The organism is Priestia koreensis, from assembly GCF_001274935.1.
Taxonomy (GTDB): Bacteria; Bacillota; Bacilli; order Bacillales; family Bacillaceae_H; genus Bacillus_AG; species Bacillus_AG koreensis.
The window spans coordinates 172,047-228,894 of sequence record NZ_LILC01000019.1 but is presented as its reverse complement, the minus strand read 5'-3'; the positions used below and the strand labels follow the sequence as shown (position 1 = coordinate 228,894).

The following is a 56,848-nucleotide window of genomic DNA, read 5'->3' as shown; positions in this document are numbered from 1 at the left end:
ATTCGCAAACTCTGTGTTCACCATCCCAATTTCTTCTGCTTTTTGGTTCATCATGTGAACAAACCCTGGTACGCTCCCACCAACACTTTCAGAAATAGCCACTGCAGCATCGTTTCCAGAACGAAGCATGAGCCCGTAAACAAGATCACGGAGCTTAATTTTTTCATTTGGCACCAAATACACGGAAGAACCTTCTGTTTTCACTGCGTTGGCACTAACTTTTACTTCTGTATCTAATTTGCCTGATTCGATCGCAATAATTGCGGTCATGATTTTTGTAATGCTCGCGATTCGCATCTTGGCGTTTGGATTTTTCTCATACAGCACTCTTCCTGTGCTTTGTTCCATTAATACTGCGCCTCTAGCACTTACTCCTCCAGAAATTTTTTCAGATGCTGCTGCAGAAGGAGAAAAAATGTGCATAGAAAGGAGTAAGCACATGATCACTATAAATGTTTTGCTGAATACCCTCATCGTATCCCCGTCCCTTTACCTATTTGTACAAGTGTATGCTTGTCTTGCTGAGTTATGAATAAATTTGTGCATTCCCTTACTATCTCTCTCTTTTTCTAAACTATACGCAGAATAAATGGATAAAAAATATATTTTTATCTTTTTTTACCATTAAAAATCCCCAAAAAAAGAAGCCATTAAGCGCAATGCTTGATGACTCCTCTCTTTTGTTGAGGACTCTTATGTATCAACTGCCATATAGGTCCGTTGCAACCCTTCTGAGCTTCTCTGTTTACTGCGACTGCTTGATCTTCGTGAGATAATCTGTTTCATAATACTGAAGCTCTTCTCTCATCGTTTGAAAATCACTTTCTAACGATGTCACAAGGCCTTCAAAAGAAGCTGGCGGTGTGAAACGATATTTAATCGAGTTTCGGCCCGTATAGGCTGAACGGCTATCTTCGTACCATAAATCCGTTTTCGGCGTAAAAAACTCTTCTACACACTGATGATAAATACGGTACAGTGCTCGCTCTGCCGCTGCTTTACGGAAAGGCTCTGTAACAGAAATAATTTGGCATGCCTCTAATCCTTCTTCACAAAAAACGGCCATGCGTCTTACGTTAGATAGTAGAGACTCATAATTTTCTATGGACCACTCTTGTTCTTTTTGTAAATCATCAATTTTTGTATTATTTAAAAAACCATTCATTGATTGAATAGAGGTCGCTAATTTTTGCTGTACTAATTCGATTTGCGATTTTACGATTACGTTTCCCATCATTACTCTCCTCCATCATTTCTTTTCTTTCAAATCCAAACAGCTCGTGAGCAATTCCCCACCTGGCATTTTGTGATCTACTATATATTATCACACTATTCCAACTGTTTATAATGTTTTCTCTATTCCACGATTTTGTTGAACTTTTCGAAAAACAGATCTGTTTCTTGATCCAAATCCTGTTCCTTCATATCTTCAGGTAAAGGAGGAAGATCTTTTAGCGTTTTCAGACCGAAATAGTCCATAAATTCGTTTGTTGTGCCATACAAAATAGCTCGTCCTGCTCCCTCTGCGCGCCCCACTTCCTTAATCAGCGCTTTCGCTACAAGCGTTTGCAGCGGGCGCTCCGTCTTAACGCCTCGGACTTCTTCGATTTCCACACGTGTAATGGGCTGTCGATAAGCGACAATCGCTAATGTCTCAAGCGCAGCCTGTGAGAGCGACTGGCTAGTCGGAATATCGACCAGCTTTTTAATATACTCTGCGCTTTCCTTTTTGGTGACTAATTTATATACATCCGCCACCTCGATCAGTTCTAGACCACGAGCCTCATTATCATAGCTCTTAGAAAACTCGCTCATTAAGTGACTGACAGTTTTCTCATCCATTTCTAAAATCGTACTTAATTGATTCAACGATAAGCCTTGATCTCCTGCAACAAAAAGCAGAGATTCAATAATAGCTTGATTATTCACTAACTGTCCCTTCCTTCTCGATACGATACAAATAATTCATCAAAATTCCCTTCCTGCTCGACAACAATACTATTTTGCTTCATTAACTCTAGCACCGCTAAAAACGTAACGACGATATGAGGCTTTTCCTCTGACGGAAATAGATTGAAAAAGCTCGTCCGCTTCTTTAGCTTGCGAAGGGAGACCACAATCTCTTCCATCCTTTTCTCAATCGGAATTTCCTGTCTTGTAATAGTCGTTCGTACAGGTCTTTGAATTTGTTTACGTTTCATCATTTTTTGGAGCGCACTTAGCATGTCATACATCGTGACATCAAGCTCCTGCTGTTCTTCTTTTGCACTTTCATGTAGATGACTCAAATCGCTTGGTAGCTTTGAATGTGCAAGCTTACGTTCTTCCTCACGAAGTCGTAGGCTCTCAGCCGCTTCCTTGAATTTCCGGTATTCAACGAGCTGCTGAATAAGTTCCTGACGAGGATCCTCCTCTTCATCAAACTCATCGTATTCAGCTAGCTCTTCCTCTTCATGTTTTGGAAGCAGCATTTTACTTTTAATCGCTAATAGTGTAGCAGCAATGACTAAATACTCACTTGCTACATCGAGCTCTAACTCCTGCATCGTATGTATATACATCATGTACTGCTCGGTAATCTGAGCAACAGGGATATCATAAATATCAATTTCAAATCGATTAATTAAATGCAATAGCAAGTCAAGTGGCCCTTCAAAGGCATCTACTTTTACGTTATACTCCATATATTTTCACCAACATTCCACTCTTTACAATTCGTTATGCCATTTAAGTATAGAGCATTCTAAAACCAAGTCCAACTATATTCGTAAATCTGTTTTAAAATTTTGTCATAACGAGTGATGGTTTAGGGGGTCTTTAGAAGCGTCTCTTTTATAGTTTGAAAAAATCCCCCTTATTGGCGTCTGCTGAGTGATAACGAATGGTTTAGCAGTATGCATAGATTTTCACTTTAAAAAGTTACCTCCTCTAGCTTGTTATATCTCCTACAGCCAAAAAGGTTCCCGTCCTTTCATGAACTTATTTTTACGATCATGTATAGAAAAATAGGTCATATGCCCATACATAACTGTCTTCCCGACATATGATGGGATTGTAGTTACAAACCACAAGCTTAAGGCTGAAGGAGGAAATAGCAATGGGTGAAAAATGTGATGGGTACGGTTATGGATCTGGATTTGCATTATTAGTAGTGTTATTCGTACTACTTGTAATCGTTGGATGGTCCTACATCTGCTAATGGATTTACCCCAAGTGTTCAGTAAAAGCTGAACACTTTCTTCATTTTATTTTCCATACATAGCATGCTACACTTAAATCCAAGACAACGTAAAAGGAGGAAAATAGATGTATCCTCGTGCTTATATTGACTACTTGGTTCATTTCCACGGTGATCGTGATTATTTTGAATGCCACGAAATTCTCGAGGAGTTTTGGAAGGAAAAAGAGGCGAAGCATCGTGATCAAGTCTGGGTCGGGTTCATTCAAATCGCCGTTTCCCTCTATCATCAAAGAAGACAAAATTTCAACGGTTCGTTTCGCATGATGAAAGGCGCGATTCGCATTCTTTCAACGCATGAATCAATGCTTTCAACGCTTGGATTGGATGGGGAGACACTACTTCGTATCCTAACGAAACGTCTAGAGGAAATTTCAGCTCATCAAGCGTATCGAAGTTTGTATCTTCCTATTGTCGATCAAGGATTGCTTCAACAATGTGAAGCTCGTAGCCGTGAATTGAATATGGGTTGGTGGAAGGATTCTGATTTAAAACTCGAGGCAATTACTCATCGTCACAGCCTTCGAGATCGAAGTGACGTAGTAGCCGCTCGGAAGGAAAGCTTAGAAAAAAAACAAAGCCATAGATAAGCGCTACCGCTTGACTATGGCTTTGTTTTTTATATAATCCGGTCATACATGAGGGCTACTCATGCACCTTTTAAACGCCATTACGCGTCACATTTATCAAAAAAAGACGAAATGTGTTCATTTGGTCTTACTTCTTTATCGGCATAGAGCCTTTTAACTTCTTGCAACATCGCTTTCCCAATTCCTTGGTGACGGTGTGAAGGATTCACACTAAGATGTTGCACTTCAATCATTTGATCGTTGAGATTTGTTACCCCAATTATTCCAATAAGATCATCTTCTTCTTTCCACAAATACAACTGCCAGCCATCATTTTGTTCATATTCTTTAATCGTCTGCTGAAGTTTTTTTAAATCTTTTTCTGTCGGCATAAAAGAAAGAAGTCCCATTGCAATCTTTTCATAATTCCGTTTGTAGCGAATAAGCATAACATTCTCCCTCGTTATCGGATATCTGAAACTTTTTATGAATCATTTCCAACTAAATATGTAGGCGACTTTACCCTCTAACACCTATACACGGATTTTTCCACACAGCTCTTGTACAATCTTCTCTATGATACAAAATTTAGATAGCAAGATCAACATAAGAACGTATATTCCTATATATTTTATAAGAAATAGCTCTTCTGTTTAAAGAAAGCACTTGTTATGTTAGAAATACCCAATATACAATCCCCCAAATCAAGCTGAGACTAACTAGACCACCAAACAAAATCAGATTTTGCTTGTTCATTTTCTCCCCCCTCATCTCATTATTATAAGGCAGTAAAAAATGATTGAACATGCTCCACGTCCAATAGACGAAAAACGGTCACAAATTCCACGTTTGTGGAACCTGTGACCGTTTTTAACAATTTGACGAAGCGCAGATTATTCTGCGTCCCAAACTTTTACTTCTTTCATTGTATCGCCATTACGCATGCGAAGAACAGAATCAAGACCTTCTGTTACTTTTCCGAATACTGTATGAACACCGTTTAAGTGTGGCTGTGGCTCATGAACGATGAAGAATTGACTTCCACCCGTATTTTTTCCAGCATGCGCCATTGAGAAAGAACCTGCTTCGTGCTTATGAGGGTTTCCTTCTGTTTCACAGTCAATTGTGTAACCAGGGCCACCAGCACCTGTTCCTGTTGGATCTCCACCTTGAGAAACGAATCCAGGAATTACACGGTGAAATGTAACACCGTTGTAGAAGCCAGAGTTTGCAAGCTTTTCAAAGTTTGCTACTGTATTTGGTGCTTCGTTGGGATATAAATCAAATTCAATCTTTTCGCCAGTTTCCATAAGGATATAACCTTTTTTAGTCATTATGTATCCTCCTCATCATATAATCCTTTCTATATTAGCATCTCTTCGGCCAAATAAAAAGTCCAACCACTCGAGCAACAGTATTTTCCATATTTTTCACATCATTTTCCCAAAAAAATTTGGTTTGATGGAGCAGTATTCAATCTCTAATTCGATGTTAACTCTTCTAGCCTCTTTAAAGGAGTATCTGTGGAGGAATTTTATGAGAAATGAAACTTTTTAAAAGCATTTTTCGTCTTATTAGTGCGTTCGTGCTCTGTACGCATAATTGACAAAAATGTAAAGAATGTGCATGATGGTCATGTGAAGGAGGTCGTAAATAGTACGATGAAAAAGATAATTAATTCACTATTAATAACAGGACTGTTGCTAAGTGTTCCAGTCGTAAGCTTTGCAGATGCTGCGGTAGGTGATACAATTGTAACGCTTGGACAAGATTTAAAACCTCAAGATAAAGAAAAAGTATTAAATGACCTTGGGGCAAGTACTGATGATCAAACCGTTACCGTAACAAATGCTGAAGAATATAAATATTTAGGTGATTTTATTCCGAAAGCACAAATCGGCTCTAAATCCATTTCCTCGGCTAGTATCACATTAGAGGAAAAAGATTCTGGTATTCGTGTAGAAACGAATAACATCGAGTGGGTTACAGATGAAATGTATACAAATGCGCTTATGACAGCCGGCATTAAGGATGCAACGATTAAAATTACCGCTCCTTTTAAAGTATCTGGAACCGCTGCATTGACGGGGATTATGAAAGCTTATGAGATTCAAACTGATAAGAAGATTCCTGAAGAAGTAAAAAAAGCGGCCAATGAAGAAATGGTGCAAACAGCGAAGCTAGGTGATTCTGTCGGACCAGAAAAAGCGGCAGCCCTCATGGCCAAAATCAAAGAAGGCATCGCTAAAGAAAAACCGGAAACTAAATCTGACCTTCGCGAGTTAATTAAGCGCGCAGCGGATGAGTTGGGTATTACGCTTACAGATTCTGAGCTTAATTCTTTAGTAGATTTATTTAATAAATTAAAAGATTTAAATATTGATTGGGGTCAAGTGAAAGACCAACTGTCTGCAACAAAAGAAAAGGTGACAACATTTCTTCAGTCTGAAGAAGGACAGTCGTTCCTTGATAAATTGAAACGCTTCTTTATTAGCATTATTGACTTTATTAAATCATTATTTTCATAAATAGAAAAAGGAGCTCTGCAATCGCGCAGAGCTCCTTTTTCTATTTATGGTTTTTTCACTTTTACTTTGTAGCTTAAATCGTTACGAACGAGATCTTCATACGTTTCACGCTTAATTACCAACTGCGCATCGCCATCTTCGACAAACACAACAGCAGGCTTCGTTAAACGGTTATAATGACTTGCCATGGCATATCCGTAAGCCCCTGTACAAAATACGGCTAATAAGTCATGAGGTTTTGCTGCTGGAAGTGGGATATCCCAAATTAGCATATCTCCCGACTCACAGCATTTTCCAGCAATAGAGACAACGTCTTTGTTTGGTTCGTTAGCCTTGTTGGCAAGAACGGCTTCATATTTCGCCTGATAAAGCGCCGGACGAATGTTATCGCTCATTCCTCCGTCAATAGACAAATATTCCCGAATGTCTGGAACGCTTTTACGCGCGCCTACTTCATAGAGAGTTGTACCGGCATCTCCAACGAGTGAACGACCAGGCTCAATCCAGATTTCAGGGAATGGAATATCCATCAGTGCAACCTGCTTCTTTACTTCATTAATAATAACATCCACGTATTGAGAAACAGGAATTGGCGTGTCTTCCTCGGTATAACGAATACCAAATCCGCCTCCTAAGTTAACGACTTCCGGAATGAAATCTATGTTCTCTTTCCATTCTTTAATTTTTGTGAACAGCTTTTGAATGGCCATAACAAATCCGGTTGTTTCAAAAATCTGCGATCCGATATGGCAGTGAATTCCCAACAGATGGAAGCGGTCATCCTCACGAACACGCTTAATCGCTTCATCAGCCTGGCCATTTTGCAAACCGAATCCAAATTTTGAATCCTCTTGACCTGTCGTGATGTAGTCATGTGTGTGTGCTTCTACCCCAGGTGTTAAACGTAACAGAACGGGAATTTTCCCTTTGGCATGTGAGGAAACTTCTTTTAATAATTCAATTTCATAAAAGTTGTCGACTACAATACAGCCGATATTTTCTTGTAGAGCCATTTCAAGCTCTGCTTTACTTTTATTATTACCATGGAAATGGATTTTTTCTTTTGGAAATCCGGCTTTAAGCGCCGTGTATAGTTCTCCACCTGAAACAACGTCTAATGATAGACCTTCGTCATGAACGAGCTGAACCATTGCCACACTTGAGAACGCTTTGCTTGCATAGGCTACCTGTGCTTTTACGTGATGCTTCTCAAACGTCTCCTTGAACTGGCGAGCCTTTTGACGAATTAATGCTACGTCATATACATACAACGGTGTGCCGAACTGTTTTGCTAAGTGAACTGTATCGACACCACCAATTTCTAAATGTCCTTCATTATTAATTCTGCTTGTTCCATGTAAAAACATCGCTTTACCTCATTCCCAACTGTATGAAATTATGTAGAAAAAGACAGCTCACCCGTCATTGAGGTGATAACTGTCTTTTTACGTGACCGTTTACTTAATAAAAACAACCTTACCATAGAATAATATTTCTGGCAATTAGAATAGTTCCTTTTTTTCAATATTCGCTTCTATACACTTTTGATTAGTCGCCTTCACGCTTCTTATCTAACGGATGGACAATGCTCGGTCGCATTTTCGCACCTGCAACCGGTGTACGAATAATAATTTGCCACAGTGCTTTCATATTGAATGGAATGAACGGCCATAAGTACGGAGTATTAAGCGATCTTGTACTCGCTAGGAATAAGATATATACCGTCACGCCTATTACAAATCCCGGAATATGGAACAATGCGACCAAAATAGAGAGTGCAAGCCGCGACATTTTGTTTGCTACGCTCAGCTCATAGCTCGGCGTAGCGAACGATCCAATCGCAGCAATGGCGACGTACAAAATAACTTCAGGAACAAATAGTCCCACATCAATGGCAATTTGTCCGATGAGAGCTGCTGCAATTAACCCCATTGCGGTCGATAATGGGGTGGGCGTATGAATGGCGGCCATCCTCAGAAATTCAATTCCGATATCTGCAAAGAAAATCTGCAGTACAGTCGGAATGTGTGTATGTTCGTTTGGTCCAATAAAGGCTAGACGCTCTGGTAGGAGCGATGGTTCTAATACAAAGAGAAGCCATAGTGGTAGAAGGTAAATGGATGTTAAAATGCCTAAAAAACGAATCCAACGCACAAATGTCCCAACCGCAGCAGATTGACGATATTCTTCTGCATGCTGAACATGATGGAAATAAGTTGTTGGCGTAATGATCACACTTGGTGAGGTATCTGTAATAATAATAACATGTCCCTCTAGCAAATGACTTGATGCGATATCTGGCCTTTCCGTGTAGCGAACAAGAGGGAACGGATTGTATCCTTGTTTAATTAAAAATTCCTCAATCGATTTGTCAGCCATTGGTAAGCCATCAATATTGATCGCTTCTAGCTCTTGTTTGATGATTTTCACGAGTCCTGGATCTGCTACTCCATTAATATAACCAATACAAACGTCCATTTTTGAACGTTGACCAATTTTCATAATTTCGAAGCGAAGACGACCATCTCGAATTCGTCGACGTGTTAACGCCGTATTGATGATGATATTTTCCGTATACCCGTCTCGCGCTCCACGGATTACCTTTTCAGTGTCTGCTTCTTGCGGCTGTCTTCCTGGATAGGAACGCACATCAATTTCATACCCGATTTCCTCTCCATCAATAAGTACTACGATGAGTCCAGATAAGAACGTATCTCGTGCCTTTTCTAACGTTTTAATCGGATTTACCTGCTGATGAATTAATCGATTTTCAATAATCTCACGCGCTTTCGCTTTTTCACGTTCGTTATCGTTAATCTCAACGAGCTGTTCGACGACCTTGATAATATAGGCGCTGTCACATAGACCCGTAACATAGTATAGATGTACAGCACGATCTAAAATTTTAAGCTTACGAACGCCCACATCGAAGCTCGTAATCATACTCGCATTCTTTTTAAACCACTCATCATTATCATCCACTCGCTTAAAAATAGGCGTTTGATCATAGGATTCATATGTCATAAAAACCGCTCCTTTCCAAGATAATTTGTACGGCTTGCTCGGTAATCGGACACCCTGCTTCTAAATCATCATAGCGCCCCATTTTTCCAATATCGCCGATTCCGACGATGATCGGAATATTTAGCTGATCTAAGCTGTAAACCGTATCACCATTAATACGATTACTTTCAAACTCTTCAATTCCATTTTTGTCAACGCCGCTTCCGGTTAGCATTCCGAATCGATCTACGGACACATCGACCCTTGTCCATTCATTTTGATGTGTATTAGAGGCTACTGCTATTGCACCCAATACCTCAATTTGTTTGTGAGTAGCTACCACTTTCATCGCTCGTTCGCCAGGACCCTCTCCAATAAATCCACAGTCATCAAACATCACAAACACAGGATCATAAGGGGTCTGTAAAATGTACTGAACCATTTGCATACCGGATAAATGTGTTGGATTTCCCTGTGACTGAGAAATGCAACGACCTCCCATTTTTCTAGCAATATGCTCGAGCGTTCGCTGAGCATATTCGTCTCCATCGGTTACCAAGATGACCCTTCTTCGCATCATGTTTCTATCCTTTCGGCTTAAAAATAAGAGCCACGATAAAACCAAACAATATCGCAGAGGAAATACCGGCAGACGTCAATTCGAAAATCCCCATCGCAATCCCAATAAATCCGTGCTCGTCTGCCTGTCGCATCGCTCCGTGTAAAAGGGAATGTCCAAAGCTTGTGATCGGAACCGTTGCCCCGGCCCCCGCAAATTCAATAAACTTATCGTAAATACCAAAACCATCTAAAACAGCCCCTGCTACGACAAACAAACTCATAACATGTGCGGGTGTTAGATTTGTAAGATCGAACAACAATTGTCCAATGATACAAATCGCACCCCCTACAACAAAAGCAATAATATACTCCATCATCCTCTTCCTTTCTACAATGCTTCCATTACTACGCCATGCGCAATGGTTGGAATGGATTCCTTCTGTTGAATCATCGTTGGGCTTAAAAGTGCTCCAGTTGCCACGACAAGTACGCGCTTTAAGGAGCCGTTTTTCATTTCGTTTAAGATGTGGCCATATGTAACAACAGCTGAGCAGCCACATCCACTTCCTCCTGCAAATACGTTTTGATCTGGACGATAAATCATAAGTCCGCAGTCATTGTGTACATCCGATAAATCGTAACCTTCGTCTTTTAAGAGTTGTTTCATTACGGGACTGCCAACACCTGATAAATCGCCTGTAACAATTAAGTCATAGTCACTTGGTGATGTGTTCATATCGATAAAATGCTGTTTAATTGTATCTGCCGCCGCAGGGGCCATTGCAGAACCCATGTCAAATGGATTTTTAATCCCATAGTCCGTTACTCGGCCAATGGTCGCACTTTTAATTCGTACGAGTCCTTTCTCCTTTGAAACGAGGGCTGCTCCTGCGCCTGTGATCGTGGATGTCGCACTATTAGGTTTTTGTCCCCCATACTCTGTCGGATAGCGAAACTGGCGCTCGGCAGTGGCGTTATGACTGCTTGTTGCGGCGATGATCCGATGAGCAAATCCTCCGTCCACAAGAGCCGCTCCAACAGCTAGCGTTTCCATCGACGTCGAACATGCTCCAAACATACACAAAAAAGGAATTCGGTGATGTCGTGCCACATAGTTTGCCGTCACGTTTTGGTTCAATAAATCTCCTGCTAGAAAAATGTTAATATCGTCATACGTGAGGTTTGCCTTTTGCAAGCACGTATTGACCGATTCGTTCATGAGTCGTCGTTCTGCTAATTCCCAATTATCTTCTCCGCAATGAAGATCGTCATGAATCTCATCGAAGCTTCCAGCAAGGGGACCGTCTGCTTCTTTTGGTCCTACAGACGTGCCCGTCGAATTGATATAAATCTCGTTTTCAAATACCCATGATTGTTTTCCAACTAATTTCATTCTCCAAAACCTCCTTGAACACTAGAGTAACTGACTAATCACATAGCGGATAATACCCACCACGTAAGCTGATAAGGCTCCAAATACGATGACATTTCCCGCTAACTTAAACATGTTCGTTGCAATTCCTAATACAATTCCTTCACTTTTATGCTCGAGCGCTGCACTTGTGATCGAGTTTGCAAACCCTGTAACAGGAACCGCTGATCCCGCCCCGGCAAATTGACCGATTCGATCATACACACCAAACCCTGTTAGTAAAGCCGACAATAAGATAAGCGTTGCAACGGTTGGGTTTCCTACCGTTTGTTCCGTAAAATTAAAGTATGCTAAATAGAAGTTTTCAATGGCTTGACCTAGTGCACAAATAAATCCACCGACTAAAAAAGCTTTTAAGCAATTTGTCACATAAGGAGTTGGTGGCTGAAATTTTTTGATGTTTTTTTGATAGTCATCCTTTAGCTTTTGCTGATTTGATGATTGATCCATAGTAAGAGCCTCCTTTTATAATTCAACAAAGTAAATCCAGTGAAACAGTGATCCCATTACCTTTCCAAGGACAATGGCCATTAAGAGGATGACAATCTTTTCGTCAATCCCGATTCGCTTTGCCATAATAGGGAGAACATTTAACACCTCTGTCAAGCCCGCAGCGAGCATACCAATGAACATCCCGCTTCCGGTTCCGACAATAACAGCAACAAAAAGCGGCAGATGAAGCGAGTAATGATTCAAGCTAAACCACCCTCCGCCTACTGCTCCTGCTACTACTCCCCACTCATAGCCTCGAATATATTTCATTGTCTTCGTCAGCTGCATTAGGCGTGGAATAATGCCTAAAACCGTTAAGAACGCAACAAACCCCGATCCAACGGCTAATCCCCCTGCCATCCCAATAAAAACAGTCAATACCACACGGATCGTCATGGTTTTTTCTCTACCTTTTCTTGACTTTCGTGCCTGATGACGTACTGATCTAAATCCTGCTGATAATTGAACATTTCCACTTCTAATGGACTTGGCTCTTCGTTAATACGTTTCCGAAATAAGTGATTAAAGAACAAGATCATCCCCATTCCGAGACCAATTGAATACGGAATTTGTAGCAGCAGCGGCTTTTCATCTTCTACACCCGTTAAAATATAAAAAAGCTTTTGATGCACCTGCTGCATGCTGACATCTTCGTGAAAATTCATAATAGCGAGCGCTGCCCCAATAAATAAAAGAAGCCAAACAAGCACAAAGAAAAAAGGGGAATAGTTTCTCTTTTTCAACAAAACTTCCACAATCGTCTCGGAAGGACCAATCGTTTGAACGTCCACATCCGGGTAGTGTTGGTGAATCGTTTGAATAACATTCATCACATCAATAATGACAATGTTTTTGTCGCTCGGAGTGATTTGATAAATGTCCTTAGAGGCAATCGATGTTACCAGCGCGTCCTCCCCTACAAGCATGACGAGCTTTTCAATCTTTACGACCTCGTTTGAACGTGCTCGAATACGATGACGCATTCGTAAATAAATGGTCGGTTGCATCGTGATCACACCTTACTCTTTTCCTTTCTGATTAGTATGAGTTTCCAACTAACCGATCATACAGACAGCTTTTATCCATTAATTAACAAAAAGAGAGCAGACGCGATTGCATCTGCTCTCTTTTTGTTAATTTTCACTTTCCATTTGGCTTTTCATATGCTTTAAGATTTTTTTCTCGAGCCGTGACACTTGTACCTGTGAGATGCCGAGTCTTGAGGCCACTTCTGATTGTGTTTGGTCTTTGTAGTATCTTAGGTAAACAATTAAGCGTTCACGTTCATCAAGTCCATCAATTGCTTCTTTCAACGCCATTTTATCAAACCACTTGGTTTCATTTTGATCGGCAATTTGATCAAGCAATGTGATCGGGTCACCGTCGTTCTCATACACCGTTTCATGAATTGAGGATGGTGCACGATTCGCTTCCTGAGCCATTACGACTTCCTCAGGGGTGATGTCTAGAAATTCTGCTACTTCAATAATGGTAGGAACACGGCCTAACGTTTTGGAGAGCTCATCCTTTGCTTTTCGAATTTTGTTGCTCATCTCTTTTAGGGACCTGCTCACTTTTACTGTCCCATCATCTCGAATAAAGCGCTGGATTTCTCCAATAATCATTGGGACCGCATAGGTCGAAAATTTCACGTCATACGACAAATCAAATTTATCGACCGACTTTAAAAGTCCTATACTCCCAATTTGAAACAGGTCGTCTGGTTCATAACCTCGATTTAAAAACCGCTGTACGACAGACCAAACGAGTCGCATATTTTTCTCAACAATTAAATCTCTTGCCCCTTGATCTCCTTGCTGACTTCGCTTAATAAGTGCTTTTACCTCAAAATCCTTTAGATAACTTTCCGACTTATCATTTTTGACCTCCACATCCATCGGCAGATCTCCTTAATTGCACAAAGCTTTGCTTTTTGATAAGTGCTTTTTTAAGTGCAGTGTCGTTCCCGTTGCAACGGAAGATTCAATGTGACATTCGTCCATGAAATTCTCCATAATTGTAAAGCCCATTCCTGATCGTTCTAAATCAGGCTTGGTTGTAAATAAAGGCTGCTTTGCCTCTTCGACATCTTCAATTCCTACTCCAAGATCTTTAATCAAAATCTCCACGACGCCTTCATCTGTTAAATACGCCGAGATATACACCATGCCATCCGGACTGTTTTCATATCCGTGAATGATGGCGTTCGTTACGGCTTCTGATACAACCGTTTTAATTTCAGTAAGTTCATCCATAGTTGGATCTAATTGAGCAACAAATGCCGCTACGGTGACACGAGCAAACGACTCATTTTGACTAAGCGACGAAAATTGGATGTGCATTTCATTTTTCATTATGCCACCCCCAACTTTTCGAGTGCGTGTGACTCGTCCTGCTCTAACCCAATAATTTTAAAGAGACCTGACATATCAAATAGTCGCTGAATAGCAATTGGAATCGAACAAACGACCATTTCGCCACCACTATTTTTGATTTGCTTGTATCGACCTAAAATAACTCCAAGACCTGAGCTGTCCATAAACGTCAGATGTTCCAAATTTAACACCATATGTTGAACCCATTCTTTTTCCAAAACGGCCGTAATTTCTTTTCGTAAGTAATCTGCTGTGTGATGATCTAACTCTCCACCTAATCTTGCTAATAACACACCTTGTTTAACTTCAAGCTTAACAGAAAGACTCAATCCACTTACCTCCCTGTATTCAATCGTATAATGTGTGTTTCGCTAGGTGAAGGTGATTATCCTTCTATATGACAAAACTAGAATTATTTCGTCAAAATTAGTGGTTATTAAGACGAGTGATTGAACATACCCATTGTCCGTTTGAACAAATGCCACCACGACGCTTCTTTCACATTTCCTTGTGACACAAGCGGAGATTGACTGACAACTTGCCCTTTTTTCTTAATAATCAGCATTCCGACTTCTTCGCCCTTTTGAAGAGGCGCTTTCAGGTCCTGATTCATTTTCACTTCTGTTGTCACGTCTTTTGTCGACGCACCTTTTTTCGTTAAAATCGAAATGGGCTCTGATGTCACCACATTTACTTTCTTTTGATCGCCTTTGCTTACGCTTGCTTTTACAATCAGTGCATTGCGCTTATAAAGAGGCGTTGTTTGATATTGATTGAACGCGTAATCCAACATTTGAGTAACTTGAGTATTGCGCTCTTTCGGCGTTTCTGCTCCAAACACAACCGCAATGACACGCATGTTTCCTTTTTTTGCTGTGGCTGTTAAGCAGTACTTGGCTTCACCCGTGAAGCCTGTTTTCACCCCGTCAACACCTTGATAAAACTTCACTAATCGGTTCGTATTCACAAGCCAGAATTTTTTATCGGTATTTTGACGAAGATAATCTTCGTATTTCCCTGTGTAGTTGGTGATTTTATCGTATTTCAAAAGCTCTTTTGCCATCATTGCCATGTCATAAGCCGTGCTGTAATGATCTTTTACAGGTAAGCCTGTTGGATTGGCAAAATGCGTGTTCTTTAATCCTAATTGTTTTGCTTTTTTGTTCATCATTGTAACGAACGCTTTTTCAGATCCAGCGAGATGCTCAGCCATCGCAACAGATGCGTCATTGCCAGAACCGATCGCAATTCCTTTTAGCATATCGTTAACGGTCATTTCTTCTCCAGGCTCTAAAAAGATTTGTGAACCTCCCATAGAAGCTGCATATTCGCTTGCACGTACTTTTTCATTCAACGTAATCTTTCCTTTATCAAGCGCGTCCATAATTAAGATCATCGTCATAATTTTGGTCATGCTTGCAGGCGGTAACGGCTGTTGGCTATTTTTCTCGAATAAAACTGCTCCCGTATCTCGTTCAATTAAAACTGCTGATCGTGCTTTTGTAGCTAACTCTGCAGATTGACCTTCCGCTGCCGAAACAGGGTGTGAAAAGGTCGGAAACAAAAGGGCAGCTACAATTACAAATGGTAAAAATCGCTTCATTCCCACAAACCTCCATTCTTTATACACCCTATTTTTCCCATCCATCTTCTCTTTATACTTAACTGGAAATATTTCCTTCATTATAAATAGGTCGGAGATTCGCGTATAACGTCCCTTGTGAATCCATCTCAGCATACAGCACCTTCCCTATTTCAACACGATACTGCCTCTCAATAGACATCATAAGGTCTTCCTTTGACTGATGAAGCGCGCGCAGTGCTTCTTCGATGATGACTCCATCTACTACAACCGCATAGCTCAGTTCCTGCTGATCGGGATTCAACTTCAGATCTTCAGGGGTAACCGGTCTTGCAGCTTCTTTTGAAAGTACAGATAAGTCCCCTCCAAGCTCTAATATAGCGTATTCCACATCAGCAATTCGAAAAAAACCCTGCGAGCGTAGCATGGATAAAAGTGCATAGATACTCATGCGATTCCGCTTCAGTTCCTTCATATTAATTTGCCCTTTATTAATTACAATGCTCGGTGTAGCATTTAGGCGATAAAATGGCTTCTTTGTAGACAAGTAGCTTAATAACACGATACTAACACCAAGTAGCACCATACTAAACGCGGTTTTAAACGAATCCATTGATACTAACGGCTGTGCCGCTACATTTGAAACGATAAACAAAATGGCAACTTCATAAGGCGTAAGCTGGGCCACTGATTTTTTCCCAATAAAGCTTGTTACAAGCCATGTACCAATGACAACGATGACAGCTCGTACAATAAAAATACCAATATCAATAAACATAGTTGACTCCTTTTCCGTTCGAATCGTTTTAGGTGAATGGTTTCCTAGAAGCGTGGGATGAGTGACAGTGTATTCCGGAACAGAAGCAGTGACTCCTCTCCCTCACGCTTTACGCCCAATTCGTCATGTTTTGACACCGAGGATTTGAGCTTGCGCAGCGAGATGGTTAATAGACTATGATTCATCGAAGCAGTTTTAATAGATACGGCAATCTTCCCGCGATCCCACTGTTTCTCTACCTTTTCCATCTGCTCCCCTGCTTTTTGCCACTCGTGTCGCTCAGCTTTTTTCATTACCTGCTGTACATTTTCTTCAAACGATGGCGTTTCTTTAAAAAACACGACGTACTGCCATGCCCAAATGCCAAGGTAGATTAGTAATAGGAGCCCTAAAAGTGATAGATTAATTTGTTTTTGTGACAAACTGGTATCTCTCCTCGATGTTCTTGTTCGTATCAGTATAATCGCTTTTAAAACTTGACATACATCTCGCCACCTATTTACAGAAAAAAGAAGTTGTTATAGTATGTTCTTTAGTTGTTGTTCGACTTTGTTGTGCAATACGTGACAAAAATCAACAATTGTTGGGGGTTAATGAAGTGCTTTTCAATTCATTTGAATTTATTTTCGTGTTTTTACCAGTGGTCTTTTTACTTTTTTTCTTATTTAACAAATTTAAGTTGCACCTTGCGACAAAAATTTGGTTGTTTATTACCTCCTTGTTTTTTTACGGTTTCTGGAATCCAAGCTACTTGCCGATTATTCTGTTTTCCATTCTTTTTAACAGATTTATAAGCATTATCATTGTAAAGGCTTCCACACCTAAAAAATCAAAGGCTTACTTAACGTTCGGGGTCGTATGTAACGTTCTTCTTCTCGGCTACTACAAATACTATGATTTCTTTGTAACGAACATTAATACGGTGTTCAAAACGGATTACACCCTTTTGCACCTTCTCTTACCACTTGGAATAAGCTTTTTCACGTTTCAGCAGATTGGTTATTTAGTAGATACATATCGCGGTGAGACAAAGCAATATTCGTTCCTCGATTATGCGCTATTCGTAACGTTTTTCCCGCAGCTAATCGCAGGACCGATTGTTCATCATCAGGAACTTATGCCGCAGTTCCATTCGTTAAAAAAGCGTTTTTTCAATTTTCATAATATCGCGCTCGGCTTTTTTATTTTTTCGGTTGGATTATTTAAAAAAGTAATGATTGCGGATAGCCTAGCAAAATGGGCCAATAAGGGTTTTCTAAACTTTGATTCGCTCACAACAATTGATTCTTGGATCACATCGCTAAGCTACACGTTTCAACTCTATTTTGATTTTAGCGGCTATTCTGACATGGCGATTGGGATTGCCTTACTCTTTAATATCGTGCTACCAATCAACTTTAATTCGCCATACAAGGCTCGAAATATTCAAGATTTCTGGCGCAGATGGCATATTACCTTGAGCCGATTTTTAACTCAGTACATTTATATTCCGCTCGGTGGAAGCCGAAAAGGGAATGCACGTACATACGTGAACATCATGATTATTTTCTTAGTTAGTGGTTTTTGGCACGGAGCAGGGTGGACCTTTATTATATGGGGCGCTTTACACGGCATCGCCTCTGTTATTTGCCGTTTTTGGGGCAAGCTTCCTGTTACGCTACCGAAGCTTTTATCATGGTTCATTACGTTTCAGTTTATTAATGCAACATGGGTATTCTTCCGAGCACCTGACGTTGCAACGGCCATGTCGATTTTAAAAACGATGTTTAATATTCCGGCTTGGTTTCATCAGCCTGTTCAAGCTTTCAAAGAAAAGATGGTCCTATTCGGGAATATCGACGTTGCGTGGGATACGATCTGGCTTGTTATTGGCTGCTTCTTATTAGTCGTCGTGACGAAAAATTCACATCAGCTCAAGGATAAGTTCAAGCCGCACTTTTTAACGGTGCTATTCGTCTGTGCCCTACTGCTCTATTCACTTGTGAACATTACAAACATCAGTGAATTTTTATACTTTAACTTTTGAGGTGACAAGCATATGAGTTATAAAAAGTGGACATTGAGCGTCATTGGAATTACCGCTCTCTTCTTGTCCCTTTTAATTGGTTTTAATTTCGTCATGGACCCGATGTGGACGTTCAATCATCGGACACATTATCAAAATGCGCAGATGGCCATTGATGAACGACAGCAAAAAACAAACTGGTTAACGTTTCGACCGTTTCACTACGATACGCTTCTTCTCGGAAGCAGTCGTTCTACTTACATCGACCAGCACAAATTTAAAGGATTTCACACGTTTAACTTTGCGGTAAGTAACATGTCCGTTCGCGAATACGATAGTTTTGTGCGCTACGCAAAACAGCAAGATCAAGCAAAGCTACAGCGTGTTGTCATTGGTCTTGATTTTTTCAAATCAAGCGTGAATGAAAGCACCGCACCTCTTAGCTTAGATGGAAACGTTGTGCGCGCAAACGCACCGTTTTATCGCTATAAGACGCTACTATCTCTTGATACATTTGAATACGCACGTAAAAACTTTAAAGCGGCGTTAAAAGATAAGCCCATTTTTGAACGTAGCTACGATAACTATAACGTCGCATCAGCCGTTTCATATTCAGACAAAGTTAAACAGGTACGAACGAAAGATAAAATTAAAAAATTCCGCGAAGTCTTTTATGGCCCAACGTATCAATATAATGACAAGTACAAGGCGATTATTGAGCGCGTAAAGGTTAATAACCCTGATTTGGAGTTTATTCCGTTCACGACGCCAATTTCAACGGAATTAATGCAGGCATTAGTAGAAGAAGGACGATTTGATGATTATGAACGCTGGCTTCGTGATGTCATCTCGGTATACGGTGGCGTGTATAACTTCATGTATCCAAACACCGTTACGAATAATTACAAAAACTATTTTGATGGTCATCATTTCTATCCACAAGTTGGCGACTATATTGCTGAACGAATCACAGATCCAACGAACAAAGAGCTTCCAAAGGATTTTGGTGAATACGTAACGGCGGATACCATTGATGAACATCTTAAGCATGTGAAAGAACTGTTAAACAAACAAAAATAAGTCCCCGAGCTGGGGACTTATTTTTGTTTGCTCATTTACTTAATTACGTTATGAATAAGCGGACGCTCTTCAGGCTTGCTGTTTGAAATTTCGTACGCCTCTTGTACTTTTTTGATTGAATCCGTTGGATTTTCATCATCTGTATGAAGCACAACGATCGCTTCACCAGCTTTGACTTCATCTCCCACTTTTTTCTTCAGCGTAATGCCGACTGCATGGTTAATTTGATCGTCTTTTGTTGCACGACCAGCTCCTAAATACATAGCTGCAATCCCGATTGATTCTGCCTCAATTGCAGACACATAGCCATCTTTTTCAGCTTTTACTTCCACTTGGTATTTCGCTTGAGGAAGCTTGCTCAAATCATCGATCATGTCGATGTTTCCACCTTGAGCTTGAACGAACGAACGGAACACTTCGAACGCCTTCCCGTTATCAAGGTTTTTCTCTAATTCTTTGTATGCTTCTTCATACGTGTCAAAGATTTCAGCGATGACTGCCATATGTGAAGACAATTCTAATGATAAACGACGAAGATCGTCTACTTTTTTCCCTTGAAGTACTTCGACCGCTTCACGTACTTCGTTTGCATTTCCAACCTCAAAACCAAGTGGTTGATTCATATCACTAATAACTGCCACCGTGTGACGACCTAAGTTATTTCCGATGTTAACCATTTCTTTTGCAAGAGCTTCAGAATCTTCTAGTGTTTTCATGAATGCCCCAGACCCCGTTTTTACGTCTAGTACAATACCATCAGCACCTGAAGCAAGCTTTTTACTCATAATCGATCCAGCGATTAACGGAATGGAGTCTACCGTTGCCGTCACGTCACGAAGCGCATATAATTTTTTATCCGCTGGCGCCAAGTTTCCTGTTTGACCTGCCACCGCTAATTTATGCGTGTTTACATTGTTAATAAATTCTTCTTTTGTCATTTCGATATGGAAGCCTTCAATTGCTTCTAACTTATCAAGCGTTCCGCCCGTATGTCCCAGGCCGCGCCCAGACATTTTAGCAACCGGCACACCTACAGATGCTACTAATGGTCCTACAATAAACGTTGTTTTGTCTCCTACCCCACCTGTTGAATGCTTATCAACTTTGTGACCTTCGATTGCTGATAAATCAATCGTTTCACCAGAGTTCACCATCGCTTGTGTTAACGTAGCAATTTCGTTCGATTTCATTCCTTGGAAGTAGACAGCCATCATAAGTGCAGACACTTGATAGTCTGGAATATCTCCCTTTGTATACCCCTCTACAAAGAAATTAATTTCTTCTGTTGTTAGTTCTTTTCCGTTACGTTTCTTTTGAATAATATCAACCATTCTCATTTGTAAGCACCTTCTCCGTTATGTGTATAGATGTGATTAAATTTCTTTAATAATTGCTTTTACAAGTGATAAAAATTGCGTCTTAACTTTTTCCGTCGTCTCCATTACTTCTTCATGGTTTAACGGCTGATCTAAAATCCCTGCTGCCATGTTAGAAATACAAGAAATTCCAAGTACGTTCATTGAACTGTGACGCGCAACGATGACTTCAGGAACAGTAGACATTCCAACCGCATCTGCTCCAACAGCGCGAAGGAAGCGAATTTCAGCTGGTGTTTCATAACATGGACCAGAGTTTGCGACATATACGCCTTCTTGAACGGCGATCTCTAATTTCGCTGCTGTTTTCTTCGCAAGCTCACGAAGGTTTTTGCTGTAAGCTTCAGACATATCAGGGAATCGCACGCCAAGCTCGCCATCGTTTTTCCCGATAAGCGGATTGTCTCCAAGATTATTGATATGATCGCTAATAATCATTAAGTCACCTGGATTGAACGATTCGTTTACGCCACCTGCTGCATTCGTTACGATTACTGTTTCAACACCCAGCGCCTTCATTACACGCACAGGGAACGTCACTTTTTCAAGGCTGTATCCTTCGTAATAGTGAAAACGACCTTGCATCGCAACAACGGTCACACCGTTAATCGTTCCTAATACAAGCTGTCCTGCATGCCCTTCAACCGTTGAAACAGGAAATTCCGGAATCTCTTCGTACGGAATTTGCACGGCTTCTTTAATTTCATCTGCTAAAACTCCTAGACCTGAACCTAAGATCAGTCCTACAGTCGGTGTTTTTGAGAATTTCTCTTTAATATAATCCGCTGACTTTTGGATTAACGCACTGTTCATATTTCTACCTCCACCTGTCGTCATTTTATCTATTATTTTAATTCATTTAAAAACGATGTTCCGTGCTCAGGTAATTTCACATTGAAGTTTTCAGCAACCGTTGCCCCAATATCCGCAAACGTTTGACGAAGTGGAATTTCTCTACCTTCTGTGAATTTTTTGCTATAAACCACTAAAGGTACGTATTCACGCGTATGATCTGTTCCGTGATGAACAGGGTCGTTACCATGATCTGCTGTGATGATTAGTAAGTCATCTTCTGTTAATTTTTCAAACACTTCTGGTAGACGTGCATCAAACTCTTCAAGCGCATCTCCATATCCTTGTGGATCACGGCGATGGCCGAATAACGCATCGAAGTCCACTAGGTTTAAGAAGCTAAGCCCCGTAAAGTCCATTGAAAGTGTATCAACCAATTTATCCATACCGTCCATGTTTGACTTTGTACGAAGTGATTGTGTCACTCCCTCACCATCGTAGATATCGGAAATTTTACCAATGGCAATCACATCATACTTTTCATCTTTTAATTCATTCATCACGGTACGACCAAATGGTTTTAGCGCATAATCATGTCGATTAGACGTACGTGTGAATTTCCCAGGTTCTCCAAGGAACGGACGAGCAATAACGCGTCCTACCATGTACTTTTCATCTAATGTAAGTTCACGAGCGATTTTACAGATTTTATACAGCTCATCAATTGGTACGATTTCTTCATGAGCCGCAATTTGAAGCACAGAATCTGCTGATGTGTAGACAATTAATGCGCCTGTTTCCATATGCTCTTTTCCAAGCTCATCTAAAATTTCTGTTCCTGAAGCTGGTTTGTTTCCGATAATTTTACGTCCTGTTTTTTCCTCAAGCTCTTGAAGAAGCTCATCTGGGAAGCCGTCTGGAAATACACGGAACGGTTTATCAATATGAAGGCCCATGATTTCCCAATGACCTGTCATCGTATCTTTTCCTGTTGATGCTTCCTGCATCTTTGTATAAAAAGCAAGGGGCTTGTCTGCTTTCTCAATCCCTTTAATTTCACGAATGTTACTAAGACCTAACTTCGCCATATTAGGCATCTTTAGGCCGCCGCGATGCTCAGCAATATGACCAAGCGTATCTGACCCTTTGTCATCATATTGTGCCGCATCGGGTGCTTCACCGATCCCTACTGAATCCATTACCACTAAAAATACGCGTTTGTATGTATTGGAAGACATAGCAAAATACCTCCATAGATAGAATTTATTTGTAAGTTTCCCCATTTCCCTTTGTTTAACTCCTACAAGGGAAAGGCAAACGTTGTTCACAACTCATCAGAAGTCTGACAACACAAGTATAGTCGTTTTGTCCTGAGTTGTACACTAAAAAATAAAGCGATTACAAAAAGTTCACAAAAAAAGGTGGAGCGCTTCTAAACGCTCTACCTTTTCTCTCCTCTTTACGCGACTATGCTCGAGGATGAAATTGATTATATACATCTTTTAATCTAGTTTTTGTAACGTGCGTGTAGATTTGCGTAGTCGAAATGTCGGCATGTCCTAACATTTCTTGTACGGCTCTCAAATCGGCCCCGTTTTCCAATAAATGCGTTGCAAATGAGTGTCTGAGCGTATGCGGGGTCAGTTCCTTTTCAATTCTTGCTTCTCTTGCTAGCTTTTTAAGAATTTTCCAGAATCCTTGTCTCGTTAACCGATTTCCATGATGATTTAAAAATAATGCCGTTTCACTGCTTTGCTTTTTCAGGAGCTGTCCTCGTGCTCGTTCAATGTATGTTTGAATCGCTTCCGATGCCATTCGCCCCATTGGAACAATTCGTTCCTTGCTCCCCTTCCCAAAGCAACGAAGAAATCCCATCGTAACGTGAACATCTTCAATGTTTAAGTTGACGAGCTCTGATACCCGAATGCCAGTTGCGTACAGCAACTCTAGCATGGCTTTGTCTCGAATGCCAAGAGGTGTCGACGTATCCGCGCCCATTAAAAGCGCCTCTACCTCATCGGCATTTAGCACTTTTGGCAGCTTTCGTTCGGTTTGAGGTATTTCAACGTGAACAGAAGGATCTTGATCCGCAATCTTTTCACGCAACAAAAACTGATGAAACGAACGAATGGATGCCACATGTCTTGCAATCGTCTTGGATGATTTTTGCTGTTCATGTAAATACCGAAGAAACGAGACGATATGAACTCGTGATACGTCATTATAGGATGTGATTTGCTCGACGTTCTTTAAAAATTGTTCATACTTTTTTAAATCGCGCTGATACGACTCAATGGTATTCTCCGCAAGACCTCGCTCGACAATCAAATAATGCATAAAATCCTGAATATGAAATTCCAACGGTCATTACTCCCCATTCTGATAAAACAATAATAGTCGATCGATCCATGACGTTGTTTTTTCTTCATGCCCCATGTTGGCTACCTTTACCGCAGACCCCTGTGGTTCATCATATTTATGATAGTCTTGGTATTCTTGATGAACCCAAACAATTCCATAGTAAAAGAGAAACGTAAATCCCATGAAAAAAAGAAATACTTTACCCGTATTATAAACGGTTTCTGCCCACGATTTCATCTTCTAATCCTCCAATAAAAAGCGTTATTAGAAGATATGCCAGAAATGGTAGGTTTTATACGTCATTTCCCGTCTTTTCTTATTTCTATGTAACTTCTTTATATAACAAAAACCTTCTCCTCTAAACGGAAAAGGCTATTTCATTAGTTATCTTCATTGTCTTCTTTATCTTGACATCTGTGGCAAATGCCATGAAACGTTAAACGGTGATCTTTAATTTTAAACTTCCAATCTCTCTCTACTATTTCTTCTACGTCTTCTAGCAGATCGTCTTGGATTTCATCTACCGCTCCGCACTCAATACATACGAGATGATGGTGAAAATGCGCTGCTCCTTCTTTGCGAAGATCATAGCGTGAAACGCCATCACCAAAGTTGATTTTGTCGACTACTTTTAATTCCGTTAATAATTCTAACGTACGGTATACAGTTGCTAAGCCAATTTCTGGAGATTTTTCCTTGACGAGGAGATATACATCTTCAGCACTCAAATGGTCCTCTTCATGTTCAAGGAGTACTCTAACAGTCGCTTCCCTTTGAGGAGTAAGCTTATAGCTTGCTGAGTGCAACTGCTGCTTTATTCTATCAATTCGACTTTCCATCTCTATTCCCTCCCTCGCCATTCATTCATTTATTATATCAAATGTAGAGAAAGTGTCAAAATAAAATCATTATAATTAACAAATAAGAATGGTTATTATGTAATAACCATTCTTATTTGTTAATAAAGGACATAACCGATTTCATAAGCGGTGGAGAAGCGTACGCCTCAAAACTAGAAGCGAGCGTAATAAAAAGTAGAATGCCAATGATTGAAAAGCTGTAGCGTAAAAAGGACGCTGAAATAGATTCTTTGCTACGTTTTAGAAATTGCTGCTTCACTAACTTTAATGAAAAGGCAATTGATAACGTTGATAAGATAATGAAGGCTGGAATTAAGAACAAATTTTGCGGAAGTACCGACACGGAAGATAGTAAAAAGCCGTTTAATCCCATTTGGTTGACGAGAAACCCCACCGTAAAACCAACGACCATTCCTTTTAAAAATAAAAGGATAAGGACGAGCGGTAAACCAATAATGGAGATTCCAAGAATCCAAATCAGCCCCAAGTATTTGACATTGTGCAAAAAGCTTTGCTGAAACATTTCATGGTGATTGGAGAACTGTCCTTGAGATACTTGTCCGAAAAACCGATTTAAATAAAAGTATAACCCTTGCTTTTGCTCTACGTTTAAGCTATTTACTACAATAGCGCCAAATATCACGCCCATTAAAAACAGAACCGTCGTAAATAAATAAATGGAACTATGCTCACGAACGTGCTGAACGTACCTAGAATTCATCATCTTTCGTCTCATCATATGCCTCCTACTCCTACGAGTCGATTGATAGATTATATGATAGATTCCAGACAACTATTCCATTCATCGAAAAAGGTTACAAAATCTTTCCATACACGCCTCCGCCTCCGGTTTGAATCGCTAGTATTCCGTTTCTTGCCTTCAAAATCAGCTCGACAATCGACGCTTTTGCAGCCTCAGCCAGCTCGGATTCCGTTGCCTCATGCAAGATATACATTTCTGTACCAACTTTCTCAATAAGCTTTTGAAGCGTTTTAGGTCCGATCCCTGGCAAAAACTGAAGAGGGACCTGGTGAATGTAAGGGGGACGCGTCGCTTCTTCATCCGTATTTTTCAGTTCCATTAGTCGGTTGTAAACGCCTTTGATGAACTTCGTTGATCCGCAGTTTTGACAGACCTTTTCATTCCCTTGTACGGGAGTTGCGCACCGCTCACAAGCCGTTCGGTGATATTTTCCTAACAACGGATTTAAACCGTAGTTCGCTACAATTCGGCGCCCGTCTTCCCCTTTTAATACCTTCTTCAATTCTAGAAATGACGGCCTTTTCATTTCCATTACTTGATATTCTCTTGCTAGCTTCGGTGTTGAATGAGCATCGGAATTAGATAGAAAAGAATAGTGATGAAGCTCCGCTATTTGATCTGCCATCTTCGTATCTGCGCTCAAGCCAAGCTCCACCGCGTCAATTAATGACGGATCAAACACTTCCGTTAAAGAACGCGTTACACCACGTCCGTACAAACTTTTAAACGGTGTGAAGATATGAGCCGGTATAAACAGACCACCTAGAGATTTGACCTTCTCTTGCAGGAAGGTTGCTTTTTCGTAAATTCGCTGCGAGCTAAGCGTAATATTTTTAACCCGTTTCGCAAACCAAAGGGAAAAATTCTTCATTGCTTCTATCGTAGGAAGATAGCACAGCACATGAATAGGTCCTTTACAATGCTCATCATAGAGTTCAATTTCAGATCCTAAAATAAGCGCTACGTCTTCATCTTTATAACGTAAGCCGCCTTCTTCTAGCTTATCTAATCGACCATGCTCAAGCATTTCTTCTAATTCCGCAATGACTTCGGGTACGTGGCAGTCAATAACACCGATGAGATTTAATCCTTTGCGTTCAGTTGCCTCTTTTAAAATTGACGCCAGCGTTAACGTGCGTGCAGCGGTAATTTTTACTGGGCGCTCTGAACGTGTTCGACCGATATGAACGTGTAGGTCAACGTAGTATCGTTGCATCTTATTCTCCTAGTGCGCTCCGCAATTGTAGATATTGAACGGCATACGCGGTTTTTGCGTCATAAATTTCCTTTGTGCGAATAAGCTCTAGTGCCTCATCAATGGTAAGCTCCATCACTTCGACAAATTCATCTTCATCAAGCTCTGCTTTTGTTTCCATCACCTTTAAATCCGTGGCTAAGTATACATGAACAAGTTCATCGGCAAATCCTGGGGATGTATAAAAAGAAATAATGTGCTGGAGCTGATCCGTCGTATAGCCTGTTTCTTCCTCTAATTCACGCTTTGCCGTTTCGATTGGCTCCTCGCCTTTTTCAAGCTTGCCAGCTGGTATTTCCACAAGTAAACGCTCCATCGCCTTGCGATATTGCTTTACCATGACCATTTTATGATCTTCTGTTAACGCAATAATCGCCACTGCTCCTGGATGCTTAATGATTTCTCTTGTACTTGTTTTACCGTTCGGTAGCTCTACTTTTTCATGATATAAATCAATTACGCGCCCGTTAAAAATTTTTTCGGATTCAATTGTTTTTTCGACTAAATGTTTCACATCGTCACCTCATGATTTCATTTATTTTATGTAGGAACTAATCTTTCACTAAGTGTAACACAACTCATCTCTTTCATACCCTTTGAAGAATGGAGACCTCTTAGTTGAGTTCCCACATGTATTAAAGCTACAATACAAAAAAGAGCGTTAGGAGGAAAGAAAATGAAAAAGAGACAACTTGGCTCATCTGATTTAATGGTTAGTGAACTAGGTCTAGGATGTATGTCGCTTGGCACGGATTATGCACAGGCAAAAAACGTGATTGATCAAGCGCTAGATTTAGGCGTGAATTATTTAGATACAGCTGATCTTTACGATTTTGGCACGAACGAAGAAATTATCGGGAAAGCCATTCGTGAAAAGAGACAAGAAATTATTATCGCAACAAAAGTCGGAAACCGTTGGGAAGAAGGAAAAGAAGGCTGGCATTGGGATGCATCGAAAAGCTACATAAAAGAAGAAGTAAAAGAAAGTCTGCGCCGCCTTGGAACAAATTATATCGATCTTTATCAGCTCCACGGCGGTACAATGGAAGATCGCATTGATGAAACGATTGAAGCGTTTGAAGACCTTAAACAAGAAGGAGTCATTCGTTATTACGGCATTTCATCTATTCGTCCAAATGTGATCCGCGAATATGTGAAAAAATCCTCTATTGTTAGCGTCATGATGCAATACAGCATGTTTGACCGTCGCCCTGAAGAAGCGGTCTTGCCACTTTTAAGCAAACATAACATTAGCGTCGTCGCACGAGGCCCTGTCGCAAAAGGACTATTAAGTGAAAATGGCACGCAAAAACTAGAGAGCAAATTTAATGGCAAGGGATACCTTGACTATTCTTACGAGGAGCTAACGTCTCTATTACCTGATTTGAAGCAAGTTCGACCAGACCATTCGTTAACAGAATCTGCTCTTCAATACTGCCTTCATTCACCGGTGGTCGCATCTGTGATTGCTGGTGCTAGTACGATTAAGCAAATTAAAGACAATGCCAAAGCCGTCAGTGGTACGCCGCTGACAGCAGCAGAGTACGAACAGTATCAGGCGCTCACGAAGTCATCCGTGTACGAAGCTCATCGCTAACAGCCGTAAAAAAACCACCTCTTCCTATCAAGAGGTGGTTTTTTACTCATTTATATTCTTTCCAGTTCATTGAACTTTCGCTTAGGAGTTCTTCAAAGGATTTATTTTTCTCACGCTGCTTGCGCTCTTCTCGTTGCTTGCGAAGCTGTTCTTCCTTTTGCTTCGTTTCTTCTGCTTCAAGAGATTGCTTCTTTTCTTTTAGCTTCGCCCAAACGCCTTCATTTAACTGATCTTGCAATGTTAACGAATCATTTTCTTTCTTTTTAGACGGAGCGTTGTTTCGTTTTTTAGCCATGGATAGTCCCCCCTACATTACTCGTAAGCAAGATTATACCATATGAACAGACGAATGCGTATGGATGTGATTAATAGGTACCGAGCTTTACGTTCTCATCGACAATCAGAGGTGGTTCTGTTGAAGTTTTAATATCTTCAACAGTAAATCCTTGCGCAACTTCAATTAGTTTTAAACCATCTTCTGTTACGTCAATAACAGCGCGATCCGTCACAATACGATTCACCACACCTTTTCCTGTTAATGGAAGCGTGCATTCTTTTAGAATCTTCGGCTCGCCTTTTTTCGTGACGTGCTCCATAATGACGATAATACGTCTGGCACCGTGCACTAAATCCATTGCACCGCCCATCCCCTTAATCATTTTCCCAGGAATCATCCAGTTAGCAAGATCACCGCTTTCCGACACTTCCATGCCACCTAAAATGGCAATGTCAATATGACCGCCGCGAATCATCGCAAACGACTCGGCGCTATCAAAGTAGGAAGCGCCTGGGATCGCCGTGACCGTTTCTTTCCCTGCATTAATAAGGTCCGGATCGACGGCATCTTTATCAGGATATGGTCCGATTCCTAGCAGGCCGTTTTCGGATTGAAGCACAACCTGCTTATTATCAGAGATGTAATTGGCTACAAGCGTTGGAATACCAATACCGAGATTGACATAGTACCCATCTTGAATTTCCTTTTCTGCTCTTCTTGCGATACGCTCTCTTACTTTTACACCATCTTGAATCATTTACATACGCCCCCTTTAGTTTGATACGGTTAATCGTTCGATACGTTTTTGCTGTTCTCCGACGATCAAAGCCTGAACATAGACACTTGGCGTGTGAATCATATTTGGATCTAATTCGCCAATATCATATAATTCTTCTACCTCAGCAATCGTTACTTTCCCTGCTGCAGCAATCATTGGACTAAAGTTACGCGCTGTTTTGTTGTAAATTAAGTTCCCCATTCGGTCCGCTTTGTGCGCACGTACTAAGCTGTAATCTGCTACAAGCGCTTCTTCTAACACATATTCTTTACCATTGAAGTGACGAGTTTCTTTTCCAAGTGCAATCGGCGTTCCTACTCCTGCTGGGGTATAAAAAGCAGGAATTCCTGCTCCACCAGCACGAATTTTCTCAGCAAGCGTTCCTTGAGGCAACAGTTCAACTTCAATTTCTCCTGATAATACTTGGCGCTCAAATTCCTTGTTTTCACCTACGTAAGAGCCCACCATTTTTTTGATTTGTTTATTTTTCAATAATAAGCCAAGTCCCCAATCATCTACCCCACAGTTATTGGAGATGACCGTTAAGTCCTTCACTCCGGTTTCCACAAGAGCTAAAATCAAGTTCTCTGGGATTCCGCAAAGACCAAATCCTCCTACCATAATTGTTGAGCCATCTTCAATCTTTTCGACCGCTTGCGCGAATGACGAATATACATTCTTCATTTGTAAACCCCCTTGTTTTAGAAAACGCTTACTATTATTTATTTTGAAAAGGCAGTGAAGCAATTCTTCACTACCTTTTACAATCATGGACGTTCGATAATTGTGGCAACCCCTTGACCGCCACCAATGCAAAGCGTTGCAAGCCCTCGTTTGACATCACGCTTTTGCATTTCGTGAATAAGCGTCACAAGCACACGAGTCCCACTTGCACCAATTGGATGTCCTAATGCGATGGCACCACCATTTACATTTAATGCTTCCTTGTTGAAATGAAGCTCGCGATCAACGGCTAATGATTGAGCTGCAAACGCCTCGTTCGCTTCCACTAAATCAATATCTTCTAAGCTAACCGTTGCTTTTTCTAATGCTTTTTTTACTGCAGCTACAGGTCCGATGCCCATAATGCTTGGGTCAACGCCTGCGCTTGCGTTTGCTTTTATATGTACGAGTGGTTTGATTCCAAGCTCATTTGCTTTGGCGAGACTCATCACGACCACTGCTGCCGCTCCGTCATTAATCCCTGATGCATTCCCTGCCGTTACGCTTCCGTCTTTCTTGAACGCCGGACGAAGTTTTGCGAGCTTATCAGCTGTTGTACCTGCACGTGGAAATTCGTCTTGCTCAAATACCGTAACTTGCCCTTTTTTACCCGGAACTTCTACTGGGACAATTTCGTCTTTGAAGCGACCTGCTTCAATAGCTGCAACGGCCTTTTGCTGACTCGCTGCTGAAAATTCATCTTGCTCTTCTCTTTTAATGTCGTACTTTTCACATAAATTTTCCGCCGTTACGCCCATGTGATAGTCGTTAAACGCACACCATAAACCGTCTTTAATCATACTATCTACTACTTTTTGATCGCCCATCTTAAAACCATTTCGTGCTCCGTTTAACAAGTAAGGGGCCTGACTCATATTTTCCATTCCACCCGCAACAACAATCTCCGCGTCCCCAGCTAAAATTGCCTGTGTCGCTAAATGTACGGCCTTTAATCCTGAACCGCAAACTTTATTAATTGTCATAGCCGGAACGGTCTCAGGTAGTCCAGCTTCTAATGCTGCTTGTCGTGCCGGATTTTGCCCTAAACCAGCTTGAAGGACGTTCCCCATGATGACTTCATCCACATCATGTGACTGAACGCTCGCTCTGTCTAACGCCGCTTTGATAACAGTACTTCCTAACGTTGTCGCTGAAACATTTTGCAAACTACCACCAAAGTTTCCGATCGCCGTTCTTACAGCGCTTACAATTACTACTTCTGTTTGACTCATGTCGCCACATCTCCCCGTTACTTAGATTACTTGTTTCTCAGTCTATTACATTCTCGTTTTATAGCTAAAATCCTCTTAATTTGTCAAAATTTATTATTTATATTGAATTTTTCGACACCTTTTCGTAAGATAGTCTTGATGAATACGCTTACAAAGAGAGGTTAAAATCATGCTTAATGCCCAGCCTGTAACATTAATCGAAGTTGGTCCTCGCGATGGTTTGCAAAATGAGAGCCAATTTGTCCCGACCGACGTTAAAATTCAATTCATTCACAAGCTCAAGCAAGCAGGATTTAAGGAAATGGAGATTACTTCGCTCGTGTCCCCTAAATGGGTGCCACAAATGAAAGATGCACGAGATGTGATCAATGCGATTCAGGATGATACTCGAAACATCGTTTTAGTTCCAAACAAAAAAGGCATTGAGCTAGCAGAAGAGCTTTCCTGTTCTTCCTTAGCTGTGTTTGTCGGTGTTAGCAATACGTTTAATCAAAAGAACATTAATAAAACCACCCAAGAAAGTCTTCAAGAATTAGTTCCTCTTATTGAACAATTAAAGCAACAAAACAAGTTTATACGTGCGTGTATCTCAACATCCTTCTACTGTCCATATGAAGGAAAAATAGCAGAAAAAGAGGTTTTGGCGTTAGGTGAAGCCTTCGCAAAAGCTGGTGTTGATGAACTAAGCATTGCCGACACGATCGGAATGGCGAATCCAAAAGAGGTGTACAGCCTTTTTTCTTCGTTCGTTAAAGCCGATCTGCCGCTTCTACTGACCGCACATTTTCACGATACGAGAGGAATGGCCATTGCCAATATATATGCGGCTCTTCAAGCTGGCATTACCCGATTTGATACGTCTGCCGGTGGGTTAGGCGGCTGTCCATTTGCCAAAGGGGCTACAGGAAACGTTGCGACAGAAGATGTTGTATTTATGCTTGAACAAATGGGATTACAAACAGGAATCGATCTTAATGCACTTTTAGATGCCGTCGCCTTCCTTTCACCATATGTGTCCCGTAAAATCGACAGCAAACACTTTGCCCTACAGCACAACTTGGGTCATCTGTAAAAAACATGCTAAAATAACAACAAACACTAAACAAAGGAGCATGTTTACTTATGAAGAAATGGGTTGTAGCGCTAGGAGCCGTTGCTGGAGTAGCGGCGGGGGCAGGAGTCTTTTTCACGAATCAAATTATGTACATTAAGAAAAAGCAGGATGAGGAGATTATCACGCGTGAAACAAGCGAAGGTTTATTTGATATGGATGCTTACGAGCAGCTAGAAAAGCAAACGTTTACAGTACCTTCTCCTTTTGGTTATAAGCTGAACGGAACGCTTATTGCACCTTACGAGCATAAAAATTATATTATTTTTTGCCATGGTGTTACGGTTAACTCGTATAACTCCATTAAGTACATGAACCTTTTTATAGAGCGTGGTTGGAACGTTATTTTATATGATCATCGTCGACACGGCTTGTCCGAAGGAAAAACAACAAGCTATGGTCACTATGAAAAATTCGATCTTCAAGCAATCGTTCACTGGGCGAAGTTGACGCTAGGAACAGATATTACCCTTGGTATCCACGGTGAATCAATGGGAGCCGTCACAACGCTACTCTATGCTGGTATGGTAGAAGACGGTGCGTCATTTTACATTTTAGATTGTCCGTTTTCAAGCTTTGAGGAGCAGCTTACCTACCGCTTAAAAGAAGAATTCCGCTTACCGAGCAAATACATTCTTCCCTTGGCCAACGTGTTTTTAAAAGTACGAGACGGCTATTCGCTGAAAGACGTGTCACCGATCAACGCCGTTCAGAACATTCAAAAGCCCGCTTTATTTATTCACAGTGAAGAAGATGACTACATCTTACCTTATATGACAAAGGCACTTTATGCCAAAAAACAGGGCCCGAAAAAACTATACATGGCGCCAAAAGGAACCCATGCTCGTTCTTATGCAGACAATGGCAACCACTACAAGAAAATTATTGATGAATTTTTAGCTGAATATGAATTGGCTCCCCAAGTATAAACCAAAAGAAGATGCTCAATTGAGCACCTTCTTTTTTTATGCACCGTATTTTTACGATGATACCGCAAGCTGATTAAGTAGTGACATGCGCGGATTTAAAATTTGATTCGGGCTTTTCAACATGTACGTGTTGGCTGATGTTGAAAAGTCGACCGTTACGTTTTCATCAAAGAAGACAAGCGTTGTTTTTTCTACGTAAACCGGAACAAAGTTTGTTTGTAGTGCCGTATCTCCTTCTTCTGCTTCAGGAATTACCCATAGAGCTGAAACGCCGCTCACAACGCAGCCACACCCATCTGTATCATATTTTAATTTTAAAACGCCTTTGTCTTGGTCAGGCCATGTTTTTTTAATACGTTCGATCGCTGTATCAGTAAATGTAATATTCATTTTTAAAACCTCACTTTGTGAAATAAAAAATTCTTCTTACCTATAGTATACTCTTTCCCGTTTTTGGGGCAAGAAAACTGCCGAGCTCCTCTTGCAAACTAGTTCATTTATCAGTACGATGGAAAAAGAAGTAATGAAAGGGGCATACATATGTCAAAAGTGCAAATTAAAGTGAATAATAATGGTTCATTCCGCGTCACAGGTGATGTTGAGCTTGTAGATGCAGAAGGCAACAAGTTTGAAACAAAAGAAACGTTTTCTCTTTGCCGCTGCGGCTTATCACAGAAAATGCCATTTTGCGATGGGGCTCATAAAGGACAATTTTCTTCTGTCGTTAGCGCCGTAAAAGACGAAGAATAAACAAAAACTCTCATTTCAGCTTCTGAATGAGAGTTTTTTACAACCTATTTTCTATTTAGTATATTCCCTGTCAGTTTATCCGCTACGCGAGGGAACAGATTATATAAGACGCTCCCCATATTCATCCACTTGGGCAAATTCAATTCACGTTTTGGTTTTTGCATAAGTCCGATGATTCGATCAGCCACGTAATCTGACTTCAGCATAAACTGCTGTACGTTCTTTACGTACGTTCCCGACTTATCGGCAATATTAAAGAAGTTCGTCTCGATCGGTCCTGGATTCACGGCTGATACGGCGATATTGGTTTTTCCTAGCTCTAGTCTCAAGCTGTTGGTAAATCCAAGAACAGCATGTTTAGATGCCGAATATCCGCTTGATTTGGGAGTCGCAAGTTTTCCTGCCTGTGATGCAATGTTAATGATATGGCCGCTGTTGTGATCCATCATTAATGGCAACACTGCTTTTGTACACGCCATTAATCCTAACACGTTTACCTCAAACATTTTTTCAATATCGCTAAAATTCGCCTCGTAGAACGTATCAAATACGCCAAATCCAGCGTTATTGATGAGAATATCAATCGTTTTTTCTTCCTGAATGATTCGTTGAAACGTTTCCGTCACCTTTACAAAATCCCCCACATCGAGCTGATAATATGTACACGTTGTACCAAATTTCTCTTTGATTTGATCTGACAAAGCAACTAGCTTATCAACCGATCTCGCAATTAACACAGGCTTTGCTCCAAGTTGAGCAGCTTTTAACGCTACTTTTTCACCGATTCCACTTGATGCTCCCGTAATGACAACGACTTTATTTTTTAACTCTCTCATTTTCCACCTCTGCTTATGTATTACTTAGCATAATATACCCAATAACCGTTGCTCAAATCAACCGTCACCGCATCAACAGACTCCAAATAATCGAGTTGTCCTAACGTTTCTGACATCGTGAGAGAAAGCTGCTTTTTATAAATCTCAGGGAACAGCTGCTGACAAATCATAAATACGGTACTTGGCTTTTCACGAAGCATGAGAAGAACCTTCGCCGCACGATCACGTTGCTTTTTCAAGCGCTCATCTACAAGCTCGTTCACATTATGTATCTCGTTTCCATGACCTGTATAAAGAATATCAATATCAAACTGACGCAATCGCTCGAGCGAATGGTTGTAGTGAAGAAGTGATTTCTCCCTCTCTCCTCCTACTGTCTGTGGGGGCTCTAATACTGGATTAGAAGATACTTTTTCAAGCAATAAATCCCCTCCAATCATCACCTTCTCTTGCGGGTGATAGAGCGCAATGTGATCAAGTGCGTGACCAGGCGTTTCAATGACCTCCCAGCCGCTTAATCCCGGAATTGAATCTCCCTCTTTCACTGCGTGCGTTAATGATCGCTCACACGAGTAGCGCAACATTGATTTTAACCCTGCGAGAGCGCCCAGGTATTTTTCATCAATTCCCGCTTTTGGAAACAACTCAGCAAAAAAGGCGTCGTGATGGCGAATAAACGCTTCGTCTCGACTGATCCAGACGTCATTTCGGTGATGGCCAATCACGGGAATATCATTCTCAAAGTAGTCTAGTAGACCAACATGATCGGGGTGATGGTGAGTAAGCACAATTTGTTCAATATCAGAGACCGTAAATCCAATCTCATTGATCTGCTGTTGAAATGCTTGCCACGCTTCCTCCGTTTTAACGCCTGCATCTACTAATGTGAGACGCTCACCTTGGATTAAAAATACGTTCACGTTTCCTACCGCAAAAGGTGTGGGTAGAATTATCTTATGTATGTTCATTCATCTCTAACTCCTTTTTCCGTCTCTCTTATGTCCATTTTACTCCTTTTCACATAGTATGTCTGTATATTCTAAATTTTTCACACGATATTTGTCTTCCACATGTTGACATTTGTGTTTTTTCATTGCATAATAGCAAAAATGAATATGAAGTTTCGATTGAGAATAGTAAATAATAAACGATGTTAGAGAGTGAAGTCCATCGGCTGCAAGGCTTCATCATCCTCTTAATTATTGAACCTACCTCATGAACTGTTAGGCAAACCTAACCGTTCCCCACGTTACGGGTTTGAGATAAGCGTGATCCTTAAATGGCTTCATGCTTAAATAAGGTGGTACCGCGGAGTAAAAAGCTTTCCGTCCTTTGTGACAGAAAGCTTTTTTTGTTTTTTCTAAAAGGAGGCGTAGAAAATGACAAAAAAAGTAGCGTTTATTGGTGCAGGATCAATGGCCGAAGCAATGATGGCAGGTTTTTTTCATAGCCAAATGATTGAACCACGCCATGCAATTATCTCAAATCGCTCGAGCGACGAGCGACTAACGTTTTTACAGGATAAATACGGTGTAAGAACGACTCGATATCCCCAAGCGCTCTTAGCAGACGCTGATTTTGTTGTTTTAACCATGAAGCCAAAGGATGCTGTCAGTGGGCTTGCCCCTCTTATCCCCTATCTGCATGAACACCACATACTCGTATCCGTTATGGCGGGCGTATCAACAGCAAGCATCGTAGACGTAATCGGAAAGAAAATCCCTGTTATTCGCGTCATGCCCAATACATCAGCGGCCGTCGGAAAGTCTGCTACCGGTATGGCAAAAGGCGCGTATGCTACACCACAGCACTTAGAAGCCGTAAAAGAGCTGTTTCAAACGATTGGAACGGTAGCTGTTGTAGACGACGAAGAACAGCTTCATGCGGTCACAGGCCTTGCCGGTAGCGGTCCTGCATATATTTATTATTTAGTTGAAGCCATGGAAAAAGCAGCGTCAGAAATCGGCCTTAACCGCGAAGATGCGAAGGAATTAATATTACAAACGCTGATTGGCTCTGCACAAATGCTTAAAAACTCGCCAAAAGCGCCAGAAACGCTTCGGAAAGAAGTGACGAGTCCAGGGGGAACAACAGAAGCTGGATTAAAGGAACTCCAAAAACATCAGTGTCAAGAAGCCTTTATACAATGCATCAAAGTCGCAACAAATCGGTCAAAAGAGTTAGGCGAAGCGTTACGAAATCAAATGTTAAATCAAACGTAATTCTTATATTCAGAGGCATAAAACCTTTTACGTGAAAAATGATAATGGTGAGTGCTATAATTACTCCTGATTTAAATTCCGAAATGAAATGAGGTCACGTTAATGGATAGCTTATTATTCTCACCTTATCAAATAAAAAACGTAACGCTTAAAAATCGTATTGTTATGGCACCAATGTGCATGTACTCTGCTCATAACCAAGATGGCTTTATTGAAAACTGGCACCGTACACACTATACAACTCGTGCAGTCGGCCAAGTAGGTCTTATTATGGTAGAAGCAACAGCCGTCCAACCAGAAGGCCGTATCTCTGCAGAGGATTTAGGCATTTGGAAAGATGAGCACATCGAGGGCCTAAGTGAACTTGTATCACTTATGAAAGAAAACGGTGCTGCAACAGCTATTCAGCTTGCTCATGCTGGTCGTAAAGCAACGGTGGAAGGTGAAATTCATGCGCCGTCTGCTATTCCTTTTGATGAAAAAAGCAAAACGCCAAAGGAAATGACGCTAGAAGATATTCAAGCAACGGTGGAAAGCTTCAAGCAAGGTGCTCGTCGCGCAAAAGAAGCTGGCTTTGATATTATTGAAATTCACGGCGCTCACGGTTATTTAATCAATGAATTTTTATCGCCATTAAGTAATCACCGCACGGATGAATACGGTGGTAGTGCTGAAAATCGCTATCGTTTGTTAAAAGAAGTGATTAAAGCGGTACAAACGGAATGGGATGGCCCGTTATTTGTACGCGTATCTGCAAACGATTATCATCCAGAAGGTTTAAACGTAGAAGATTACGTTCAATTCTCTAAGTGGATGAAAGAAGACGGCATTGACCTTGTCGATGTGAGCTCTGGTGCGGTTGTACCTGCTAAAATTCCTGTATATCCAGGATACCAAGTACCACTTGCTGAAAAAATTAAAGCAGGTGCTAACATTGAAACAGGTGCAGTTGGACTAATTACCACAGGACGTCAAGCCGAAGAAATTCTGCAAAACAAACGTGCTGACCTCATCTTTATTGCACGTGAACTCCTTCGTGATCCATACTTCCCGCGCACTGCTGCAAAAGAGCTGCGTGTGGAACTCGATGCTCCTGTTCAATATGATCGCGGTTGGTAACGCATAATTTACGATACAAAAAATCCGAGTAAGGGCTGATTCATCTACCCCTCTCGGATTTTTTTATATTCAGAAACAACTTGAATTATCGGTCAACGAAAAATTGCTTAAAATCATCCGCAAGCTCAGTACAAGGAAAAATGCTTCTTGCCTGCTCTGCTAATAGATCTGCTTCATTTTTTTGATAGCGTGAACTAATGTGCGTTAAAATAAGCTTTTTCGCCCCTGCGTCCTTTGCGATACGAGCTGCCTGAGTGGCAGTCGAATGAAAATAGCTATAGGCCATTTCTTCTTCTTCTCCAGAAAAGGTCGATTCGTGAACGAAAACATCGGCATCCTTCGCAAGTGTCAAACTGTTCACACACACTCTCGTATCTCCTAAAATCGCAACGATTTTCCCCTTTTTCGGCTCCCCTACATAATCGTTTCCGTTTACCACTCGTCCGTCAGGTAATGTGACCGCCTCCCCGTTTTTTAAACGTTGATAAAGAGGCCCTGGCGGAATCTGATCATTTTTCAGCTTTTCTACTAATAGTTCGCCTGGCAAATCACGCTCGACGATTCGAAATCCGTATGAAGGAATGCCGTGTTCCAAACGGAGGCACTCTACCTGAAATTGATGATCAGAAAAAATCACGCCCTCCTCGATTTCTACGATATCAAGGCGATATTGCAAGTGCGTTTGGCTAACCGATAGCGTCACTTCAATGAATTCCTTCAATCCCTTCGGTCCGTAGACCGTAAGTGGTGTTTCTCCGCCTTGGAATGAACGACTTCCTAACAGCCCTGGCAATCCGTAAATATGATCGCCGTGAAGGTGGGTAATAAAAATTTTTTCAATTCGTCTCGGTCGAATCGATGTATGTAAAATTTGATGTTGAGTTGCTTCCCCACAGTCAAATAACCAAGTAGCTCCTCTTTCCTGCAACATCTGTAGAGCTACTGCCGTTACGTTTCGATGCTTGGCAGGAACACCCGCTCCGGTTCCTAAAAATAATAAATCCATCTTTTCACTTCCTTATAAAAACAGCATAAGCCTGTATAACATCATATTATACAGGCTTACGTTCATTTATTTAAGGTTTTCTACTGCTTTTACAACCGTTTTATACATGAACTGCAAATCTTCTTCCGCAATGTTGAGCGGTGGTGATAACGTTAAGACATTATTATGCCCTGCTACCGTGGCACCATTTTTCCCGATGATTAGACCATCTCGTTTACAAGAAGCAATGACGGCATTTAGCTTTTCCACTTCAAGCGGCTCTTTTGTTTGTTTATCTTTTACGAGCTCAATTCCTAACAGCAGCCCTTTTCCGCGAACGTCCCCGACAAGAGGATGATCATTCAACGCATCCTGAAATTGCTTTAAAAGCTCTGCTCCTAACTGCTTTGAGCGAGAAAAAAGCTGTTCCTTCTCCATAATTTCAAGGTTTTTTAGTGCAACCGCACATGATGCCGGACTTCCTCCAAACGTATTCACGTGGCGGAAGTAGTCGTATTCCTCCGATCCTTTAAACGCTTCATATACTTCTCGCTTCACAGCGGTTGCTGATAGCGGTAAATAAGCGCTTGTAATCCCTTTTGCCATCGTAATAATATCAGGCTTCACATCATAGTTCATAAATCCAAACGGCTCTCCGGTGCGTCCGAATCCACAAATCACCTCATCCACGATCAGAAGGGCACCGTGCTTTTCACATACTTCTTTAACACCTTTCATATATCCCTGTGGCGGTGTTAAAATGCCGCCCCCGGTAATAATCGGCTCCATAATAAACGCGGCAATGGTTTCACTTAATTCCCATGTCATTGTTCGATCTACCTGCTGAACGGACTGCAATTCCTGCGGTGGCGTTGTGTCAGCTTCAGGGAATCGATACGTATCAGGAGGCGACACGTGAATAAATCCAGGTGCTAACGGCTCATAGCGATATTTGCGCTGTGCTTGCCCCGTTGCAGCAAGAGATCCTAAGGTGTTTCCGTGATAAGAACGGTAGCGCGAAACAATTTTATAGCGCTGATGATCGCCCTTCATCTGATGATATTGACGAGCGATTTTAAAGGCTGTTTCGTTCGCCTCTGATCCGCTATTGGAGAAGAAAATGACATAGTCGTCCTCAAGCCATTCATTCAGCTTTTCGGCAAGCTTGATCGCTGGCTCATGAGATTGGGTAAGTGGAAAATAGGCTAGCTTTTTAAGCTGTTCATAGGCCGCCTCAGCAAGCTCCGTACGTCCATAACCAACATTCACACACCAAAGACCGGCCATGCCATCTAAGTATTTTTTTCCTTCATGGTCTGTTATCCAGGCACCAGATGCCTTTTCCACCACCATTGTGGAATCAGGACTATATGGTTTCATCGAATGCCACAGATACTTTTCGTCTTTTGCTAGCAATGCTTCCTCTTGATTGATCTTCATGTCGTTCTTCTCCTCTCGTCTGCTTAGAAATCGAAGCGTGTTGTAATCATTTTTTTACGCGTATAAAAATTAAGTCCGTCTTTTCCATTTACGTGCAGGTCGCCGTAAAACGAATTTTTCCATCCTGAAAACGGGAAAAATGCCATTGTTGCAGGTACTCCTACGTTTACACCTAGCATTCCAGCATCCGCCTCTTCACGGAACTGACGAATTGCTTTGGCATCTTTTGTGTAAATTGTTGCCCCATTTCCAAACGGTGACTTCTCAATATATTCGAGCGCTTGATCTAAATTCTCTGCTCTCAGTAAACTTAATACGGGTGCAAAGATTTCTTCCTTCGCGATTGTCATGTGCGGCTCTACGTGGTCAAACACCGTTGCTCCCAGGAAGTTTCCGTCTGACATCTGCTCCATCTCAGGGCGACCATCCCTTACGAGCACCGCTCCTTCTTCAATTCCTTTTTCAATATATTGAACGGCTTTCGCACGATGCTGTTCCCGAATCACTGCCGTTAGCAGTACCTCATCATCCATTCCGTCTCCAATCGTTAGTTCATCCGCCTTTTGCTTTAGCTTTTGAACAAACGTATCGCCTACATCTCCAACCAATACGACCGCACTACATGCCATACAACGCTGACCTGCACTGCCATAAGCGGAGGAGAGAACGTGCTGAACAGCGTGATCAAGGTTACAGTCTGGCATGACGATATGATGATTTTTAGCACCTGAGAGCGCCTGAACGCGTTTACCCTTTGAAGCAGCTTCTTCGTACACGTATTTGGCAACAGGCTGTGAGCCGACAAAAGAAATCGCTTTTACATCTTGATGCTGAAGAAGCCCATTTACAACATCATGTGCACCGTGTACCACGTTTAATACGCCGTTTGGAGCTCCTGCCTGCGTAAATAATTCAGCTAAGCGATTTGCTAGCAGTGGTGTTCGTTCAGACGGCTTTAACACAAACGTATTTCCACATGCAACCGCTAACGGGAACATCCAGAGTGGCACCATCATTGGGAAATTAAACGGCGTGATGCCCCCTACAACACCGACAGGATAGCGGTACATTTCTGAATCGATTTCTTCTGCAATATTATTGAGCGACTCTCCCATTAACAGTGTCGGAGCACCTGCTGCAAATTCAACGCATTCAATGCCACGCTGTACTTCGCCATAGGCTTCTTTGAATGCTTTTCCGTTTTCCTGGACAATTAGCTGTGCAAGCTTTTCATGTTCCTTTGTAAGCAAATGATGGAACTCAAACATTACGCGCGCTCGTTTAGGAGATGGCGTTGTACGCCACGTTTTGAATGCTTCTTTCGCAGACGCTACTGCTTGTTCGACATCCTCTTTCGTAGAAATGGGCACAAGCGCTAACACGCTTCGATCAGCAGGATTAATGACTTCTTGCGTTTGGCTACTCGTTGATTCTATCCACTCACCGTTAATATAATTTTTTAATACTGTCGTTTGTTGATCGACCGTTGCCATTTTTTCTCCCCCTTATATGATATTGTGTATCATTATGGATGATTTTGAATCCCTTTACATTAGACACTTTGTAACAAAACTTCCGATGACAATTCCACACTTTGCGTAATGAACTCTCTCCTTCCATCTGTAAAAATGAAAAAAAGCTCTAATCATATGATTAGAGCACCTTTCACTAGAGTTCATAGGAGATTTTTTCTGATGTTCGCTGTCCAAACAAATAATCATAGGCTTTTAACATGAACTCAATCGCCATGCGTTTTTCCGATTCCATAAAATCAGATCCTAGCAATCTCTCTAGCTTTTCAATACGATGATAGAGCGTTTGCCTCACGACGAATAGCTGTTTAGCCGTCTCTTTTTTCGATCCGTTGCAAGCCAAATAGACTTTTAGCGTATCCAATAGCTTGGTATTGAACTGCTGATCGTATTCCAAAACAGGAGCTAAGTACTCCATAATGACATCTCGTAAATCACGATGCTGTTGCACGAGTGAAATAATACGATACATGTGGAGCTCCTCATAAAAATGAATACACTCCTCGCTACATAACTGTTGCTGAATTCGGAGCGTTTCAATGGCCGTTTCATAGCTTTTATGAACATCCTCTAGTTTTTCCACGTGCTGACCTACACCAATGGACTCTACGGCTAACTTAGGAATTCGCTTATAGTCATTCGATAAAAAGCGCATAAATCCATCCATGATACGTTTTTTCAACGTCTTGCCCTCACGTTGATTTAAGAGAATACAGACGGCTTGGTTTTTATACACGGTAATAAAGAGACGAAACCCTTGCTGTTCAAACGTATTTCGGAGCAGAAGCTGAAGATAAACGAGATCCAAATCCTGTTGCTCAGACGCATATTCGTATGTACAAACGGCAATGGTTACTCCCTTAATCTTACTTTTACTAGACGATTCACCGATATAGTAGTAGATATCTTCTTTCGTCAAGTCTTGCTCTAACCAGCGCCTCATCCACTCCGTTTCATGTACCTGCTTTTTTTCTGTGACGTACAACTCACGTAAAAACTGCTGTGCAAGCGCAACGGCTGTTCGGTCTAACAATAATAACTCTAGCTCACTTCGATAACGAGCAGAGGGGAAAATGACATACAAACGCGCATGTTCTTTTTGTAACACTTGTATTGATTGTTGAATAACGGAAGGATGATCGTCCTTTTCATCTAGGGTGCGAAGCAAATTTTGTTTCGATAAAAAAGGCAGATCAGGAGCGCAGTAAATCGCCCCACTGTGAAGCTTCATCACAACTTGCACATTCGTATGCTGATGAAGAAAGTCTAGAATTGGCTCGACATCATGGACGTCTAGCATTAACTTTTGCAAATTTTGCGAGTAGTTTTCTAATTTGGAGATCGTTTCGTAATGTTGATTAACAAGAAGCGCATGTAAGTCTTGAGTAATTTCAATAAACGGAACTTCTTTGTGAAAAACAATAATAGGAAAACCATAGGCATCAGCCATTCCTTTAATTTCGTCCGGAATGTCAGGCATATAAGGACCAAGTTCAATACAAAGACCTGCTGCATCAATATCAATGAGCTGCTGTACAAAATAGCGAAGATGGTCAAGATTTCCACCCCACCCAATGCCTGTTGACAAAATAAGCTCATGACCACGCAGAAGACTTTTTACTTCTGTAACCTCCATGACATGTACCCATTTTATGAACCGATGGAGTCCATTTTCCCCTGCAACAACTTCACTACAAGAAAAATGGTTTCTTTGGAGCACTTCCTCTATTGTTAAGTAAAAACTCAAAATAGCATCACCCCTTCTTTGTCCTATTTTATTATTATAGTATAAGAGGTCCCATCATACGTTAATTTTTTTGAATTTTCTGCACAAAAATACCTGTAATCATTACGATAAAGAATGATTACATGTTTGATAATGATCGGCAATTCGATCCATTATTTTAGACCGCCTTTTGGCCTGGTCCTTTATACGGATCATTTCTTTTTTGTAAAACTTCAGTTCGCGTGTTGAAACCGCATCTAGCATCGCCATCTTAAGCTTTTTAATGAGAGCTTGTTCTTCCTCTGTTAATATTTCATCCATTTGGCACATTCTCTTACACACCCCTTCTTACTACTGTTTACCAAAAAAAGATGGTTTTTCAAACCCTTTCGGGGCATATGTAACTAAAACGTAACTCACCGGACATAAAATTAAACGAAATATAAAAAAAGGAACCTCTTTGGTAATAAAGAGTTCCTTTTTTTCTGTTAGTTACTTCCAAATCCAGATCTCACTGACGCTGCAAAAGAAACGTAGAGAAGTACTTTCTTCCATCCGCTGTTAAAACGTGCAGTACTTCTTCTTCCGTCTGATCGTGAGAAACAAACGTGACAAAAGCACCACTCAAGTTTTCGGTCACGGTTTTTATTTTATATCCTTTTTGAAGATAAACATCGATTTTATCTCGCTCGGCTAAAAATTCACTGTGCTCAGACACGCAGCTTCCTCCCCTTTTTATGAATTTGTTGGCAATACCTTTTTTAGTTGATAAGGTTCGTTATGCTTCGCGCGCTTAATGTACTCACCGTGACCTGCTTTTCCAACAAATTGCTTTTCTTTGACAACAAACTCTCCGCGGCTTAAGACGGATACAGGCTCACCCTTTATCGTCATTCCCTCAAAAGCGTTGTAGTCAACGGCCATGTGATGAGTATCAGCACTGATCGTTCGCTCCTGATTAGGATCAAAAATAACGAGATCGGCATCACCACCAACTGCGATCGTTCCTTTTTTCGGATAAAGACCAAACAGTTTAGCTGCTTTTGTTGACGTTAAATCAACGAATTGATTTAAGCTAATGCGACCTTTCACCACTCCTTCTGAGAATAAAATGCTAAAACGGTCTTCAATAATGGGTCCCCCGTTTGGAATTTTTGTAAAGTCATCTTTGCCTAACTCTTTTTGTCCCTTAAAGTCAAACGAGCATTGATCAGATCCTAGCGTTTGAAGATCGCCATTTTTCAACGCTTGCCATAATACATCCTGATGCCATTTTTCTCGGAGAGGAGGGGACCAAACGTATTTTGCTCCTTCAAAATTTGGCTTCTCTAAATCGGTCTGATCAAGCACTAAGTATTGTGGACACGTTTCTCCGTATACGTTTGCCCCTTTTTTACGCGCTTCAATAATTTTCTCCGCTGCCTGCGCACAGGAAACGTGCACAACATAAAGCTGTGAGTCAGCTAGCTGTGTTAGCTGTGCAGCTCTTCCTGTCGCCTCACCTTCAATTTCAGGTGGACGTGTCAACGCGTGATAGATAGGGTCTGTGTTCCCTTCTGCTAATGCCTGCTCTACTAAATATTCAATCACATCTCCATTTTCTGCATGAACCATCACGAGCGCCCTAAGCTTTTTCGCCTCTAGTAGCGTTCGGTACAGCGTTGCGTCATCCGATTGAAAGACGTTTTTATAGGCCATAAAAACTTTAAATGAGGTAATCCCCTCTTTCTCAATTACATTTGGAAGCTCCGCCAATACGTCATTATTAATCTCACTTACCATCAAATGAAAGCTATAATCAATCGACGCTTTTCCAGAAGATTTTTCGTGCCAGCGATCAATCGCTTTTTGAAGCGGTTCTCCCTTGTTCGTGAGGCAAAAATCAATAATTGTCGTTGTTCCTCCAAACGCTGCAGCAACGGTTCCCGTCTCAAAATCATCCTTTGTTACAGTACCCCCGAACGGCATATCTAGGTGAGTATGTGGATCAATTCCACCTGGGAAGATGTAGCATCCTTTCGCATCAACGATTTCACAATCTGCTTCATCCAGATTGTGTCCGATCGCCATGACTACTTGATGATCGATTAACACATCTGCTTCATACGTATCTGTTGCGGTCACGATCACGCCATTTTTAATCAATTTTTTCACTGTATTTCCTCCCCCATTTATCTCACTTTATTTTGTTCGAGTGTAGCAAGCGCAGACTGTCGCTCGTTCCATGTCATTGGCGTTGTACTCGGAATTTCAATCATGTCAATGGCCCCGTCTACAGGACAGACAATCGAACATAAGTTACAGCCGACACAGTCCTCTTCTCGTACGCGTAAAAATGGTTTTCCGCTTTCATCGTGAAGCATATCAATACACTGATGCGACGTATCTTCACAGGCAATATGGCATTTGTTACAGTTAATACACGTTTCTGTGTTAATTCGCGCCACAACCTGATAGTTTAAATCGAGGTTCCCCCAATCAGAATAACGTTCAACGGCTTTTCCAACGATTTCTTGAACGCTCGAAATGCCTTTTTCATCTAAGTAATAATTCAATCCATCAATCATGTCTTCTACAATACGGAAGCCGTGGTGCATTGCTGCGGTACATACTTGCACACCCGTTGCACCCATCAGTATAAATTCGACCGCATCTTGCCAGGTTGAAATTCCCCCAATACCCGAAATCGGAACGCCGATATATGGCTTTCTTGCACACTCCGCAACCATATTAAGCGCAATTGGTTTTACTGCCGGACCACAGTATCCACCGTGAGCACCTTTTCCTGCAACGTGTGGAACTGTGTTCCATGTATCAAGGTCGACGCCCATTAGGCTGTTAATCGTATTAATCATACTAATCGCATCCGCACCGCCTTTTACAGCGGCTTCAGCTGTTACGGTAATATCCGTAATGTTTGGGGTGAGCTTTACAATGACAGGGGTTTTAGCGACTTCCTTTGCCCAATACGTCTGCTTTTCAACCAATTCTGGTACTTGACCAGAAGCAGCCCCCATTCCCCGTTCAGCCATTCCGTGGGGACATCCGAAATTTAGTTCTAACCCATCTACCCCGACGTCCTCAACCCTTTTCACAATTTCATGCCACTTCTCTTGCTTTGGCTCAACCATGAGTGACGCAATAATCGCATGATTTGGGAATTTCTTTTTCGTCTCATACATTTCTTTTAGATTTACTTCAAGCGGACGATCCGTAATCAATTCAATATTGTTAAATCCAGCGACTTTTTTTCCACCAAATCCAATTGCTGCAAATCGGGATGAAACGTTTAAAATAGGGTCACCGAGCGTTTTCCAAACCGCTCCTCCCCATCCTGCTTCAAACGCGCGCTGCACTTGATATCCTGAGTTAGTAGGCGGTGCTGAAGCAAGCCAAAATGGATTCGGTGACTGAATACCAGCAAGGTTAATACGTAAATCTGCCATACACGATTCCCTCCTCGACTTTAGGATTGTATTGCGTGTTCACTCATTAAATGTTGATGAATGGCATGAGCCGTTTTCTTCCCTTGCTGCGCTGCCGTTACGACCATTGCATCGCCAATCCCTTTACCAAACACAACGTCTCCGCAAGCAAAAACATTCGGATTTGATGTTTGATACGTTGCTCGGTCCACCACTACGACGCCGCTTCGATGCTGCAGTCCAAACTGTTCTAGTAGCGTTACGTGCCGCTCTTGGCCGATCGCCTTAATAACGGCATCTGCTTCAATAAGAAATTCTGATCCTTTTAGAGGAACCGGACGCCTTCTCCCGTCTTCTCCTGGTTCTGTAAGGATCATCTTTATACATTCCACGTGCGTTACGTTCCCTTGTTCATTGCCAATAATCCGTAAAGGCGCTGTTAGCCAACGGAACTCCACCCCGTCTTGCTTGGCGAATTCATATTCAAATTCGTAAGCGCTCATTTCATCTTTTGTCCGTCTGTAAATAATTTTTACGTTTTCCGCACCGAGTCGTACTGCACAAGTAGCGCCATCAATTGCTGTATTACCTGCTCCCACGACGACAACTTTTTTCCCAATGAGATCTTCGCTTAACGGCTTCGTTTTAGTGTTTTTCACAAACTCAATCGCATCGTGAACGCCTTGTAGATCCTCACCTTCAATATTTAATGAAGGTACGTGTGCCATTCCTGCCGCTAGTACAACCGCATCATAGTCAGCAAGCAGGTCATGTGGAAAGACATCATGACCGACTTTCGTGTTCGTATGAATGGTCACGCCTAGGTTTTGAACCTGATCCACTTCCCAGTAAGAAACGCGCTTTGGAAGACGGAATGAGACGATACCATATGTATTGAGCCCACCTGCTTCCTTCTCTGCTTCGAACATCGTTACCTCGTAGCCAAAGCGTGCTAATTCGCGTGCTGCAGATAGGCCGCCTGGTCCTGCCCCTACTACGGCTACTTTCTTCCCATTTTCTTTTCCTTTCTCAAATAAAGAGAGCCCCTTTTCCATTGCCCAATCGGTCGCATAACGCTGCAGGTGACCAATCGAAATAGGCTTTGTATCGTGGTTAAGCACACACGCTCCCTCACATAGCTCTTCTGTTGGACATACTCTCGCACAGCTTGCGCCAATTGGGTTGGCACTCATGATCGTCGTAGCAGATCCACGTAGATTTCCGCTTGCAATTTTTTTAATAAAGGTGGGGATATCAATTCCTGTTGGACATGCTTTAATACACGGAGCATCATAACAGTATAAACATCGGTTTGATTCTTCTATTGCCTCTTGCTTTGTGAACCCTTTTTCTACCTCTTCAAAGTTGCGCATTAATCGTGTCACTACTTGTTCGTCAGGCGAATGTGTACTCATTCCTACTCCCCCTTTATCATTCTTTACGGTAACAGTGCCGTCATTTCCTGATACGTTTCCGGACGACGATCACGGTAAAACTGCCACGTATCTCTCACTTCTCGAATCAGCTTGCGATCCATAACGCCAATGATGACTTCCTCCTGATCACGGCTTCCCATTGATACGAAGCTTCCTCTCGGATCAACCAAGTAGGATTGTCCATAAAACTCTCCCATATTCCACGGTGCTTCTACTCCAACACGGTTGATCGCCGCCACGTAATAACCGTTGGCAACGGCATGAGCAGGCTGCTCAAGCTTCCACAAATACTCAGACATACCTGCTACGGTAGCAGATGGATTAAAGACGATTTCGGCTCCCTTTAGTCCTAGTAAACGCGCACCTTCTGGGAAGTGACGATCGTAGCAAATATAAACGCCAATCTTTCCATATGCCGTATCAAAAACAGGATAGCCTAAGTTTCCTGGTTTAAAATAATACTTCTCCCAAAAGCCGTACCCTTCGTTTCCTACTCCCACATGTGGAATATGTTGCTTTCGATATTTTCCGAGGTATGATCCGTCTGCATCAATAACAGCTGCCGTATTGTAATACGTAGCGATTCCCTCGCGCTCATAGATCGGTAAAACAATAACGACACCTAGCTCTTTTGCTAGCGCTTGAAATCGCTGTGTTGTTGGTCCATGAGGAATTTCTTCTGCAGCATCGTACCACTTGCTGTTTTGTTCTGAACAAAAATACGGCCCGTAAAAGATTTCTTGTAAACACACCATTTGGGCCCCTTGATTCTTCGCTTCTTTTATAAGCCGAATATGCTTTTCAATCGCCGCTTCTTTATGTGCCTCTACAGACAATTCTCCAGATAGATCGTTTTTTGCTTGAATAAGACCAATCGTGATTTGATCTGACATTCCTTCTACCTCCTACTCTAATTTGTAAGCGCTTACATATTTTTTAGATAAGATAGGACTACCAACACGCAGTGATTCAAACGAACGCTTTACTATTATCTGAATCTTACATTTATTCTAACGAAGCAAGAGGGCTCGTGCATTATACATTATGTTAAAATGTGAGGCGCGATTATTACTCACTATGTAAAAAACAAAAGGCGTTGGTCAGAACTTCTGACCAACGCCTCCTTTATTAGTTACCTGCTACTTCTTTAATGATTGCAACGACTAGTTCAGACGTTTTCACTAATTCTTCTACAGGCATTTTTTCATTTGTTGTGTGAATTTCTTCGTATCCAACTGCTAAGTTAACGGTTGGAATATCAAATCCAGCGATCACGTTCGCATCACTTCCGCCTCCGCTGTGAAGCAGACGAGAGTCACGATTTACGTTTGCTACCGCACGTTTTGCTACTTCTACTACGTGGTCACCGTCACCAAACTTAAATCCTGGATACATCACGTTAATTTCCACTTCAGCACGTCCACCCATTTCAGAAGCCGCTGATTCAAATGCTTCTTTCATTTTTTGAACTTGTGCTTCCATTTTTTCAGGAATTAACGAACGTGCTTCTGCTAAAATATCTACGCGGTCACACACGATGTTTGTTTGTGTTCCACCTTCAAAGCGTCCGATGTTTGCTGTTGTTTCCTCATCAATGCGTCCCAGTGGCATTTTGGAAATTGCTTTTGATGCAATCGTAATAGCCGAAACGCCTTTCTCTGGTGCTACCCCAGCGTGAGCTGTTTTGCCATAGATGGTTGCTTTTACTTTTGCTTGTGTTGGTGCAGCAACGATGATATCGCCGACTTTTCCATCACTATCAAGCGCATAACCAAACTTCGCTTTTACAAGTGCAGGATCTAATGCTTTTGCACCAACTAATCCTGACTCTTCACCAGCAGTAATAATGAACTGAATGTCACCATGCTCGATGTTTTGCTCTTTTAGTACTTGAATTGCTTCTAGCATCGCAGAAAGACCTGTTTTGTCATCTGCCCCAAGGATCGTTGTACCGTCTGTTACAACATAGCCGTCTTTTAGGGTTGGTTTTACGCCTTTACCTGGAACAACCGTATCCATATGAGAAGTGAAGTAAATTGGATCTACCCCTTCTTTTGTTCCTTTAAGCGTACAAATAAGGTTTCCTGCACCGTGTCCTGTTACGCCAGTTGTATCGTCTTCAAATACTTCGACACCAAGTGCTTTAAATTTTTCCGTTAATACTTTTGAAATTTCTGTTTCAAATTTTGTTTCAGAGTCAATCTGAACAAGCTCTAAAAATAAGTCAAGAATGCGTTGCTCGTTAATCATATGTATCCCTCCGACGAAATACTCTCTTAAAGCGGAATATTTCCATGTTTTTTTCTCGGTCGGTCTTCGTGCTTATTTTGGAGCATTTCTAATGCCTGAATGATTTTCATTCGCGTTTCACGAGGATCGATCACATCGTCTATCATACCTAGTTTAGCAGGTACATAAGGATTTGCAAACTTTTTGCGATATTCTTCAATCTTATTCGCCCTTGTTACTTCAGGGTCTTCACTAGTATTGATTTCTTGTGCAAAAATTATGTTTGCAGCTCCCTGTGGACCCATCACCGCAACTTCCGCATTCGGCCAAGCATACACAAGATCCGCTCCAATGGACTTACTGTTAAGAGCTACATAAGCACCTCCGTAAGCTTTTCGGAGAATAACCGTAATTTTCGGAACTGTTGCTTCTGAATAAGCGTACAGAATTTTCGCACCGTGACGAATAATACCACCATGCTCTTGTTTGATCCCCGGGAAAAATCCCGTAACGTCTTCAAACGTAATAAGCGGGATATTGAACGAATCACAAAAACGAATAAAGCGCGCTGCTTTATCAGATGAGTCAATATCTAACCCCCCAGCCATCACCTTCGGCTGATTGCAAACAAGCCCTACTACCTTCCCTTTTACTCGACCAAATCCCACAACTAGATTTTTCGCAAAATCCTTTTGCACTTCTAAAAAGGAATCCGTGTCGACGACTTGCTCAATTACCTTTCGCACGTCGTACGGACGAAGCGTATCAAACGGGACCACTTCCACAAGATCTGGACGATAGTCCGAATCATCATTTGTATGTTCATGGGGCGGTTGTTCCTCATTATTTTGCGGAAGATAACTTAACAATAAGCGTACCTTTTCTAACACTTCTTCTTCTGTTTCAGCCGAAAAATGGGCGTTCCCGCTAATTTCATTATGAACCTTTGCACCGCCTAAATCTTCAGACGTAATGCGCTCACCTGTAACGGTCTCGATTACTTTTGGACCCGTAATGAACATCTGACTCGTTTTCTCTACCATGAATACGAAGTCGGTAATAGCCGGTGAATAGACCGCTCCTCCTGCACAAGGTCCCATAATGACCGAGATTTGTGGAAACACGCCCGAATAAATCGCGTTTCGATAGAAAATTTGGCCATATCCATCGAGGGACACAACCCCTTCTTGAATACGAGCGCCACCTGAATCATTTAGACCGATAAACGGTACGCGTGTTTTCGCGGCAAGATCCATCACATAAGCAATTTTCTTTGCATGCATTTCTCCTAGTGCTCCACCAAACACCGTAAAATCCTGTGAAAATAAATAGATTGGGCGACCGTGTACTTTTCCGTATCCCGTTACGACGCCGTCACCAGGTCCTTTCTTTCCATCAAGACCAAAATCTGTACAGCGATGTTCAATGAACGGATTCAGCTCAACAAAGCTACCTTCATCCACTAATAAATCGATGCGTTCACGCGCCGTTAGCTTTCCCTTTTCGTGCTGCTTATCAATTTTATCGTCCCCACCGCCAAGCTCAATTTCACGGCGAAGATCATACAGTTCATTAATTTTCTCAAAGATATCCATTACGCTTCCTCCTTCTGCTTTTCGCATAATTCGTATAAAACGCCTGAAGCAGATTTCGGATGTAAAAACGCAATGTTAGCACCAGCTGCCCCTTTTCGTGGTAACAAATCAATCATTTTTACGCCGCTAGTTTGAAGCTCTTGAATTCGTTCTTCTATAGACGTCACGCCAACCGCAATATGATGAATGCCTTCTCCGCGCTTTGTGATGAACGCTGCGATCGGGCTGTTGTCTGCCGTTGGCTCTAGTAATTCAAGCTTTACATTCCCAGCATTTAAAAAGGCTACCTTTACTTTTTGTGATTCCACCACTTCTGTTCCGATCAATGTTAAACCGAGTGACTCCACGTAAAACGGTAAAGCGCTCTCAATTGATTGAACGGCAATCCCAATATGATCTACTTTTTCAACCATGATCTCTCCTCCTGTTGTCTTAAAAAATCCTTTCCCCTTCATGTAATATTCTTTTGTCTGTCTACAAAATCCTTCATTATTTTGAACCAAATGTCGAATTTTCGACATTTGTGTTGAGAATATGAAAATAAAAGGGAATGACTTGTCTCTCCTCAATTCCCACGTTAAAATAAAGAAAATGATGTGTGGAGGTTGCTCATGTCGAATAAAAAAGTACAAAGAATTGTTGTATTCCTCATGCTCGCCGTAATGCTTCTTACGACCCTTTTAACTGGTCTTGCAATGTGGATATAAAAATAACCAGAGCGCATATGCTCTGGTTATTTTATCATGCCTTTTTGTCTGGCTATTGTATCTATTGAATAAGGGGAGGACGTAATGATTACCTTTGTTCCGAGTGGAATTTTCTCATAAAGTGCTTCAATCGCGTCCTTATGTAGTCGAATACATCCCTGTGTTACATATTGTCCGATGGATGATTCTCGGTTTGTCCCGTGCAGTCCGTAAATTCGTCCATCTGTCCCTCTTGCGTCAAATCCCATCCACCTTGTTCCTAATGGATTTTCCGGATCTCCACCAGGGATGTTTTTACGTCGGTAATACGGATTTTTCGCCTTCACCGTTATCGTAAATTCCCCTTCTGGCGTTAATTCAGCCGATTCTCCTGTTGCCACAGTGAACTGCTGTAGAATTTTTCCCTCTTGTACAAAAATACCTTCATTTGTTTCCTTATTCACGATAATGGAAGGATCACCAGGCGTAGCGGCTAGTGGCCATACTGGTGACAGTATAAAAGTTAAAAGAATAAGAGCCGTTTTCATTTTGCATCACCTAGTTTTTTTCTTAGGGTTTGCCAACTTTCTTCTTCTATACTTTCAGTGATTTTTTTATAATTAAATACTGTTCCATTTCTTTTAAAAAGTGAAGAAGCTCGGCTCTTGCCTCAAACTCTTCTCTTGTTTTCGGAAGCTCCATACTTTGAAATTCCTCTCGTAGCTGATACAGTTTCGCTAAAAATAGCTTCGCCGTATTCCCTGGGTGAATAGATAAGCCTAGTTCTTCAATAAAGTCCGCAATCATATAGCGCTGTTCAACCATGGAGTCAATGGACGTGATATGTGGAAGCATGCGCTCTATAATCTCAAACTGTTTTTCACGAATACGAAAGTAATGATAATAGTAGTTCTCCTGCTGAACAAGATGATTTTCAATGTCACGAAAGGCCAGTGCTTTTGCTCTCTCAAGCAATTGAGCTGTTTCCGTAATTTCCTCCCCGCTCCAATTGCTTTCATTTGTTCGTAAATAAGACACCATTTCTTCAAACACACGCTTGAAATTTTCTTCAATCTTCGTCTGGTATTTTTTCATATCCCGGTCCAAGCTCGGCATGTAAAGGTTCATAACGAGCGCGACACCGATCCCAATGACAATGAGCCCTAGCTCGTTGAATACGATTTTCCACGTCATGTTTTGCAACGAATAAATATGTAAAATAATAACGGAACTCGTGACAATCCCTTCTTTTACATTTAACAGCACGGTCGTTGGAATGAAGAATAAAAGCATGAGCCCAATAATAACAGGGTGATACGTAATCCCTTCAAAGAAGACAAACGAGAAGACGATCGCCATTGAACAGGCAAGGAAACGCTGTGTGGCGGTACGAAGTGATTTTTTCTGTGATACTTGAATGCAAAGAATCGTAATAATACCTGCGGAAGGGAAAAATTGCAGATCAAAAAATTGCGCAATCATAATTGCTAGTGCGGTTCCAATAGCTGTTTTCAGCGTTCGATAACCAATTTTAAATTTCATCTTTATTCAAACTCCTACTTTCTTTTAAGCTTTCCCCTATCAGTCTATCCTATTTCTTATCATGAAATCGGTCATTTCGCAACCTTTCACCAATGAAAAACAGAAAGAGCAAGGAAGCTATCTCCCTTGCCCGGACCTCTTTTATAAAATTTTCTCTAAAAACTCTTTGGCACGCGTACTTTTCGGATTGACGAAAAATTCTTCTGGTGGACTGTCTTCTACGAGCTGACCATTATCTAAAAACAAAACGCGGTCTGCGACTTCACGTGCAAATCCCATTTCGTGTGTTACAATCGCCATCGTCATACCCGTTTCCGCCAAGTTTTTCATTACGTCTAGCACTTCTTTGACCATTTCAGGATCAAGCGCAGATGTTGGCTCATCGAACAGCATGACTTCCGGTGACATCGCAAGCGCTCTTGCAATTGCTACACGTTGTTTTTGTCCACCTGACAAGCGGTTCGGATATTCGTTCGCCTTTGCCGATAGTCCCACTTTTTCAAGTAGTTCCATCGCTTGCTTTTCAGCTTCCGCTCCCGCTACTTTTTTCACTTTGTTCGGTGCATACGTTAAGTTCTTTAACACCGTCATATGTGGAAATAAGTGAAAGTGCTGAAATACCATTCCAACGCCTTGACGAACTTTCATAATATCGACCTTTTTGCTTGTCACGTTTTGTCCGTTAATGAACACCTGACCGCTTGTTGGTTCTTCTAACAAATTCAAGCAGCGAAGAAACGTTGATTTCCCTGAACCAGAAGGCCCAATAATCGCAACAACTTCACCTTGCTTAATCGATGTTGAAATACCTTTTAAAACGTCTAGTTTTCCAAATGACTTGTGGAGGTTTTCTACCTTAATCACTGCTCTTCAAACCCCTCTCCACTAATTTACCGAGTATCGTTAAAATCATGACCATTACGTAATAGATCAAGCCTGCAAAAAGCAACGGCTCAAAGTATGCGTACGTGTCTCCGCCGACTAAGTACGAACGGCGCATGATATCGGCAATCCCGATTACCGTTACAACAGCCGATTCTTTTGTTAACGAAATTAATTCGTTCATGAGCGCCGGTAAAATGTTTTTAAATGCCTGTGGAAGAATAATGCTCCACATCATACGTCCGTAAGAAATACCAAGCGCCATTGCAGCTTCCTTTTGCCCTTTATCAACTGCGCCAATCCCCGCACGGATGATTTCAGATATATATGCCGCTGAATTTAGGCCGAACGCTATAACCGCTGCCACGTAAGCATCTATTTTAAATCCAACGATTTGCGGCATCCCAAAGTAAATGATCATCAACTGTAAGATTAGCGGCGTTCCTCTAAAGATGGACGTGTAAATATCGGCTAAAATCGTGAGCACTTTGACGCGACCAATTTTGAAGAGAGCCAATACAATTCCAAGTACAAATCCTATTATCGCTGATACCGCTACAACTTTTAGCGTCACGCCAATCCCTTCTAAAATATAAGGGATGGAAGGCTGTATTTGTGTAAAATCTAGTTTCATGCTTTGTTCCTTCCCCTCTTCTTACTACTTATTGATCTCCGCCAAACCATTTTACGATTAGCTTATCTAGCTCACCGTTTTCTTTCATTTCATTTAGCACGCGGTTAAAGTC

Annotated in this window: 66 protein-coding genes and 1 other annotated feature (2 of these 67 only partly in view); of the genes, 12 read left to right on the top strand and 54 right to left on the bottom strand. The window is 41.5% G+C overall.

From position 1 onward, the window contains the following. The 4 genes from AMD01_RS15105 to AMD01_RS15090 all read right to left on the bottom strand — a co-directional run. On the bottom strand, positions 1-423 hold the beginning of the coding sequence (locus AMD01_RS15105; protein ID WP_245638955.1) for a D-alanyl-D-alanine carboxypeptidase family protein. 705 nt of this gene lie to the left of the window's left edge; the window shows 423 of its 1,128 coding nt (coding positions 1-423); it begins with the start codon at positions 421-423; the stop codon falls past the left edge of the window. A 322-nt stretch (positions 424-745) separates the two neighbouring features. After that, positions 746-1,234 carry a YpuI family protein gene (locus AMD01_RS15100; protein WP_053402260.1) on the bottom strand — a complete coding sequence of 163 codons (489 nt, stop codon included), beginning with the start codon at positions 1,232-1,234 and terminating at the stop codon, positions 746-748. 122 nt (positions 1,235-1,356) lie between these two features. Then, positions 1,357-1,929 (bottom strand): SMC-Scp complex subunit ScpB, encoded by a 573-nt coding sequence (gene scpB, locus AMD01_RS15095; RefSeq protein WP_157052751.1) that lies wholly within the window; start codon positions 1,927-1,929, stop codon positions 1,357-1,359. Next, on the bottom strand, positions 1,929-2,684 hold the full coding sequence (locus AMD01_RS15090; protein WP_053402258.1) for a segregation/condensation protein A: 756 nt from the start codon (positions 2,682-2,684) through the stop codon (positions 1,929-1,931). Before AMD01_RS15090 ends, scpB begins: the two co-directional genes overlap by 1 nt. 413 nt (positions 2,685-3,097) lie before the next feature. Here AMD01_RS15090 and AMD01_RS23575 point away from each other — a divergent pair, with 413 nt between their 5' ends. Both AMD01_RS23575 and AMD01_RS15085 read left to right on the top strand, forming a co-directional pair. Then, positions 3,098-3,199, top strand: a complete 102-nt coding sequence (locus tag AMD01_RS23575; protein WP_083446568.1) for a YjcZ family sporulation protein — start codon at positions 3,098-3,100, stop codon at positions 3,197-3,199. A 107-nt stretch (positions 3,200-3,306) separates the two neighbouring features. Next, positions 3,307-3,828, top strand: coding sequence for a DUF309 domain-containing protein (locus AMD01_RS15085; RefSeq protein WP_053402257.1), 522 nt, complete (start codon positions 3,307-3,309; stop codon positions 3,826-3,828). An 80-nt stretch (positions 3,829-3,908) separates the two neighbouring features. On the opposite strand, the gene AMD01_RS15080 is transcribed toward AMD01_RS15085, so the two are convergent. After that, entirely contained in the window at positions 3,909-4,256 is a 348-nt protein-coding gene (locus AMD01_RS15080; protein ID WP_053402256.1) for a GNAT family N-acetyltransferase, read from the bottom strand. Positions 4,257-4,700: 444 nt separating this feature from the next. Beyond that, positions 4,701-5,141, bottom strand: a complete 441-nt coding sequence (locus tag AMD01_RS15075) for a peptidylprolyl isomerase (protein ID WP_053402255.1) — start codon at positions 5,139-5,141, stop codon at positions 4,701-4,703. 327 nt (positions 5,142-5,468) lie between these two features. On the opposite strand from AMD01_RS15075, the gene AMD01_RS15070 reads away from it, so the two are divergent. Continuing rightward, positions 5,469-6,335: a DUF1002 domain-containing protein gene (locus tag AMD01_RS15070; protein ID WP_053402254.1), complete on the top strand. Its 867-nt coding sequence runs from the start codon at positions 5,469-5,471 to the stop codon at positions 6,333-6,335. A gap of 44 nt (positions 6,336-6,379) precedes the next feature. Here AMD01_RS15070 and lysA read toward each other — a convergent pair whose 3' ends face one another. From lysA to AMD01_RS15000, 14 genes are all read right to left on the bottom strand, one after another. Next, positions 6,380-7,702, bottom strand: coding sequence for a diaminopimelate decarboxylase (gene lysA, locus AMD01_RS15065; RefSeq protein WP_053402253.1), 1,323 nt, complete (start codon positions 7,700-7,702; stop codon positions 6,380-6,382). Between the two features lie 181 nt (positions 7,703-7,883). Next, positions 7,884-9,359, bottom strand: coding sequence for a spore germination protein (locus tag AMD01_RS15060; RefSeq protein WP_053402252.1), 1,476 nt, complete (start codon positions 9,357-9,359; stop codon positions 7,884-7,886). After that, positions 9,349-9,915 (bottom strand): stage V sporulation protein SpoVABEA, encoded by a 567-nt coding sequence (gene spoVAEA, locus AMD01_RS15055; RefSeq protein ID WP_083446567.1) that lies wholly within the window; start codon positions 9,913-9,915, stop codon positions 9,349-9,351. The genes AMD01_RS15060 and spoVAEA overlap by 11 nt, the downstream gene beginning before the upstream one ends. A gap of 7 nt (positions 9,916-9,922) precedes the next feature. Beyond that, positions 9,923-10,273 carry a stage V sporulation protein AE gene (gene spoVAE / locus AMD01_RS15050; protein WP_053402250.1) on the bottom strand — a complete coding sequence of 117 codons (351 nt, stop codon included), beginning with the start codon at positions 10,271-10,273 and terminating at the stop codon, positions 9,923-9,925. 14 nt (positions 10,274-10,287) lie between these two features. Then, positions 10,288-11,292, bottom strand: coding sequence for a stage V sporulation protein AD (gene spoVAD / locus AMD01_RS15045; protein ID WP_053402249.1), 1,005 nt, complete (start codon positions 11,290-11,292; stop codon positions 10,288-10,290). 21 nt (positions 11,293-11,313) lie between these two features. Next, positions 11,314-11,781, bottom strand: a complete 468-nt coding sequence (gene spoVAC, locus AMD01_RS15040; protein ID WP_053402248.1) for a stage V sporulation protein AC — start codon at positions 11,779-11,781, stop codon at positions 11,314-11,316. A 15-nt stretch (positions 11,782-11,796) separates the two neighbouring features. Continuing rightward, positions 11,797-12,219, bottom strand: coding sequence for a stage V sporulation protein AB (locus AMD01_RS15035; RefSeq protein WP_053402247.1), 423 nt, complete (start codon positions 12,217-12,219; stop codon positions 11,797-11,799). Beyond that, positions 12,216-12,830, bottom strand: a complete 615-nt coding sequence (locus tag AMD01_RS15030) for a stage V sporulation protein AA (RefSeq protein ID WP_053402246.1) — start codon at positions 12,828-12,830, stop codon at positions 12,216-12,218. Before AMD01_RS15030 ends, AMD01_RS15035 begins: the two co-directional genes overlap by 4 nt. Positions 12,831-12,956: 126 nt before the next feature. Next, positions 12,957-13,721 carry an RNA polymerase sporulation sigma factor SigF gene (gene sigF / locus AMD01_RS15025; protein WP_053402245.1) on the bottom strand — a complete coding sequence of 255 codons (765 nt, stop codon included), beginning with the start codon at positions 13,719-13,721 and terminating at the stop codon, positions 12,957-12,959. A gap of 12 nt (positions 13,722-13,733) precedes the next feature. Beyond that, positions 13,734-14,177, bottom strand: coding sequence for an anti-sigma F factor (gene spoIIAB / locus AMD01_RS15020; protein WP_053402244.1), 444 nt, complete (start codon positions 14,175-14,177; stop codon positions 13,734-13,736). Continuing rightward, complete coding sequence (spoIIAA, locus tag AMD01_RS15015) at positions 14,177-14,527, bottom strand: anti-sigma F factor antagonist (RefSeq protein ID WP_053402243.1); 351 nt, start codon at positions 14,525-14,527, stop codon at positions 14,177-14,179. Before spoIIAA ends, spoIIAB begins: the two co-directional genes overlap by 1 nt. A 107-nt stretch (positions 14,528-14,634) precedes the next feature. Next, a complete protein-coding gene (locus AMD01_RS15010) occupies positions 14,635-15,801 on the bottom strand; it encodes a D-alanyl-D-alanine carboxypeptidase family protein (protein ID WP_053402242.1) in 1,167 nt (388 codons plus the stop codon). A gap of 58 nt (positions 15,802-15,859) precedes the next feature. After that, positions 15,860-16,558: a DUF421 domain-containing protein gene (locus AMD01_RS15005; RefSeq protein WP_053402241.1), complete on the bottom strand. Its 699-nt coding sequence runs from the start codon at positions 16,556-16,558 to the stop codon at positions 15,860-15,862. 44 nt (positions 16,559-16,602) lie between these two features. After that, complete coding sequence (locus AMD01_RS15000) at positions 16,603-16,980, bottom strand: DUF4363 family protein (RefSeq protein ID WP_053402240.1); 378 nt, start codon at positions 16,978-16,980, stop codon at positions 16,603-16,605. A 176-nt stretch (positions 16,981-17,156) separates the two neighbouring features. Between AMD01_RS15000 and AMD01_RS14995 the strand changes: the two genes are divergently transcribed. Continuing rightward, positions 17,157-18,584 carry an MBOAT family O-acyltransferase gene (locus tag AMD01_RS14995; protein WP_053402239.1) on the top strand — a complete coding sequence of 476 codons (1,428 nt, stop codon included), beginning with the start codon at positions 17,157-17,159 and terminating at the stop codon, positions 18,582-18,584. A gap of 12 nt (positions 18,585-18,596) precedes the next feature. Beyond that, positions 18,597-19,643, top strand: coding sequence for a hypothetical protein (locus AMD01_RS14990; RefSeq protein ID WP_053402238.1), 1,047 nt, complete (start codon positions 18,597-18,599; stop codon positions 19,641-19,643). A gap of 35 nt (positions 19,644-19,678) precedes the next feature. On the opposite strand, the gene AMD01_RS14985 is transcribed toward AMD01_RS14990, so the two are convergent. The 9 genes from AMD01_RS14985 to AMD01_RS14945 form a co-directional block, all read right to left on the bottom strand. Beyond that, positions 19,679-20,980, bottom strand: coding sequence for a pyrimidine-nucleoside phosphorylase (locus tag AMD01_RS14985; protein WP_053402237.1), 1,302 nt, complete (start codon positions 20,978-20,980; stop codon positions 19,679-19,681). Between the two features lie 36 nt (positions 20,981-21,016). Then, positions 21,017-21,832, bottom strand: coding sequence for a purine-nucleoside phosphorylase (locus AMD01_RS14980; protein ID WP_053402236.1), 816 nt, complete (start codon positions 21,830-21,832; stop codon positions 21,017-21,019). 32 nt (positions 21,833-21,864) lie between these two features. Further along, a complete protein-coding gene (gene deoB / locus AMD01_RS14975; protein ID WP_053402235.1) occupies positions 21,865-23,049 on the bottom strand; it encodes a phosphopentomutase in 1,185 nt (394 codons plus the stop codon). A 229-nt stretch (positions 23,050-23,278) separates the two neighbouring features. Next, positions 23,279-24,172, bottom strand: a complete 894-nt coding sequence (gene xerD, locus AMD01_RS14970) for a site-specific tyrosine recombinase XerD (protein WP_053402234.1) — start codon at positions 24,170-24,172, stop codon at positions 23,279-23,281. A 6-nt stretch (positions 24,173-24,178) separates the two neighbouring features. Then, on the bottom strand, positions 24,179-24,409 hold the full coding sequence (locus AMD01_RS14965; protein ID WP_053402233.1) for a YqzK family protein: 231 nt from the start codon (positions 24,407-24,409) through the stop codon (positions 24,179-24,181). Positions 24,410-24,552: 143 nt separating this feature from the next. Then, positions 24,553-25,011, bottom strand: a complete 459-nt coding sequence (gene fur, locus AMD01_RS14960; protein WP_053402232.1) for a ferric iron uptake transcriptional regulator — start codon at positions 25,009-25,011, stop codon at positions 24,553-24,555. A 112-nt stretch (positions 25,012-25,123) separates the two neighbouring features. Then, positions 25,124-25,768, bottom strand: coding sequence for a stage II sporulation protein M (spoIIM, locus tag AMD01_RS14955; protein ID WP_053402231.1), 645 nt, complete (start codon positions 25,766-25,768; stop codon positions 25,124-25,126). Positions 25,769-25,847: 79 nt separating this feature from the next. Continuing rightward, positions 25,848-27,011, bottom strand: a complete 1,164-nt coding sequence (locus AMD01_RS14950) for an endonuclease Q family protein (protein WP_053402230.1) — start codon at positions 27,009-27,011, stop codon at positions 25,848-25,850. 1 nt (position 27,012) lies between these two features. Continuing rightward, positions 27,013-27,564, bottom strand: coding sequence for an NUDIX domain-containing protein (locus AMD01_RS14945; protein ID WP_053402229.1), 552 nt, complete (start codon positions 27,562-27,564; stop codon positions 27,013-27,015). Positions 27,565-27,726: 162 nt separating this feature from the next. Here AMD01_RS14945 and AMD01_RS14940 point away from each other — a divergent pair, with 162 nt between their 5' ends. Next, positions 27,727-28,647: an aldo/keto reductase gene (locus AMD01_RS14940; protein WP_053402228.1), complete on the top strand. Its 921-nt coding sequence runs from the start codon at positions 27,727-27,729 to the stop codon at positions 28,645-28,647. Positions 28,648-28,693: 46 nt separating this feature from the next. Here the strand turns inward: AMD01_RS14940 and AMD01_RS14935 are convergent, their stop codons facing one another. From AMD01_RS14935 to AMD01_RS14920, 4 genes are all read right to left on the bottom strand, one after another. Next, positions 28,694-28,942, bottom strand: coding sequence for a YqkE family protein (locus tag AMD01_RS14935; RefSeq protein ID WP_053402227.1), 249 nt, complete (start codon positions 28,940-28,942; stop codon positions 28,694-28,696). A gap of 70 nt (positions 28,943-29,012) precedes the next feature. Then, positions 29,013-29,681: a CoA transferase subunit B gene (locus AMD01_RS14930; RefSeq protein ID WP_053402226.1), complete on the bottom strand. Its 669-nt coding sequence runs from the start codon at positions 29,679-29,681 to the stop codon at positions 29,013-29,015. A 15-nt stretch (positions 29,682-29,696) separates the two neighbouring features. After that, a complete protein-coding gene (locus tag AMD01_RS14925; RefSeq protein ID WP_053402225.1) occupies positions 29,697-30,386 on the bottom strand; it encodes a CoA transferase subunit A in 690 nt (229 codons plus the stop codon). Positions 30,387-30,469: 83 nt separating this feature from the next. Further along, complete coding sequence (locus AMD01_RS14920) at positions 30,470-31,657, bottom strand: acetyl-CoA C-acetyltransferase (protein WP_053402224.1); 1,188 nt, start codon at positions 31,655-31,657, stop codon at positions 30,470-30,472. Positions 31,658-31,826: 169 nt separating this feature from the next. On the opposite strand from AMD01_RS14920, the gene AMD01_RS14915 reads away from it, so the two are divergent. Together AMD01_RS14915 and AMD01_RS14910 are read left to right on the top strand one after the other, a co-directional pair. After that, positions 31,827-32,729 carry a hydroxymethylglutaryl-CoA lyase gene (locus AMD01_RS14915; RefSeq protein WP_053402223.1) on the top strand — a complete coding sequence of 301 codons (903 nt, stop codon included), beginning with the start codon at positions 31,827-31,829 and terminating at the stop codon, positions 32,727-32,729. A gap of 50 nt (positions 32,730-32,779) precedes the next feature. After that, positions 32,780-33,697, top strand: coding sequence for an alpha/beta hydrolase (locus AMD01_RS14910; RefSeq protein ID WP_053402222.1), 918 nt, complete (start codon positions 32,780-32,782; stop codon positions 33,695-33,697). A gap of 51 nt (positions 33,698-33,748) precedes the next feature. On the opposite strand, the gene AMD01_RS14905 is transcribed toward AMD01_RS14910, so the two are convergent. After that, complete coding sequence (locus tag AMD01_RS14905; protein WP_053402221.1) at positions 33,749-34,087, bottom strand: iron-sulfur cluster biosynthesis family protein; 339 nt, start codon at positions 34,085-34,087, stop codon at positions 33,749-33,751. 150 nt (positions 34,088-34,237) lie between these two features. On the opposite strand from AMD01_RS14905, the gene AMD01_RS14900 reads away from it, so the two are divergent. After that, positions 34,238-34,447, top strand: coding sequence for a CDGSH iron-sulfur domain-containing protein (locus AMD01_RS14900; protein ID WP_053402220.1), 210 nt, complete (start codon positions 34,238-34,240; stop codon positions 34,445-34,447). 44 nt (positions 34,448-34,491) lie between these two features. Here AMD01_RS14900 and AMD01_RS14895 read toward each other — a convergent pair whose 3' ends face one another. Continuing rightward, the gene (locus AMD01_RS14895) at positions 34,492-35,283 is read right to left on the bottom strand and encodes an SDR family NAD(P)-dependent oxidoreductase (protein ID WP_053402219.1); all 792 of its coding nucleotides are present in this window, start codon (positions 35,281-35,283) and stop codon (positions 34,492-34,494) included. 20 nt (positions 35,284-35,303) lie between these two features. Further along, a complete protein-coding gene (locus tag AMD01_RS14890) occupies positions 35,304-36,251 on the bottom strand; it encodes an MBL fold metallo-hydrolase (RefSeq protein WP_053402218.1) in 948 nt (315 codons plus the stop codon). A 146-nt stretch (positions 36,252-36,397) separates the two neighbouring features. Beyond that, positions 36,398-36,619 (top strand) — a binding site (T-box leader). A gap of 43 nt (positions 36,620-36,662) precedes the next feature. Between AMD01_RS14890 and proC the strand changes: the two genes are divergently transcribed. Continuing rightward, entirely contained in the window at positions 36,663-37,505 is an 843-nt protein-coding gene (gene proC / locus AMD01_RS14885; RefSeq protein ID WP_053402217.1) for a pyrroline-5-carboxylate reductase, read from the top strand. Between the two features lie 102 nt (positions 37,506-37,607). Beyond that, a complete protein-coding gene (namA, locus tag AMD01_RS14880; RefSeq protein ID WP_053402216.1) occupies positions 37,608-38,624 on the top strand; it encodes an NADPH dehydrogenase NamA in 1,017 nt (338 codons plus the stop codon). 85 nt (positions 38,625-38,709) lie between these two features. Here namA and rnz read toward each other — a convergent pair whose 3' ends face one another. The 13 genes from rnz to mce all read right to left on the bottom strand — a co-directional run bounded on the left by rnz (position 38,710) and on the right by mce (position 53,405). Further along, entirely contained in the window at positions 38,710-39,630 is a 921-nt protein-coding gene (gene rnz, locus AMD01_RS14875; RefSeq protein ID WP_053402215.1) for a ribonuclease Z, read from the bottom strand. A 66-nt stretch (positions 39,631-39,696) separates the two neighbouring features. Further along, positions 39,697-41,049, bottom strand: a complete 1,353-nt coding sequence (locus AMD01_RS14870; RefSeq protein WP_053402214.1) for an aspartate aminotransferase family protein — start codon at positions 41,047-41,049, stop codon at positions 39,697-39,699. A gap of 23 nt (positions 41,050-41,072) precedes the next feature. Beyond that, positions 41,073-42,542 (bottom strand): CoA-acylating methylmalonate-semialdehyde dehydrogenase, encoded by a 1,470-nt coding sequence (locus tag AMD01_RS14865; protein ID WP_053402213.1) that lies wholly within the window; start codon positions 42,540-42,542, stop codon positions 41,073-41,075. A 175-nt stretch (positions 42,543-42,717) separates the two neighbouring features. Continuing rightward, the gene (locus AMD01_RS14860) at positions 42,718-44,301 is read right to left on the bottom strand and encodes a PucR family transcriptional regulator (protein ID WP_245638959.1); all 1,584 of its coding nucleotides are present in this window, start codon (positions 44,299-44,301) and stop codon (positions 42,718-42,720) included. Positions 44,302-44,430: 129 nt separating this feature from the next. After that, entirely contained in the window at positions 44,431-44,628 is a 198-nt protein-coding gene (locus tag AMD01_RS14855; RefSeq protein ID WP_242169934.1) for a hypothetical protein, read from the bottom strand. A gap of 190 nt (positions 44,629-44,818) precedes the next feature. Beyond that, positions 44,819-45,025, bottom strand: a complete 207-nt coding sequence (locus AMD01_RS14850; protein WP_053402210.1) for a hypothetical protein — start codon at positions 45,023-45,025, stop codon at positions 44,819-44,821. A 17-nt stretch (positions 45,026-45,042) separates the two neighbouring features. Continuing rightward, complete coding sequence (hydA, locus tag AMD01_RS14845) at positions 45,043-46,461, bottom strand: dihydropyrimidinase (protein WP_053402209.1); 1,419 nt, start codon at positions 46,459-46,461, stop codon at positions 45,043-45,045. Positions 46,462-46,478: 17 nt separating this feature from the next. Next, entirely contained in the window at positions 46,479-47,753 is a 1,275-nt protein-coding gene (gene preA, locus AMD01_RS14840) for an NAD-dependent dihydropyrimidine dehydrogenase subunit PreA (protein ID WP_053402208.1), read from the bottom strand. A 20-nt stretch (positions 47,754-47,773) separates the two neighbouring features. Beyond that, positions 47,774-49,147 carry an NAD(P)-dependent oxidoreductase gene (locus AMD01_RS14835; RefSeq protein WP_053402207.1) on the bottom strand — a complete coding sequence of 458 codons (1,374 nt, stop codon included), beginning with the start codon at positions 49,145-49,147 and terminating at the stop codon, positions 47,774-47,776. A 23-nt stretch (positions 49,148-49,170) separates the two neighbouring features. Next, complete coding sequence (locus AMD01_RS14830; protein ID WP_053402206.1) at positions 49,171-50,061, bottom strand: nitrilase-related carbon-nitrogen hydrolase; 891 nt, start codon at positions 50,059-50,061, stop codon at positions 49,171-49,173. A 235-nt stretch (positions 50,062-50,296) separates the two neighbouring features. Next, on the bottom strand, positions 50,297-51,418 hold the full coding sequence (locus AMD01_RS14825) for a tripeptidase T (protein WP_053402205.1): 1,122 nt from the start codon (positions 51,416-51,418) through the stop codon (positions 50,297-50,299). A gap of 26 nt (positions 51,419-51,444) precedes the next feature. Continuing rightward, entirely contained in the window at positions 51,445-52,992 is a 1,548-nt protein-coding gene (locus tag AMD01_RS14820; RefSeq protein ID WP_053402204.1) for an acyl-CoA carboxylase subunit beta, read from the bottom strand. After that, positions 52,992-53,405, bottom strand: a complete 414-nt coding sequence (gene mce / locus AMD01_RS14815; RefSeq protein ID WP_053402203.1) for a methylmalonyl-CoA epimerase — start codon at positions 53,403-53,405, stop codon at positions 52,992-52,994. Before mce ends, AMD01_RS14820 begins: the two co-directional genes overlap by 1 nt. Before the next feature lie 198 nt (positions 53,406-53,603). On the opposite strand from mce, the gene prli42 reads away from it, so the two are divergent. Further along, complete coding sequence (gene prli42 / locus AMD01_RS24200; protein WP_157052750.1) at positions 53,604-53,699, top strand: stressosome-associated protein Prli42; 96 nt, start codon at positions 53,604-53,606, stop codon at positions 53,697-53,699. 26 nt (positions 53,700-53,725) lie between these two features. Here prli42 and AMD01_RS14810 read toward each other — a convergent pair whose 3' ends face one another. The 5 genes from AMD01_RS14810 to AMD01_RS14790 form a co-directional block, all read right to left on the bottom strand. After that, complete coding sequence (locus AMD01_RS14810) at positions 53,726-54,226, bottom strand: L,D-transpeptidase (RefSeq protein ID WP_053402202.1); 501 nt, start codon at positions 54,224-54,226, stop codon at positions 53,726-53,728. 46 nt (positions 54,227-54,272) lie between these two features. Continuing rightward, the gene (locus AMD01_RS14805) at positions 54,273-55,220 is read right to left on the bottom strand and encodes an aromatic acid exporter family protein (protein ID WP_053402201.1); all 948 of its coding nucleotides are present in this window, start codon (positions 55,218-55,220) and stop codon (positions 54,273-54,275) included. A gap of 141 nt (positions 55,221-55,361) precedes the next feature. Further along, positions 55,362-56,084 carry an amino acid ABC transporter ATP-binding protein gene (locus AMD01_RS14800; protein ID WP_053402200.1) on the bottom strand — a complete coding sequence of 241 codons (723 nt, stop codon included), beginning with the start codon at positions 56,082-56,084 and terminating at the stop codon, positions 55,362-55,364. Then, positions 56,077-56,736 (bottom strand): amino acid ABC transporter permease, encoded by a 660-nt coding sequence (locus AMD01_RS14795; protein WP_053402199.1) that lies wholly within the window; start codon positions 56,734-56,736, stop codon positions 56,077-56,079. Before AMD01_RS14795 ends, AMD01_RS14800 begins: the two co-directional genes overlap by 8 nt. 28 nt (positions 56,737-56,764) lie before the next feature. After that, positions 56,765-56,848: the final stretch of a transporter substrate-binding domain-containing protein gene (locus AMD01_RS14790; RefSeq protein WP_053402198.1), read on the bottom strand. Its footprint extends 699 nt past the window's final position; 84 of the gene's 783 nt are visible here — the last part of the coding sequence; the start codon falls outside the window, past its right edge; the stop codon is at positions 56,765-56,767.

What these genes read in the sequence shown, in the direction of transcription:
- AMD01_RS15075 (WP_053402255.1), bottom strand. Translation starts at nt 5,141, where the DNA reads ATGACTAAAAAAGGTTATATCCTTATGGAAACTGGCGAAAAGATTGAA.
- rnz (WP_053402215.1), bottom strand. Translation starts at nt 39,630, where the DNA reads ATGGATTTATTATTTTTAGGAACCGGAGCGGGTGTTCCTGCCAAGCAT.
- AMD01_RS14835 (WP_053402207.1), bottom strand. Translation starts at nt 49,147, where the DNA reads ATGAGTACACATTCGCCTGACGAACAAGTAGTGACACGATTAATGCGC.
- AMD01_RS14830 (WP_053402206.1), bottom strand. Translation starts at nt 50,061, where the DNA reads ATGTCAGATCAAATCACGATTGGTCTTATTCAAGCAAAAAACGATCTA.
- AMD01_RS15090 (WP_053402258.1), bottom strand. Translation starts at nt 2,684, where the DNA reads ATGGAGTATAACGTAAAAGTAGATGCCTTTGAAGGGCCACTTGACTTG.
- spoVAE (WP_053402250.1), bottom strand. Translation starts at nt 10,273, where the DNA reads ATGGAGTATATTATTGCTTTTGTTGTAGGGGGTGCGATTTGTATCATT.
- AMD01_RS14950 (WP_053402230.1), bottom strand. Translation starts at nt 27,011, where the DNA reads ATGCAACGATACTACGTTGACCTACACGTTCATATCGGTCGAACACGT.
- AMD01_RS14805 (WP_053402201.1), bottom strand. Translation starts at nt 55,220, where the DNA reads ATGAAATTTAAAATTGGTTATCGAACGCTGAAAACAGCTATTGGAACC.
- AMD01_RS14905 (WP_053402221.1), bottom strand. Translation starts at nt 34,087, where the DNA reads ATGAATATTACATTTACTGATACAGCGATCGAACGTATTAAAAAAACA.
- AMD01_RS14820 (WP_053402204.1), bottom strand. Translation starts at nt 52,992, where the DNA reads ATGGATATCTTTGAGAAAATTAATGAACTGTATGATCTTCGCCGTGAA.
- preA (WP_053402208.1), bottom strand. Translation starts at nt 47,753, where the DNA reads ATGGCAGATTTACGTATTAACCTTGCTGGTATTCAGTCACCGAATCCA.
- AMD01_RS14930 (WP_053402226.1), bottom strand. Translation starts at nt 29,681, where the DNA reads ATGATTCAAGATGGTGTAAAAGTAAGAGAGCGTATCGCAAGAAGAGCA.
- AMD01_RS15035 (WP_053402247.1), bottom strand. Translation starts at nt 12,219, where the DNA reads ATGACGATCCGTGTGGTATTGACTGTTTTTATTGGGATGGCAGGGGGA.
- spoVAEA (WP_083446567.1), bottom strand. Translation starts at nt 9,915, where the DNA reads ATGCGAAGAAGGGTCATCTTGGTAACCGATGGAGACGAATATGCTCAG.
- spoVAC (WP_053402248.1), bottom strand. Translation starts at nt 11,781, where the DNA reads ATGGATCAATCATCAAATCAGCAAAAGCTAAAGGATGACTATCAAAAA.
- AMD01_RS14865 (WP_053402213.1), bottom strand. Translation starts at nt 42,542, where the DNA reads ATGGCAACGGTCGATCAACAAACGACAGTATTAAAAAATTATATTAAC.
- AMD01_RS15085 (WP_053402257.1), top strand. Translation starts at nt 3,307, where the DNA reads ATGTATCCTCGTGCTTATATTGACTACTTGGTTCATTTCCACGGTGAT.
- AMD01_RS14910 (WP_053402222.1), top strand. Translation starts at nt 32,780, where the DNA reads ATGAAGAAATGGGTTGTAGCGCTAGGAGCCGTTGCTGGAGTAGCGGCG.
- AMD01_RS14915 (WP_053402223.1), top strand. Translation starts at nt 31,827, where the DNA reads ATGCTTAATGCCCAGCCTGTAACATTAATCGAAGTTGGTCCTCGCGAT.
- spoIIAB (WP_053402244.1), bottom strand. Translation starts at nt 14,177, where the DNA reads ATGAAAAATGAAATGCACATCCAATTTTCGTCGCTTAGTCAAAATGAG.
- AMD01_RS14920 (WP_053402224.1), bottom strand. Translation starts at nt 31,657, where the DNA reads ATGAGTCAAACAGAAGTAGTAATTGTAAGCGCTGTAAGAACGGCGATC.
- AMD01_RS15010 (WP_053402242.1), bottom strand. Translation starts at nt 15,801, where the DNA reads ATGAAGCGATTTTTACCATTTGTAATTGTAGCTGCCCTTTTGTTTCCG.
- AMD01_RS14810 (WP_053402202.1), bottom strand. Translation starts at nt 54,226, where the DNA reads ATGAAAACGGCTCTTATTCTTTTAACTTTTATACTGTCACCAGTATGG.
- AMD01_RS14935 (WP_053402227.1), bottom strand. Translation starts at nt 28,942, where the DNA reads ATGGCTAAAAAACGAAACAACGCTCCGTCTAAAAAGAAAGAAAATGAT.
- AMD01_RS14900 (WP_053402220.1), top strand. Translation starts at nt 34,238, where the DNA reads ATGTCAAAAGTGCAAATTAAAGTGAATAATAATGGTTCATTCCGCGTC.
- AMD01_RS15100 (WP_053402260.1), bottom strand. Translation starts at nt 1,234, where the DNA reads ATGGGAAACGTAATCGTAAAATCGCAAATCGAATTAGTACAGCAAAAA.
- AMD01_RS14965 (WP_053402233.1), bottom strand. Translation starts at nt 24,409, where the DNA reads ATGAAATCGTGGGCAGAAACCGTTTATAATACGGGTAAAGTATTTCTT.
- AMD01_RS15005 (WP_053402241.1), bottom strand. Translation starts at nt 16,558, where the DNA reads ATGTTTATTGATATTGGTATTTTTATTGTACGAGCTGTCATCGTTGTC.
- AMD01_RS14825 (WP_053402205.1), bottom strand. Translation starts at nt 51,418, where the DNA reads ATGATTAACGAGCAACGCATTCTTGACTTATTTTTAGAGCTTGTTCAG.
- AMD01_RS23575 (WP_083446568.1), top strand. Translation starts at nt 3,098, where the DNA reads ATGGGTGAAAAATGTGATGGGTACGGTTATGGATCTGGATTTGCATTA.
- spoVAD (WP_053402249.1), bottom strand. Translation starts at nt 11,292, where the DNA reads ATGAAATTAGTTGGAAAACAATCATGGGTATTTGAAAACGAGATTTAT.
- proC (WP_053402217.1), top strand. Translation starts at nt 36,663, where the DNA reads ATGACAAAAAAAGTAGCGTTTATTGGTGCAGGATCAATGGCCGAAGCA.
- mce (WP_053402203.1), bottom strand. Translation starts at nt 53,405, where the DNA reads ATGGTTGAAAAAGTAGATCATATTGGGATTGCCGTTCAATCAATTGAG.
- AMD01_RS14890 (WP_053402218.1), bottom strand. Translation starts at nt 36,251, where the DNA reads ATGAACATACATAAGATAATTCTACCCACACCTTTTGCGGTAGGAAAC.
- namA (WP_053402216.1), top strand. Translation starts at nt 37,608, where the DNA reads ATGGATAGCTTATTATTCTCACCTTATCAAATAAAAAACGTAACGCTT.
- AMD01_RS15060 (WP_053402252.1), bottom strand. Translation starts at nt 9,359, where the DNA reads ATGACATATGAATCCTATGATCAAACGCCTATTTTTAAGCGAGTGGAT.
- fur (WP_053402232.1), bottom strand. Translation starts at nt 25,011, where the DNA reads ATGGAAAGTCGAATTGATAGAATAAAGCAGCAGTTGCACTCAGCAAGC.
- AMD01_RS15070 (WP_053402254.1), top strand. Translation starts at nt 5,469, where the DNA reads ATGAAAAAGATAATTAATTCACTATTAATAACAGGACTGTTGCTAAGT.
- AMD01_RS15030 (WP_053402246.1), bottom strand. Translation starts at nt 12,830, where the DNA reads ATGCAACCGACCATTTATTTACGAATGCGTCATCGTATTCGAGCACGT.
- AMD01_RS14855 (WP_242169934.1), bottom strand. Translation starts at nt 44,628, where the DNA reads ATGGATGAAATATTAACAGAGGAAGAACAAGCTCTCATTAAAAAGCTT.
- AMD01_RS15080 (WP_053402256.1), bottom strand. Translation starts at nt 4,256, where the DNA reads ATGCTTATTCGCTACAAACGGAATTATGAAAAGATTGCAATGGGACTT.
- AMD01_RS14795 (WP_053402199.1), bottom strand. Translation starts at nt 56,736, where the DNA reads ATGAAACTAGATTTTACACAAATACAGCCTTCCATCCCTTATATTTTA.
- spoIIM (WP_053402231.1), bottom strand. Translation starts at nt 25,768, where the DNA reads ATGAGACGAAAGATGATGAATTCTAGGTACGTTCAGCACGTTCGTGAG.
- AMD01_RS14985 (WP_053402237.1), bottom strand. Translation starts at nt 20,980, where the DNA reads ATGAGAATGGTTGATATTATTCAAAAGAAACGTAACGGAAAAGAACTA.
- AMD01_RS14940 (WP_053402228.1), top strand. Translation starts at nt 27,727, where the DNA reads ATGAAAAAGAGACAACTTGGCTCATCTGATTTAATGGTTAGTGAACTA.
- prli42 (WP_157052750.1), top strand. Translation starts at nt 53,604, where the DNA reads ATGTCGAATAAAAAAGTACAAAGAATTGTTGTATTCCTCATGCTCGCC.
- lysA (WP_053402253.1), bottom strand. Translation starts at nt 7,702, where the DNA reads ATGTTTTTACATGGAACAAGCAGAATTAATAATGAAGGACATTTAGAA.
- deoB (WP_053402235.1), bottom strand. Translation starts at nt 23,049, where the DNA reads ATGTCTTCCAATACATACAAACGCGTATTTTTAGTGGTAATGGATTCA.
- AMD01_RS14980 (WP_053402236.1), bottom strand. Translation starts at nt 21,832, where the DNA reads ATGAACAGTGCGTTAATCCAAAAGTCAGCGGATTATATTAAAGAGAAA.
- AMD01_RS14870 (WP_053402214.1), bottom strand. Translation starts at nt 41,049, where the DNA reads ATGAAGATCAATCAAGAGGAAGCATTGCTAGCAAAAGACGAAAAGTAT.
- AMD01_RS14990 (WP_053402238.1), top strand. Translation starts at nt 18,597, where the DNA reads ATGAGTTATAAAAAGTGGACATTGAGCGTCATTGGAATTACCGCTCTC.
- AMD01_RS14895 (WP_053402219.1), bottom strand. Translation starts at nt 35,283, where the DNA reads ATGAGAGAGTTAAAAAATAAAGTCGTTGTCATTACGGGAGCATCAAGT.
- sigF (WP_053402245.1), bottom strand. Translation starts at nt 13,721, where the DNA reads ATGGATGTGGAGGTCAAAAATGATAAGTCGGAAAGTTATCTAAAGGAT.
- AMD01_RS14925 (WP_053402225.1), bottom strand. Translation starts at nt 30,386, where the DNA reads ATGAAGAATGTATATTCGTCATTCGCGCAAGCGGTCGAAAAGATTGAA.